The following is a 55,259-nucleotide window of genomic DNA, read 5'->3' on the forward strand; positions in this document are numbered from 1 at the left end:
GGCCAGCAGGGTGGCGCCGGCCACCATCTCGGGGACGTTCGGGCCGGTGCTGCCGCCGAGGCCCGCGTGCGTGGGGCCCTGCGGGCCGGGGCCGCCCGGACCGCCCGCGCCGCCCGGACCGGCGGGCCCGCCGGGCTGCTCGGCGTGGGCGGGCGGCTGGTGGTCCGGCTGGGTCTGCTGGTCGGGCTGCGGCTGGTGGTCGGCGTGGCCGCTGTCGTGCACGGTCAGGGTGCTGGTCACCTGGCTCTTGCTGACCGTCGTGCACTGGATCGTGACGTCGTAGACGCCGGGCCTGGCGTGGTCCGGCACCTGTGCCATGGCGCCCATCAGGCCGCGCAGCGAGCCGAGCTTGACGCTCGGGATGTCCTGACCCTCCGCGGCACCCTGCTCGTGCGAGCGGAAGACCGCCTGGCCGCCCGCACTGTCGCAGTTGCCTCCGTCGAAGACCGCGAACTGGCCGCCGGGGGAGACCGGGTCCGGTTCGATGATGACCGGGTTGGCGGCGGCCGGGCCGGCGCCGCTGAGGCCGAGGGCCAGGGCCAGCAGCCCGGTGGCGGCGAAGTGACGAGCGCGCATGGTGCATCTCCGAGGACGCGGCCGCGGGGCTGGCCCCGCAGGGGAGTAGGAGAAACCGTGTCCTGGGATCCAGGGGACGATTCCGGCCGATGGTGCGCATCCGCACCAAGTCGGTGCGGGGGGCCGAAAACCGGCGGCTACCTGGGGTGATGCAGGCTCACCCGGGGTAGCGCCGAACGGGGGGTCAGCGGGTCGCGCCGAGGAAACTCGACCAGCCGCCGGCCGGCGCCTCGCCGACCGCCAGCGACTGCAGCTTGCGCAGCACCACCGGGTCCTGCGCCTCCAGCCACTGCACCAGCTGGCGGAAGGAGACCAGCCGCACCTCGGGCCGGTCCGCGATGGTCCGCAGCACCTCCTCCACCGCGTTCATGTAGATGCCGCCGTTCCACTGCTCGAAGTGGTTGCCGATGTACATCGGCGCGCGGTTGGTGCTGTAGGCGCGCTCGAAGCCCGCCAGGTAGGAGTCCCGGGCCTGCTTCTGCCAGGCGGCGCGCATCGCCGGGTTGCCCTTGGTGTTGTCGCCGGACTGGTTGTACATGATGTTGTAGTCCATCGAGAGCACCTGGAAGGTGTGCCCGGGGAACGGGATGGACTGCAGCGGCATGTCCCACAGCGCGCCGCCCTGGATCTTCTGCGGCCAGATCTGCAGCCCGCCGGGCCCGCTGGTGTCGTACTTCCAGCCGCGGGCCGCCGCCGTCGGCAGCAGGCCGCGCTGGCCCTCCAGGCAGGGGGTGCGGCCGCCGATCAGCTCCTTGCGGTAGTCGAAGGGCAGTGCGGGCAGGTCGGTGAAGCCGGTGTTGGTCCGCCAGTTCATGACGAAGGACATCGCCTGCTCGATCTCGCTGTCCCAGTCGTCGGGGGACCACTTGCCGCCGCCGGTCGGGCCGCAGAAGTGGCCGTTGAAGTGGGTGCCGATCTCGTGGCCGTCCAGCCAGGCGGCGCTGATCTGGGTCAGCGTGTCGTGGATGTGCTGGTCGCTCAGGTAGCCGATGTCGGAGGCGCCGACGTGGTGCTGCGGCGGGTGGTAGAGCTCCTTCTTGGACTCCGGCAGGGTGTAGATCCCGCTCAGGAAGAAGGTCATCGAGGCCTGGTGGTCCTTGGCCAGCTGCCGGAACCGGGAGAACAGCCGGTCGTCCAGCTCGCCCGCGCCGTCCCACGAGAAGACCACGAACTGCGGCGGTCTTTCGCCCAGTTCGAGCGGGACCGGCTGCGGCTGCCCGGGCTGCGGGCCGGTGTCGGAGGTGGAACCGTCGCCGATCACCGTGGCGGGGGGCTTGGCCGGGGTGCTCGGGGCGGCGGCGGAGGCGGAGGGCGAGGCGCCGGTGCTCGGGACCGGCGCGGCCCCCGCAGCGTCGGCCTTGCCGGTGGTACCGGGGCGGGCACAGCCGGCCGCCACCGTCGCGGCGGTGGCGGCACCGGCGGTGAGCAGGGTCCGGCGGGACAGCGCGTCCATACATCACTCCAGTTCGAGCGGTTCGGTCGGAGCAGACCCGGTCTGCGCCGGTGGGCGGTGCGGGCTGCCGCGCGGGTCGCGGCGGCGAGGGCCCAACGGCGAGGCGGCGTATGAATTGTGGCGAAGAGTCCGCTGAAATGCCGTTATGGGCGATTTGTCCACCAGGATGGCACGGTACTCTCCGCGCCAGCGGGATGGCGGCGGCGCAACGCCTGTCGGACGGAGCGGAGCGGCGTGTCGAGGTGCGCCGGGCCCCGAAAGATCATCAGATTGGACGCGGGCCACGGGGAGCGCGGCGGGAGGAGAACGGGGCCATGTGGGACTCGGTGCAGGACGCCTACCACTCCCGCATCGTCGAACCCGGACGGGAGCCGCTCTTCCTGCTGCTGGTCGGCCTGATCGCGGCCTTCCTCCTCATCCGGTTCAGCACCCGGATGATCCGGCGCGGCACCCCCTGGTGGCCGGGCAACGTGGCCCCGGGCGGCCTGCACATCCACCACGTGGTCTTCGGGCAGGCCATGATGCTGGTCGCCGGGATCGGCGGCTTCACCTACCACGGCGCCCAGGGCGGGCTGCGCGACGCGCTGGGCTTCACCTTCGGGGCGGGCTGCGGGCTGGTGCTGGACGAGTTCGCCCTGGTGCTGCACCTGGAGGACGTCTACTGGAGCGAGCAGGGCCGCAAGTCGGTGGACGCGGTGATCCTGGCCATCTCCGTGATCGCGCTGCTGCTGCTCGGCCAGCTGCCGCTCGGCGGGTTCACCGGCAAGCCCTCGGTCGGGCAAGCGGCCGGGGCCGCGGTCCTGCTGGTCCTGGTGGTGGTCAGCCTGCTCAAGGGCAAGCTGTGGACCGGGCTGATCGGCGTCATGCTGCCGGTGCTGGCGGTGGTCGGTGCGATCCGGCTGGCCCGGCCCGGCAGCCCGTGGGCCCGCTGGCGCTACCGCAGCCGGCCCAAGCGGATGGCCAGGGCCGAGCGGCGCGAAGCGCGGGTGCACCGCCGGGTGACGGCGTTCAAGGTGGGCGCCTACAACCTGCTGGCCGGCACCCCGGACCAGGCGCCGGCCGCCGAACCGGTGGTGGAGCCGGCGCCCGCTGCCGCACCGCGCCCCGGCCCGGCCGCCGCTGCGGCGGAGCCGGCCCGCGCGCGGCCGCTGCCCCCGTGGCGCCGCCGCTGCGCCGTCTTCGCCGAGTGGTACCTGCGGATCGCCGCCCTGATCAACCTGTCGGCCGGGCTGATCGCCCCGTTCCGGGAGCGGGTGCACCGGGCCAACACCGGCGACCTCTTCACCCCCGTGCTGGTCACCGCCGGCTTCACCGCCGCGCTCTTCGCCGCGCTGCTGGCCGTGATGCTGCGCCGCCGCAAGCGGGCCGCCTGGATCGTGGCCACCGCGGTGGTCGCGCTCTACACGGTGGCCTTCGGGCTGGCCCTGGCGATCCAGCCGGAGGACCGGGCGCACCCGTTCAACTGGGTCTCGGCCGCGCTCACCGTGCTGCTGCTGGCCGCGCTGCTGGCGAGCAGGCGGGCCTTCCACGCCAGGGGCGCGCGCGGCAACCTGCCGCTGGGCCTGTCCGTGCTGCTGATCGGCGGCGCGCTGGTCACCGCGCTGGGCGCGCTGCTGGTGCGGGTCGGCACCGAGCCCGAGGCAGGCTGGGGCGACTCCTTCGGGTACGCGCTGGTGCGCCTGTTCACCGTCTCCGGCTTCGGCCAGGTGACCTCGCGGGTCGCCGTCGACCGCTGGGCCGACCTGACCATCAACGTGCTCGGGGCCGCGCTCTTCCTGCTGGTGCTGCGGGTCTTCTTCCGCTCCCCGCAAGGGCGGGTGCACCTGGAGCCGGACGACGAGCGGCGGCTGCGCGCGCTGCTGGAGGCGCACGGCGCGCGCGACTCGCTCGGCTACTTCGCGCTGCGCCGCGACAAGTCGGTCTGCTGGTCGCCGTCCGGCAAGGCCGCCGTGCTCTACCGGGTGGTCAACGGCGTGGCGCTGGCCTCCGGCGACCCGATCGGCGACCCGGAGGCCTGGCCGCAGGCGATCGAGGGCTGGCGGGAGCTGGCCCGGGTGAACGCCTGGGTGCCGGCCGTCACCGGTGCCGGCGAGCAGGCCGGCACGATCTACCGGCGGGTCGGCCTCAAGGCGCTGGAGTTCGGTGACGAGGCGATCGTCGAGGTGGCCGACTTCAGCCTGGAGGGCCGCAGCATGCGCACCCTGCGCCAGACCCACAACCGGGTCCGCAAGGCCGGCTACCGCGCGGTGATCCGCCGGCACCGCGAGATCCCCGAGGCGGAACTCGCCGAGCTGGTGCACCTGGCCGACGCCTGGCGGCACGGGCGCACCGAGCGCGGCTTCTCGATGGCGCTGGGCCGGCTCGGCGATCCGGCCGACGGCGAGTGCGTGCTGGCCGAGTGCCGGGACGAGAACGACCGCACCTGCGCGCTGCTCAGCTTCGTGCCCTGGGGTGCGCACGGCCTCTCGCTCGACCTGATGCGCCGGGACCGGGAGTCGGAGAACGGGCTGGTCGAGTTCCTGGTCACCGAGCTGCTGCTGGGCGGCGCGGCCGGTCGGCTGCCGGTGACCCGGGTCTCGCTGAACTTCGCGATGTTCCGCTACGTCTTCGAGCAGGGCGCCAAACTGGGCGCCGGGCCGGTGCTGCGGCTCAACCGGGCGGTGCTGCGCTTCCTCTCCCGCTGGTGGCAGCTGGAGTCGCTGTACCGGGCCAACGCCAAGTACCAGCCGGCCTGGGAGCCGCGCTTCGTGCTCTACGAGAAGTCCTCCGAGCTGCCCACCATCGCGGTCGCCAACGGGTTGGCCGAGGGCTTCCTGGTCCGGCCCAGGTTGCTGGGCGTGGGCTCGCGGCGGCGCGGCGGCGCACCTCACTCGTCCGGCGGCGCAACCGGTGCGGGGGAGCGGGGCGCCGGATTGGCTGAGCGCAGGTGATGGCCGATCAGCGAACGGGAGCCGGCGTGAGCGGGCGGAGGAGTCCCTGGTCGGGGGCGGTGGCGCTGGGGGCGACGGTGGTGGTGGGGGCCTGGCTGGTGCAGGACGGCACGCACGGCACGCTGCCGCCCGCCCCGTCCCCCGCGCAGGCGCTCGCCGACGGGGCGATCCACCCGGCCGCGCTCAGCGGCACCCCGATGGCCCGCTCGGTGCCGGTGCGGATCAGCATCCCGGCGATCGGGCTGAACGCCCCGGTGACCGGGGTCGGCCTGGACGGCGCCAGCCATCTGGCCACTCCGCCGGACCACGAGCGCAACCTGGCCGGCTGGTACCAGGACGGGGTGACGCCCGGTCAGCGCGGCACCGCACTGCTGGTCGGCCATGTGGACACCGCCGCCGGACCCGCGGTCTTCTACGGCCTGGGGGCCCTGCGTCGCGGCGAGCGGATCGACGTGGTCCGGGCCGACGGCGGCACCGCCTGGTTCGTGGTCGACGCCATCGACGTCTACGACAAGTCCGCCTTCCCGGACCACCGGGTCTACGGCCGGGCCCCCGACGCGCAGCTGCGGCTGATCACCTGCGGCGGCGGCTTCAGCAAGGGGCGGGGCTACCAGGGCAACGTCGTGGTGTACGCGCACCTGACGGGCCATCGGGGAGTGGCGTGACACGCCGCGGCGGTCACCGCAGCAGCTCGGCCAGCGCCCGGTCCGCGTCCAGGTGGCGGGCCTCCGCGCCGTCCGGCACGCACCGGTAGCTGGCCGACAGGAACCGCCGCAGGTCGCCGGCCTCGAACCGGAGCAGCGCGATGCCCTCGGGGGCCCGCAGCTCGACCATGGTGTACGGCCCGCGGGAGGGCCGGATGTGCACGTCCCCGAGGCCCGTCGGCAGGTTCAGCCCGGTGGCCAGCAACTGCCGGGCGAACACCCAGACCACCTCGGCCCCGGGCCGCGGGTCGAGCCGCTCGTCCAGCGAGTACTCGCTGGGGAAGGCCATCCGCACCGCGAGCGGGTCGTCGGCCCGGTAGCGCAGTTCCGCGCCCAGGCCGGTGGAGCAGTGGCCGGAGAGGATCAGGCGGGCGTGGACGGTGTGCTCGACGGTGGCGCTGCGCATCGGGGGCTCCTCGGCGTGGGGACGGGGCTGCATGAGGAGAGAGTGGGGTGGGGGCGGGGGATTACTCGGGTCGGGTGGGGCGAACGGGTGATCTGGGTCACACAGGTCCGCTGGAATCCTGGTACCAGATTGGCCCCATGCGAGTAGTCTCGAAGGCATGGCAATGAACCTTCGTCTCCGGGACGACCAGGCAGAGGCCCTGAAGCAGCGAGCCGAGCAGGAGGGGACCAGCATGAATGCCATAGTGGTCAAGGCGGTGGACGACTACCTGGCCCGGACCGCCCAGCAGGCCCTGGTGCGCGAGACCGCGCTCAAGCAGGCCGCGAAGTGGCGTGAGCTGATGGAGCGGCTCAAGTGAGCTGCCTGTACCTTTCCGCCGAGGACGTCCTGGCGGTCGCGGCGGCCGCCTGCGACGACATGCAGATCGTCGTGCGGGACATCGGTCTGCTGGAGTCGGCGGCGCACCGGCCGTCCGCCGAGATGTTCGGCGAGGAGGCCTACCCGGACCTCTTCGACAAGGCGGCGGCCCTGCTGCAGTCGCTTGCGATCAACCATCCGCTCTTCGACGGCAACAAGCGCACCGCCTGGCTCTCCTGCGTCACCTTCCTGGCGATCAACGGAGTCGAGCTGGTGCCGGACATCGATGCCGCCGAGGACCTGGTGATCGCCGTCGCGACGGGCGAGCTGGAGGAGGTCAAGACGATCTCCCAAGGGCTGCGTGCGCTCCACCAGGAGCGTCCCTGATCCCTCCGTGTCGGGCCTGCGGGCCCCGCGCGGCCCGGTAGGCTAGGCGGGTTGTCCGATCGCCTGCCGACCGCAGGGCATGGCCGCTCCACCGCCCTGACCTGCGATGATCCCCCTCGGAGACCGTGAGTACTGCCGCTTCTTCCGACATGTCGCCGCTGTTCTCCGACGCCGCCGAGCCGCATCAGCCGGCCCGGTCGTCGGGCGCCGCGGCGGGAGCGCACCACCTGTCGCCGGCGTTTCCCGGCCGTGCCCCCTGGGGGACGGCCGGCAAGCTGCGGGCCTGGCAGCAGGGGGCGCTGGACCGGTACATCGAGAAGCAGCCCCGGGACTTCATGGCCGTCGCGACCCCCGGCGCCGGTAAGACCACCTTCGCCCTCACGCTGGCCTCCTACCTGCTGCACAACCACCTGGTGCAGCAGATCACCGTGGTCGCGCCGACCGAGCACCTGAAGAAGCAGTGGGCCGAGGCCGCCGCGCGGATAGGCATCAAGCTCGATCCGGCGTACTCCTCGGGGCCGCTGTCGAAGGAGTACCACGGCATCGTGGTCACCTACGCGGGCGTGGGCGTCAACCCGATGCTGCACCGCAACCGCACCGAGGCCCGCAAGACGCTGGTGATCATGGACGAGATCCATCACGCCGGCGACTCCAAGTCCTGGGGCGAGGCCTGCTTCGAGGCGTTCGAGCCGGCCGCCCGGCGTCTCGCGCTGACCGGGACGCCGTTCCGTTCGGACACCAACCCGATCCCGTTCGTCCAGTACGAGGCGGACACCGACGGGCTGCGCAAGTCGGTGGCCGACTACACCTACGGGTACGGGCACGCGCTGGCCGACCACGTGGTGCGCCCGGTGATCTTCCTCTCGTACAGCGGCAACATGCGCTGGCGCACCAAGTCGGGTGACGAGCTGGAGGCCCGGCTCGGCGAGCCGATGACCAAGGACCTGATCGCCCAGGCCTGGCGCACGGCGCTGGCCCCGCAGGGCGAGTGGATCCCGAACGTGCTGCGGGCCGCCGACAAGCGGCTGACCGAGGTGCGCAAGGCGATCCCGGACGCCGGCGGGCTGGTGATCGCCACCGACCAGAACGCGGCCCGCGCCTACGCCAAGATGATCCGCGAGATCACCGGGCGCAAGGCCACCCTGGTGCTCTCCGACGAGACCGAGGCCTCCCAGCGGATCTCCGACTTCTCGGCGAGCGACGACCGCTGGATGGTCGCGGTCCGGATGGTCTCCGAGGGCGTCGACGTGCCGCGCCTGGCGGTCGGCGTCTACGCCACCTCGATCTCCACCCCGCTCTTCTTCGCCCAGGCGGTCGGCCGTTTCGTGCGGGCCCGCAAGCGCGGCGAGACCGCCTCGGTCTTCCTGCCCTCGGTGCCGATGCTGCTCGGCTTCGCCAACGAGATGGAGCTGCAGCGCGACCACGTGCTGGATCGCCCGAAGAAGGAGGGCGAGGGCCTCTTCGACGAGGAGGACCGGCTGCTCGCCGAGGCCGAGCGGGCCAACGACGGGCCGGACGGGGCCGGCGGCGAGGAACTCTCCTACGAGGCACTCGGTTCGGACGCGGTCTTCGACCGGGTGCTCTACAACGCCATGGAATTCGGCATGCAGGCGCACCCGGGCAGCGAGGAGGAGGAGGAGTACCTCGGCATCCCGGGCCTGCTGGAGCCGGACCAGGTGCACCTGCTGCTGCAGAAGCGCCAGACCCGGCAGATCCAGCGCTCCAAGGCCAAGCCGGCCGAGGAGGCCAACCTGATCGAACTCCCGGCCGAGCAGCGCCCGGTGATCACCCATCAGGAACTGCGCGACCTGCGCAAGGAGCTGAACGGGCTGGTCGCCGCCTGGCACCACCGGACCAACCAGCCGCACGGCACCATCCACAACGAGCTGCGCCGGCAGTGCGGCGGTCCGCTCACCGCGCAGGCGACGGCCAACCAGCTGAAGGCGCGGATCGCCATGGTCAAGGAGTGGGCCCGCTGAACCGTTTCGCCGCGGGCCGACCGGTGCCCGGTCGGGTCCCGGTGGGCGGTTCGGCGCAACGGCTCGGTTAACAGCTCGCTGGGAATTGGCTGAAGGGCGGCTGAGGACCCCCGCTGTCCGGAGTCCGGACCCGGGGCGCCCCTCCGCCCGCGAAGCGCCCGGGAAATATCACCAGTTGCCCGGATTGGTCCGGATCGCAGAAAACGATCATGACCGAATTTTGGACAACCACTTCCGTCCCGGCGAATCAGTTACTACCTTTCCCCCACGCTCTCTCGTAGGCACGACCTCCGACCGGAGCGCGCAGGGCCACCGCGACGATGACGACGCGGTCGGCCCGGCCGCGTATCCACCACACCTGCGCGCGACACCACCAGAGCGGCCCGGCCCGGTGCCGGAGTCGCCCATCGCCGCGGAAAGGAAAGCGTGTCGTGACCGCCGAGACCTCCCAGACCCTCGACCGCGGAGTGCGGGTCCTCAAACTGCTCGCCGACTCCGAGCGCGGGCTCACCGTGACCGAGCTGGCCGCCCGGCTCGCCGTCAACCGCACCGTCGTCTACCGCCTGCTGGCCACCCTGGAGCAGCACGGGCTGGTCAGACGTGACATAGGCGGCCGCGCACGGGTGGGCCTGGGCGTGCTGCGCCTGGCCCACCGGGTGCATCCGCTGCTGCGCGAGGCCGCGTTGCCCGCGCTGCGCAGCCTGGCCGAGGACCTCGGCGCGACCGCCCACCTGACTCTGGTGGACGGCACCGAGGCGCTCGCCGTGGCCGTGGTCGAGCCCAGCTGGACCGACTTCCACGTCGCCTATCGGACCGGCCTGCGGCACCCGCTGGACGAGAGCGCGGCCGGCAAGGCGATCCTGGAGGCTCGCAAGTTCCCCGGTCAACGCCGGCCCGAGCAGGGCTTCGTGATCACCCGGGCGGAGGAGCAGTCCGGTGCCAGCGGGGCGGCCGCCGCGCTGGTCGGGTTGAGCGGCATCGAGGGCAGTGTCGGTGTGGTGATGCTCAACGGCCTGGTGCCCGAGCGGGTCGGCCCCCGGGTGGTGGAGGCCGCCACCGAGGTGGCCGACGCGCTGCGTTGACGCCCTGCCTTGACGCGCTGTGTTGACGCGCGGCGCGACCGGGCGGAGAGCGCGGGGCCGTCGGTGTGTTTGGATGCACTACGTGCCTGCCGTCACCACTGACCCGACCCCACCGCTCGCGACCCGGCTGCTGACCCCCAAGCGCCGGGCCGTGCTGCTCTGTGCCGTGGTGGTGGCCGCCTTCCTGGCGGTCGCCGCGCTGGCGCCGCTGCCGTACACCAAGACCACGCCCGGGGAGACCGCCGACGCCCTGGACAGCTTCGACGGCCAGCAGGTGATCACCATCACCGGTGCGCCGGTGCGCCAGACCAGCGGCTCGCTGCGGGTCACCACGATCACCGCCACCGGGCCGAGCGAGTCGATCAGCCTGGTGCAGGCGGTCGAGGGCTGGGCCGAGCCCAAGGTGGCGATCCTGCCCCGGGACGCCGTCTACCCGCCCAGAAACCCGAGCGCGGCCGCCCAGGAGATGACGCAGGCGCAGGACAGCGCCACCGTGGCCGCCCTGGACTACCTGCACCTCTCGCCGGACCAGGTCAAGGTGAAGGTCGACCTCGGCCAGATCGGCGGCCCCAGCGGCGGGCAGATGCTGAGCCTGGCGATCATCGACAAGCTCAAGGGCGACGGCAAGGGCGGCGACCTGACCGGCGGGCGCAACATCGCGGGGACCGGCACCATCGCCGACGACGGCACCATCGGCCCGGTCGGTGGCGTGGCGCTGAAGACCTGGGGCGCGGTCCAGGCCGGGGCGACGGTCTTCCTGCTGCCGCGCGGCGAGTGCTCGGACGCCAAGGTGAACACCCCGCCGGGGCTGCGGCTGATCCCGGTGAACACGCTGGCGGACTCGCTGTCCGCGCTGCAGGCGCTGAACAGCGGCGGCGCGCTGCCCAGTTGCTGAGCCCAACCCGGTGATCCAGGCCCTTCGACCCCGCTACGGCAGCTCGGCCGCGCCCTGGGCCGCGGCCTGTGCCACCAGCGGCAGCACCCGGTAGGGCACCGGGTTCTCCAGCGCGATGGCGGTCGAGGCCCGGACGATGCCGTCGAATCCCACCACCCGGTCGATCACCCGCTGCAGATCGGCGTTGGAGCGCGCCACGATCCGGCAGAGCATGTCGCCCTGCCCGGTGATCGTGTGCAGTTCCAGCACCTCGGGGACGCCGGCCAGGTGGGCCCGGACGTCCGCGCCCTGCCCCTGGGAGATCTCCAGGGTGGCGAAGGCCGTCACCGGATAGCCCAGCGCCGCCGGTTCCACCTCGGGCCCGAAGCCGCCGATCACGCCACGGGTGCGCAGCCGGTCCAGCCGTGCCTGCACCGTGCCGCGGGCCACCTGGAGGCGGCGCGAGCACTCCAGCACCCCGATCCGGGGTTCTTCGGCCAGCAGGGCGATCAACCGGCCGTCCAGCGCGTCGATCGGGGAGTTCAGCACAGGGTCACCTTCGAGGACAGGCCGCACGGCGGTGGGCAGTCTGTACAGCGGACGTCGGAATTGTCCCGCCGAATGCCACAGCTTGACCAGGGCAAATGGGAACAGTTGCTTAATGCTGTGATCGGGGCCACGCTCCCAGCACAACCCCGTGGGCAGGGCCCCACACCGCGCCGCGGGGTTCCCCCGCCCCACACCCTCGGGGCGCGTCGAGGTCCAACGCCCTACAGGGAGGCCGTCATGACCGATATCGCCGCTGAGTCCGTCCCCACGCACGCGGGTCAGGTCGACCCCTTCCCGGTGCGGGGGATGGACGCCGTCGAGTTCGCCGTCGGCAACGCCAAGCAGGCCGCGCACTACTACTCCTCCGCCTTCGGGATGCGCTGCGTGGCCTACCGCGGCCCGGAGACCGGAAGCCGGGAGACCGCCAGCTACGTGCTGGAGTCGGGCGGCGCGCGGTTCGTCCTCACCTCCGTGGTGAAGGCCGCCACCGAGCACGGCAAGTTCCTCGAGCAGCACGTGGCCGAGCACGGCGACGGCGTGGTGGACCTGGCCATCGAGGTGCCGGACGTCTACGCCGCCTACGCCTACGCCACCGAGCACGGCGCCACCGGGCTGACCGAGCCGCACGAGCTGCGCGACGAGCACGGCACCGTGGTGCTGGCCGCGATCGCCACCTACGGGCAGACCCGGCACACCCTGGTCGACCGCTCCGGCTACGCCGGCCCCTACCTGCCCGGCTACGTCGCCCGCGAGCCGATCGTCGAGGCGCCCAAGAAGCGCAACTTCCAGGCCATCGACCACTGCGTGGGCAACGTCGAGCTCGGCAAGATGAACGAGTGGGTCGCGTTCTACAACCGGGTGATGGGCTTCACCAACATGAAGGAGTTCGTCGGCGACGACATCGCCACCGAGTACTCCGCGCTGATGTCCAAGGTGGTCGCCGACGGCACCCGCAAGGTGAAGTTCCCGCTCAACGAGCCGGCCGTCGCCAAGAAGAAGTCGCAGATCGACGAGTACCTGGAGTTCTACGGCGGCCCCGGCGTGCAGCACATCGCGCTGGCCACCAACGACATCGTGCACACCGTGCGCCAGATGCGGGCGGCCGGCGTGGAGTTCCTGGACACCCCCGACAGCTACTACGACACGCTCGGCGAGTGGGTGGGCGACACCCGGGTGCCGCTCGAGCAGCTGCGCGAGCTGAAGATCCTGGCCGACCGCGACGAGGACGGCTACCTGCTGCAGATCTTCACCAAGCCGGTGCAGGACCGGCCGACGGTCTTCTTCGAGATGATCGAGCGGCACGGCTCGATGGGCTTCGGGAAGGGCAACTTCAAGGCGCTCTTCGAGGCGATCGAGCGTGAGCAGGAGCGGCGCGGCAACCTGTAGTCGGTAGCCGCTCGCGACCCGTGGCCCCGGATCCCGTCCGATCCGGGGCCGCGTCGCGTCCCGGTCACGGGTTGCCCCAGCTCAGCGGACCACCGTCTGGACGTCCGGTGGGTGTCCGTTCCAGGTGACGAAGACCGAGTTGGTGGCGCCGCCCCGGGAGAAGTCGATCCGCAGCCACTGGTCGCCGTTCCACATCTGCATCTGCCAGCCGGGGTCCGGGGTGGCGGAGACCAGTTCGGCGCTGTCCGGTTGCATGTCCAGCGCCACCCGGCCGCCGGGGACCAGGTAGCTGTGCACCGAGCCGGTGTCGTCGGCCGGTGCGGCGGGGCCGGTCGAGGCGGCGACGGGTGCCGCCGGGCGGGCCGGTGGGCTCGCCGGTGCGGACTGCGTGGCGCCGGGGGCGGCGGCCTGGGTCGGCTGGTTCGGTGTCGGGCTCGGGTCGGCGTTCGCGGGCTGGGTCGGCGGGCTGCCCAAGGTGCTGGCCGGCAGGGCGGCCGAGCTGACCGGCAGCGGCAGGGCGCGCGGCGGATCGAAGGCGGACTCGGCGAGCACGCTGCTGACACCCAGCCAGGACAGCACCACCCCCGCCGTGGTGGCCAGCGCCCAGGCGCCCGTGTGAACCAGTCCGCTTCGCATCGCCCGCCATCCTGCCGTACGCCGTCGCGGGCCCGGTCAGCGGGCGACGGCGGTGTGCGGGTTCGGCCAGCCGGGATCGGCCAGCCGGGATTGAGCAGGGTGCTTGCGAAATTATGAGATGCATTAGCGTGCTGGCCCATGGCAACAGTCCTGGTGGTCGAGGACGACCCGTTCGTCCGTTCGGCCCTGATCCGGCACCTGTCCGAGTCCGGGCACGCGGTGCGCAGCGTCGGCACCGCATTGGAGGCGCTGCGCGAGGTCGCCCAGGTCGGCTGCGACCTGGTGATCCTCGACCTCGGCCTGCCCGACCTGGACGGCAGCGAGGCACTCAAGATGATCCGGGGCCTGACCAACGTCCCGGTGATCATCTCCACCGCCCGTGACGACGAGGCGGAGATCGTCCGGCTGCTCAACGACGGCGCCGACGACTACCTGGTCAAGCCCTTCTCCGGTGAGCACCTGACCGCGCGGATGGCCGCCGTGCTGCGCCGGCTCGGCGGCGGGCTGGCCCCGGTCGCCCCGGTGCTGCGGGTCGGCGGCCTGGCGATCGACGTGCAGCGGCGCGAGGCGGTGCTGGACGGGCGGGCGCTGGACCTGACCCGTCGCGAATTCGACCTGCTGGCCTTCCTGGCGGCCCGGCCCGGCGTGGTGGTGCCGCGCCGGGAGATCCTGGCCGAGGTGTGGCGGCAGACCTACGGCGGCGACCAGACGATCGACGTGCACCTGTCCTGGCTGCGCCGCAAGCTCGGCGAGACCGCCGCCGACCCGCGCTACCTGCACACCGTGCGCGGGGTCGGGGTACGCCTGGAGGCGCCCTCGGGCGCGCCCGCGCCGGCGCACGTGTCGGAGCAGCGGCCGTGACACCGGGCGGCGACCGGTCCGGGGCGGGTCGGTCGGCGTCCGGCAGGTACGGGCGGTCGCTGCGCTGGGTGCTGGTCCGGGCCGCGGTGGCCGGCACCACGATGGTCGCGCTGGCCTTCCTGATCCCGCTCGGCCTGGTGGTGCAGAAGACCGCCCGGGACCACGCGTTCACCGCCGCCGACCGGCAGGCCGCCGCCCTCGGCCCCGCGCTGGCGATCACCACCGACCAGGACGCCCTGGCCCGCGCGGTGGCCAGCACCGACGCGGGCGCCCAGGGGCGGATCGCCGTCCACCTGCCGGCCGCCGCCGTGCCGGGGCAGGGCACCGGGCAGGCGGCTGATCCGACGACCGGTCAGGGCCAGGTCATCGGCACCGCCCGGGCCACACCGGACGAGATCGCGCTCGCCGCCCAGGGCCGGGTGCTCACCGTCCAGGTGCCCGGTGGCTACGCCCGGCTGCAGCCCGTCGCGGTGGCCCCCGCCCGGGTCGCGGTGGTCGAGGTCTACGTCGCCGACGCCGATCTCACCCGCGGCGTCGACACCGCGTGGCTGGTGCTCTCGCTGGTCGCCCTCGGCCTGGTCGCGATCGCCGTGCTGACCGCCGACCGGATGGGCGCCCGGCTGGTCGGCGCGGCCCGCCGGCTGGCCGGTGCCGCCCGCGCGCTCGGTGCCGGCGACCTCGCCGTGCGGATCCCGGTCGAAGGCCCGCAGGCCGACGGCAGCCCCGCCGAACTGCGCGAGGCCGCCGCCGCGTTCAACGCGATGGCCGACCGGGTGGTGCACCTGCTGGCCGCCGAGCGGGAGTTGGCCGCCGACCTGTCGCACCGGCTGCGCACCCCGCTCACCGTGCTGCGCCTGAACACCGCCTCGCTGGGCGAGGGCGACGCCGCCGACGCCACCCGGCACGCGGTGGCCCAACTGGAGCGCGAGGTCGACCAGATCATCCGCTCGGCCCGCCGCACCCCCGGCGAGCCGCCCGTCGTCACGGTCGGCTGCGACGCCGCCGAGGTGATCCGCGAGCGGGTCGGCTTCTGGTCCGCGCTGGCCGAGGACGAGGGACGGCGCTGGCACCTGCACGGCGCCGACACCCCCGCCCCCGTGCCGGTGCCGCCCGGCGACCTGGCCGCCGCCGTCGACGCGCTGCTCGGAAACGTCTTCCGGCACACCGCCGTCGGCACCGCCTTCTCGGTGGACGTGCTGGCGACCGAGCGCGCCGTGATCGTGCTGGTGGGCGACGCCGGACCGGGCATCGACGATCCGTCAGCGGCCCTGCGGCGCGGTGAGGGGCACGGCGGCGAGGGGTCCACCGGGATCGGCCTCGACATCGTCCGCAAACTGGCCGAGGCGACCGGCGGGGACCTCGCGCTGGGTCGCTCGGCGGTGCTGGGCGGCGCGGAGATCCGGCTGCGGCTGGGCGCGGACGGCGCGAGCTGGGCCGGCGCGTCGCCGCGGCGCCTCGGGCGGGGACGGCGGGGCGGGCGCGGCGGGCGGGGCGGGCACGGAAACAGGTAGCGGGCCCGGCCTCTTTCTTAACAGGCCCCTAAGGGACGGATACCCCTGTCTGAGCAGGCGATTTGAGGCCGTGGCGGCGCGCTAGCGTCGGCGGCGCCGGGAGTGAGGGCTCCCGGCACCCCATCCGCTCCGCTTCCTCCGTCCAGCAGTCGAGGAGTCCCATGACGAACCAGACCACCCGCCGCGCCGCCCACCGGCGCCGCGGTCGCAAGGGCACCGTGATCGGGGCGAGCGTCGTGGCCGCGGCCGTGGTGGCCGGCGGCGTGGCGGTCATGGCCTCCAGCGCCAGCGCGGCCTCGCTCGGCGCGGTCTACAGCCGCACCAGCGTCTGGGACAGCGGCTACACCGGCCAGTACCTGATCAGCAACCCGGGCGGTGGCGCGATGGCCGACTGGACGCTCAGCTTCGACCTGCCGGCCGGCGCCAAGATCGACTCGCTGTGGAACGCGACCTTCAGCGCCGCCGGGCAGCACGTCACCGTCAAGCCGGCGGCGTGGAACAGCCATCTGGCGGCCGGGCAGAGCGTCGACGTGGGCTTCGTGGTCGACGGTGCCGGCGCGGCCCAGGCCGAGCCGGGGAACTGCCTGATCGACAACGCCTCGTGCAAGGTGGGCGACGGCCCGACCCCGGTGCCCTCGGGCCGGCCGACCGGGACGCCCTCCGGCGCGCCGTCGGACACGCCGTCAGGTGCCGCGCCCAGCGGGAGTCCGACGGCGGCGCCGAGCAGCGCGCGGCCGACCGCGCCGGCCAGCAGCGCCGCGCCCACGCCCACACCGACCCCCAAGCCGACGCCCACCTCGATCCCCTCGACGCCCACCCCGGCACCGACCGGCGTCCCGGCGGGGGCCGGCGCGGGCTTCGCCCCGTACGTCGACACCTCGCTCTACCCGCCCTACGACCTGGTGGCCAACGCCAAGGCCAGTGGCGTGAAGAACTTCAACCTGGCGTTCATCGTGTCGGGCGGCGGCTGCGTCCCCAAGTGGGGCGGCGTCAGCGACCTCGCCGCCGACCCGGTGGCCGCACAGATCGGCGCGCTGCGGGCGATCGGCGGTGACGTCCGAGTCTCCTTCGGCGGCGCCAACGGCAGCGAGCTGGCCACCGCCTGCTCCTCGGCGAGCGACCTGGCCGCCGCCTACCAGCAGGCCGTCGACGCCTACGGCCTGACCAGGATCGACTTCGACGTGGAGGGCGGCGCACTCGCCGACTCCGCCGCCAACACCCGCCGCGACCAGGCGATCGCCCAGCTCCAGCAGACCGCCGCCGCCAAGGGCAAGAGCCTGGACGTCTCCTTCACCCTGCCCGCGCTGCCCACCGGCCTGACCCAGGACGGCATCAACCTGGTCACCGGCGCCCAGAGCAGCGGCGTGAAGATCGGCGCCGTCAACATCATGGCGATGGACTTCGGCGACGGCGTGGCCCCCAACCCGAACGGCCAGATGGGCAAGTACGCCATCGACGCGGCCACCGCCACCCAGGCCCAGGTCAAGAGCGTGCTGGGGCTGACCGATGCGCAGGCCTGGGCCAAGGTCGCGGTCACCCCGATGATCGGCGTCAACGACGTCTCCTCCGAGGTGTTCACGGTCGCCGACGCCCAGCAGCTGGCCGCCTTCGCGAGCAGCAAGCACCTGGCCTGGCTGGCGATGTGGTCCGCCACCCGCGACCAGCCCTGTGCGGGCGGTGCGAAGACCTACGCCGACGCGACCTGCAGCAGCGTGGCGCAGCAGCCGCTGGACTTCGCGAAGGCGCTGGGGGCCTACACCGGCTGAGTTCGGCGGTGCGTCCCAGCCGTCCGGTCGCTCTGCGCGCAGAGCGACCGGACGGCTGCTGCGTTGCCGGCGGGTGGGCGGTGAGGGGCGGGCTCGTTCGAACCGGGGCATGCTGAGGCCCGTCCGTTATTGTCGATGACTGGTCGACCGACCGACCGGCGGATGGAGCGGGCAGTGACAGCGGTGCAGCAGGACAAGCGGGTGGCGGCGCAGGCCGGGCCCGGCTCGCTCCCCTCCGATGCCCCGGCCTGGCGCCGCTGGGTGGACGCGCCGATACGCGCGGTCCGGGAGGCGCCGCGCGAGCGGATGCGCAAGGCCGTGATCACGGCGTTCGTCTCGCTGCTCGCCTACGCGGTGGTCCGTCACTTCATCGGCACGTCGATGGTCGACATGATCGTCTACCGGGCCGAGGGGTCCGCCGTGGCCCACGGGCACGACCTGTACGCGATCCGGGTCACCAAGTGGAACCTGCCGGCGACCTATCCGCCGTTCGCCGCGATGCTCTTCGTGCTGACCGCCTTCCTGCCGGTGCCCCTGCTGCGGGTGGCGGTCACGGCGGGCAACCTCGGGCTGCTGGCGCTGGCCGCGCTGCTGGCGTTCCGGCTGGTGGGGTGGCCCAAGCGGGAGCTGCGGCCGGTGGGGGTGGTGCTGGTCGCCGGGCTCGGGGTGTGGCTGGAGCCGGTCTTCACCACGCTGCGCTACGGCCAGATCAACCTGATCCTGATCTGCCTGGTGCTCTGGGACCTGACCACGCCCGACCACCGCAAGTGGAAGGGCATCGGCATCGGCATCGCCGCCGGGATGAAGCTCACCCCAGGGCTCTTCGCGGTCTACCTGCTGCTCACCGGGCGGGTGCGGGCCGCGTTCGTGGCCGGATTCACCTTCCTGGCCACCTTCCTGATCGGCGCCGCCGTGCTGCCGAGCGCCACCTGGGGTTTCTGGACCAAGTACCTCTACGACTCCTCCCGGGTCGGCAAGACCGAGATCGTCGACAACCAGTCGCTGCGCGGCGTCGCCGCCCGCTTCCTGCACCACGCCAATCCGGGCCTGCCCGCCACCGCGGCCGCCGCGCTGATCGCCGTCGTGGGTCTGGCCATCGCCGTCTGGGCCTACCGCAGTGACCGCTGGCTGCCGCGCGCCGAGGCCTGGGGTGTCTGCTGCGCCGCCGTCACCGCACTGCTGATCTCGCCGATCAGCTGGACCCACCACTGGATCTGGTGCCTGCCGATGCTGGTGCTGCTTGCCGCCGAGGCGGACCATGAGCGGTCGCGTCCCGCGGCGGTGCGCCGCCGGCGCTGGCGGGTGATCTTCTGGCTGACGGTGGCCGGCTTCTGCTCCTTCTCGATGTGGCTGGTGCCGCACAAGGGCATCACCAACCTGCAGATGAACCTGTTCAAGCAGGTGCCGGCCGGGATGTACCCGTGGATCGGGCTCTGCTTCCTGGTGGTCGCCGCGCTGCGGGTGCGCTCGCGGCGGCAGGCGGCCGGCCAGCCGCTGGTGCCGCTGCGCGTGCCCGAACAGCGTCCCGCCGGTGCGGACGACGTCGTCACCGCCGGGCAGCAGCGCACCCCCGCGGTGCGCTGACAGCACCCGACGGCCCCGCTCCGCGCGGTCCGCACGCGCTCAGGCCAGCAACTCGGCGAGCGAGCTGTCCAGGTCGAGCACGCTCAGCTCGCTGCCCGGCGGCACCAGCCGGTGCGCCCGCTCCAGCCAGGCGGCCACCGCCGCCAGCGGGGCCTCCAGCAGCGCGTCGCCGCCCGGCGAGGTGAGCGCGAGACAGAGCACGCTCTGCCGCCCGGCCCGGGTGGGCCAGATCCGCACGTCGCCGTGGCCGCACGGGCGGAAGGTCCCCTCCACCAGCAGTTCACGGGCGAACACCCAGGTCACCGGCGTGCCGGTGTCCAGGTGGAAGGTGATGTGCACCGCGTACGGGTCGTGGCTGCCGTACGACAGGCGGGCCGGGACGGGGACGCTGCGCTCGGGGGAGAGCACCAGGTTGAGCTCCAGTTCGTGCTCCACCACGCTCGGGCTGCTGTCCATGCCGCTGATCCTCTCGGTCGTGCCGGGCCCCGGTGGGTCCGGACACCTGGAGAGAGCGGGTGGCCGCACGGTTCTTACACGGGTTCCTCGCACACTTTCGCGGGTGTGGGCGGCGTCACGGAGCGCGGCGGCGAGACGGGGCGCGAGGGCGCGAGCGCACGCCAGGGTCGTGCGGGAGGTCGTGCGGGCAGAGCACAGGGATCAGCCAACCGGGTCCGGGTTCCGGCTGTCCCGGGAATCGGCAACTTCCGTCGGAGCGATTGCGGAAGTACTACCCTTGGTGACTGTCCGGCGACGTGGCGTGCGCCCCGCCGGAGGCCCACAGGAGAGTAGATCTGCATGTCGGACCAGCCGTTGGGCGTCAGCGTGGACACCGCCGTGGTCCCCGCGCCCGGTTACTACCCGGACCCCTCGGTGCCGGGCTTCGTCCGCTACTGGAACGGCGGTGCCTGGGTGCCCGGGACCAGCCGCCCAGCCCCCGCCGACGGCGAGGTGCTGGCCGCCCCGGCGTTCGCGGCCCGCCCCGCCGTGCGCCCCAACGCGCGGTACATCCCGCCACCGGCGATGCCGGAGCCGGTGCGGCAGGCGGCCTGCCCGGAACCGGAGTTGGAGCCGCTGGTCGAGACCGGGCCGGTGTTCCTGGACGAGACCCTGGCGGGTGCCGTCTTCAGCACGGCGCCGGCGGTGGGGGAGGAGCCTGCCGATGCGGCGGTCACGGGGAACGGCTGGCAGGCGAACCCGCAGGAGCAGCGAGGGCTGATGGAGACCGGGACAGCGCCGCGCTGGGTGTCGTGGGGGGTGGCGGAGGAGGAGCCGGTGGCGGCCGCTGCGCCTCTCGTTCCTGTTCCCGCGCCCGTTCCTGCGCCTCTGCCTCCGCCTGCTCCCGTGCCTGCGGCAGAGGTGCTTCCGGTGCGTGCTGTCGCGCCGCCTGCGCCCGTACCCGTGCGGACGCGGAAGTCGGCTCCGTCGACTTCCAGATCCGCAGCCTCTGCCACGTCTTCTGGGCCTTCCGGGCCTTCCAGGCCTTCCGCTCCCGTGCCGGCGCGGGTGCCCCGTGCGTCCAGGCCGGTTCCCGCGCTGGTGACCGCCGGCCTCGGGCGGCGGCTGGTGGCCCGGCTGGTGGATCTCGCGGTGGTCGGCGCGGTGGTGGCCGCGGTCGGCGTCCCGCTGGCCGTCGACACCACGGCGTACCTGCAGCAGAAGCTCGACCAGGCCCGGACGGCCAGTCACCTGACGGGCCGCGAGGTGCAGGTCTGGCTGCTCGACGGCACCGTCCTCGGGAGGGTGGCGCTGCTGCTCGGCGTCCTGCTGCTGGTCGGCCTGCTCTACGAGGTGCTGCCCACCGCCCGGACCGGCCGCACCCTGGGCAAGCGGCTGGCCGGCGTGCGGGTGGTGGGCAGCACGGGGGCGGGGCGCGCCGGTCGGCCGCCCGGGTTCGGCCGCGCGCTGGTCCGCTGCCTGGTCGGGCAGCTGACCGTGCTGACGGTGCTGGGCCCACTGGCGCCGCTGACCGACCGTCAGCGGCGGCGCGGCTGGGCGGACCGGGCGGCGCGCACCCGGGTGGTCAAGGCCTGAGACCGCTCCCCAGGGGCCGTACGGTCCGTCAGAAGGGCGGCAAAACGGGTCCAATATCCATAGAAGCCACGATTTGCGGTGTTCTACTCTCCGTATGAGCAGCTACGACCCTTCGAGCCCTGAGCCGGAAGGGGGCGGCAAGCCCTCCTTCGACAAGCAGCCGCCGAAGTCGGACCCGCCCCAGGACAGCCCGCCGCCCGCCAACGGCTCCCCGTACGACGGCAGCCCGTACGGGGGCGGCGGTGGGTACGGCGGCGGTGGCCCTTACGGGGGTGATGGTCCCTACGGGGGCGGTGGTCCGTACGGCGGCTCGCCGTCCGGCGCCCCGGTCGGCGGGCCCGCTCCGATCGCCGGTATGCCACCGCTCGGCACCTGGCCGCACCGGATCCTGGCCCGGCTGATCGACTACCTGCTGATCCAGGTGCTCGCGTTCGTGGTGGTCCTGCCGTTCACCGGCTTCACCAACCGGAACGGCTGGACCGACGGCATCTGGGTCTACTACGTCCTCTACTTCGTCTACGACGGCGTGATGATCTCGCGCGACGGCCAGACCCTCGGCAAGAAGGCGATGAAGGTCCGGGCCGCGATGCTGTCCGACGGCAGCAGCCCCACCAGTTCGGCCGCCTGGACCCGTGCCGCTGTCTACACCCTGCCCGCGGTGATCTGCTGCGGGCTCTGGTGGATTGTCGACGGCATGTTCGGAGTCTTCGACAAGCCGTACCGCCAGTGCGTGCACGACAAGGCGGCGAAGACCGTGGTGGTCTCGACGAACTGAGCGGCGTTGCGGGGCGCGAGGCGGGGGGCTCGGCGCGCGGGCCGGGTGGCTCGATAGCGTGGGCCGCGACGACCGTACCGACCCAGGGGGAATGTGTGAGCGTGCCGCAGAGCGCGATCGTGCCCGTCGAGCTGGCGAGTTGGCCGCGTACCGAGGCGGCGGCGCTCGCCGAACAGCAACGCCTGCGCCCGCTGGTCGAACCGCACGGCCCGGCCCCCGCCCCGGGCGCACTGGTCGCCGGCGTGGACGTCGCGTACGACGACGAACGGAACACCGTCGCCGCCGCGGCCGTGCTGCTCGACCTGGCCACCATGGAGGTGGTCGAGGAGTCCACCGCCGTCGGCCCGGTCGCCTTCCCCTACCTGCCCGGCCTGCTGGCCTTCCGCGAACTCCCCGCCGTGATCGACGCCCTGGCCGGCCTTCGACGCCGGCCCGACCTGGTGGTCTGCGACGGCTACGGTCTGGCCCACCCGCGCCGCCTCGGCCTGGCCAGCCACCTCGGCGTGCTGACCGGCCTGCGCACCCTGGGCGTCGCCAAGACCCCGTTCAGCTTCACCCACCGGGACCCGGCCCCCGAGCGCGGTTCCTGGGCCCCGCTGCTCGACCAGGAGACCGGCGAGGAGGTCGGCCGCGCGCTGCGCACCCGCGCGGGGGTGAAGCCGGTCTTCGTGTCGGTGGGTCACCGGATCGGGCTGACCGAAGCGGTCTCCTGTGTCCTCGCACTGACACCCCGTTACCGGCTGCCGGAGACCACCCGGCACGCCGATTCGCTCTGCCGCCGGACGCTGGCGGCCTCCTGACGGGCCGTCCGGGGATGGTGGGTGGGCGACTGATGGCGAGCCCGGGGTTGGACAGGGGGGTTGGAGTTGAGTTCAATACTTGGGAAGCTGGGCCCGGTCAGGGCTGACGGGAACACGACGGGGAGGCGCGAACCGTGGCCGACAACGGGAGCAGCGGGGCCGGGACATCGAGCGGAGCGGGGTCGGGCTACCAGGTCGAGGTGGACAGCCTGCGGGCGTTCGCCGGCCAGGTGCGCGGCCTGCTGGCCGAGTTCCAGCAGAGCGCCGACGGGCCGACCACGCACGCCAGAACCGGCGTGGGCGGCACCTCGTTCGGCGACTTCGCCGAGGCGACGGCCCTGCACAACCAGTACGACCTGATGCGCGACGGCCTGCGTGACGTGCTCAGCATGCTCCACGGGGCGATCGACGACGCCCAGCACAAGGCCGACCTGACCGCCAGCAACTACGAGAACCAGGAGCACGAGACCGCTCGCAGCCTCCAGGTCTCCTCGGACGGCTGGTCGATCGGCACACCGGCATCCTCCTCGTCGGTCGCCACCTACGGCGCTGCGGCCGCCGGTGTCACCGCCGGCGCCGTGACGGGGCGCAAGGCGGCCGCCGGGTCCGGTGGCCCGGGGGCGCCGAAGAGCAGGACAGCAGGTCAGCCCGACCAGCCGGTCGACCAGTCCGTGGTGCTCCCGGCCGGCGGGATGCCGGCGGTGCCGGGCGCGGACGTCCCCGGAAGCCCCTCGCGGCCCGGGACGGTGACCACGCAGCAGGACGACGGGACCGACGGAACGGTGGAGCAGCCCACATGGTGAGGACGATCGTTCAGGGGACTGGAGGCTTGAGGTCATGAGCTCGGACATCACCGACTTCAACACGTACAGCCACTCCGCCCTGCGGAAGATGGTCCAAGGGCTGAACTCCGGCGACGTGATGGCCGCCAGCGACCCCTGGCGTCGGGCGTCGGAGACCCTCAAGCAGATCCGCACCGCGCTGGACACCGCTTCGAACAGCGCCACCGACAGCTGGCAGGGCGCCAGCAGCAACGCCTTCTACGACAAGATGACCAAGCTGGCCAACAGCGTCAACAACACCGCCTCGTACGCGAACGACGCGGCCAACACGCTGCAGATGATGTCCGAGGCGATCGACCAGGCCAAGCACGACATGCCCGAGGAGCCCGGGTTCTGGTCGCAGGTCGGCAACGCGATCTCCGACACGGCGCAGAACGCGGTGGGGATCCAGGACGACAGCACGCAGACGCCGATCAAGGACCAGAAGAAGGCCGAAGCGGTCGCGGTGATGCAGACGCTGGCCAACAAGTACCGGACGGCGACGCCGGTGTTGAAGCCGCCAGCCATGGCAATCGATGAGCAGGACGTGCCGCCGCCTGATCCCACTCCATCAGCGGCCCTGACCGCCTTCGTCATGGGCGCTGGCCTCGGTGCGGTCGGTGGCTATGTCACCGCGCCTGAGAACACACAGGTGGTCTCTCGGGTAACGGACGGCCGTACGGCTCCAGCGGTCGCAGCGCCTCGCGCCCGGACGGTTGAGGCAGTTGCTCCCAGCGACTCGGGAATCAAGGGCGGCCTTGCGAACCCGGCGCCCAAGCCTCTGAAGTCGGTTGCCGTCGGTGCGGATGCGCCGGCGAGTTCGCAGAGCGTGAGCCCGACCGCTGGGCCGTCAACTCCTCCCGCGCAGCCGCAAACCGTGGGCGGTGGCACGGGGCTGGACAGTACTGGCGTGATCGGAGGCAAGGCACCGCTGGCCGGCTCGACAGGGATCCCGGGCAGTCCTGTCGGTGGCGGCGCCGCCAACAGCAGCTCTCTGTCGATGGGATTCGGCGGTACGCCTGGGCGGTCCTTCGCGATGGGTCCACCGGCGTCTGCCGGCATCGCGCCTGGTGAAGCTGAGATGGGACAGCGGGCGAGCGCGGGAGCGAGCGAATCCGTCTCCGCTGGTGAGGGGGCGGGAGAGTCTGCCGCTGGCCGGGCGGGTGGTTTCGCCCGCGGCGGCATGGTGGGCGGGGCCGTGGGTGAGAGGCCGTCAGGCGCTCGTGCGGGCGGCTTCGCGCGTGGTCGCGCGGCCCGCGAGGGCAGTGGCGGTGTGATCGGTGAGGACGAGATGGTCGGTGGTCGGGCCGCGAGTGGTCCCCGCGAGTCCTTCACCGAGGGTGGTACCGGGCTCGGTGCGCGGGGGCGGGTGCCCGCTGAGCCTGGTGCGGAGGAGACGGAGCGCGGTACCGGGCTCCTGCCGGGCGGGACGCAGCAGGCCCGCCGCAAGAAGCGTCGTGAGGGCAAGCGGGCCGAGTATCTCGTGGAGGACGAGGAGACCTGGATGGCGGATGAGGCCGCCAATCCCGACGTGGTGGAATGAGTCACTGTCCGGAGTGACGGTTCTGAGGAATGGGGTGACCGACAGTGGCGAGTCGTCGGCCGGTGCGGGGGATGGCCGTCCTCGCCGCGGGGGCGCTGGTGTGGGGGTTGGCTGCTGGGCAGGCCCTCGCGGACAACATCCGTGATCAGCAGTGGGCGTTGCAGGCGTACAAGGCTGCGACGGATGTGTGGCCGATCAGCCAGGGTGATGGTGTGACGGTCGCTGTGATCGACACAGGGGTGTATTCCGATCAACAGGATCTGACGGGCCAGGTCTTGCCAGGCGCGGACTTCTCGGGTGCTCAAACCGACGGCCGGGTTGACAACGATGGGCACGGCACCGGGATGGCCAGCATCATTGCTGGTCATGGCCATGGAGACCAGGCCGGGGTCATGGGCCTGGCACCGAAGGCGAAGATCTTGCCAGTACGGGTAGGTCTTCAAGATTCTGGGGACATGCAAGGGGGCCCGGACTTCAAGTTCTCAGATGCGCTCCGCTATGCAGTCGATCATGGGGCGAAGGTTGTCAACATGTCGTTCGCCGCGGCGATGCGCACCAGCCCAGATGATCGAGCCGCTGTAGCCTACGCGGTCGCGCACGATGTCGTCCTGGTCGCCGGAACCGGCAACTTGGGTTCAGTGGTGTCCTATCCCGCAGCTTTCCCCGGTGTGGTCGCGGTCGGTGCGATCGATCGCCAGGGCAACGTGTGGGACCACTCCAACTACGGCCCCGAGGTGACCCTTGCAGCACCCGGTGTCGGCATCTACAGCTCGGGCAACAAGTCGAGCACCGACTACCGTTTTGCGACCGGCACCTCCGACGCCACCGCCTACGTCTCCGCCATCGCCGCCCTGGTCCGCTCCAAGTACCCCTCCCTCACCGCCGGCCAGGTGATCCGACGCATGATCACCAGCGCCGCCGCGCCCCCCGATCACAGCAAGGTGCCCAACGACCACTACGGCTACGGCATCGCCTCGCCCTCCAAGTCCCTCGCCGCCAACCCGGCCGTGGACAACGGGCCGAAGGACAATCCGCTGCTCACCCGCGTCGAGTCCCAGGGCGCACCGGACACCTCCTCTCCGGTGCCGGCACCGCCGGCGGCCGGTACGGGCAGCGGTGGCAGCGGGACGCCGGTCTGGCTCTATGGGGCCGGCGGCGGGGTGCTCGTGCTGATCGTGCTCGGCGTCACCTTCCTGGTGCGCCGCGGCAGTCGTCGGCCCGCCGCAGCCCCTGCGGGCCCCGCCGCCTACCCGCACCCGCCCCAGCAGCAGTACCAGCCCCCTCAGTACCCCCAAGACCCCCGGAACTGACGGCGGTACCGAGGCGGGCCGGACTCCTGACAATCCGTATACCCGCAGATAGGGTCGGCGCATGACCGTATCTGATGGTTTCTTCGCCGGCCTGCACCACGTCCAACTCGCCATCCCCGCAGGCAGTGAGGCGCTCTGCCGGGAGTTCTGGGGCGAGGTGCTCGGGATGACCGAGTTGGCCAAGCCGGCGGCGCTGGCGGCCCGGGGCGGCTGCTGGTTCCGGGGTGGCGGGTTGGAGGTTCACCTGGGGGTGGAGCAGGACTTCGCGCCGGCCCGCAAGGCGCACCCGGGGATCCTGGTGAACGGGCTGCCCGCGCTGGCGGCGCGGCTGGAGGCGCACGGCCATCCGGTGCAGTGGGACGGGGAGTTCCCCGGTCACGACCGGTTCTACGCCTTCGACAAGTTCGGCAACCGGCTCGAGTTCATGGAGCCGCACCCTGAAGCTCAGCCGGACCGGCAGCGGGAGTCGGAGTAGCGGCCAGCGGCGGTGGGTGTGTTCGCGGGTTGCCGAGGTGCTGGCGCAGACACTGCGCGCGCTGGAGCGGGACGGGCTGCTGACCCGGACCGAGTTCGAGGAGAACCCGCCCCGCGTGGAGTACGAGTCGACCCCGCTGGGCCACTCGCTGTTCGGTCCGATGGATGCCGCCTGCGCGTGGGCCGGGGAGGATCTGGACCAGCTGGACGCCGCCCGGGCTCGTGCCACGGGTGCCGACCAGCGCCCGGAGAGTGCGGCGGCGCGGTGCGACGGGGAGGGGCTCGCTCAGGCGACCAGTTCGCGGGCCTCCAGGTAGGTCCGCACCACCGCCATGCCGTACACCGGCTGGATCAGCTGTTGGCCTTTGAAGAACGGACGGGCGGGCGCGAACCCGGCTGCGATGAGCAGCTCGCGGATCTCCGCTATCTCCGCCTCGCTGCGGGCCGTGAAACGTACCTCCCAGCCCTTCTTGTACGTCGAACCCCGCTCGCCGGCCCGGCGGGCGGGGTCGGGCTGCCGGACGTATCCGGGTAGCCGGCCCAGGCGCAGCTGTGCCGCGCTCAGACCTGATGTCTCGTCATATGGCATGCCCTGATGGTAGGCAATGCCTCCGGAGCACTTGTTCCGAGGGAGCATCCGGGGCGCGTGGCCCGGGTCACACCGCGCGGCTCACACCGCCGCTGCGGGAACGGACACCGCGTCGGCGGCCCGGGACCGCTCCAGGGCGCGCAGGGCGGTCTCCTGGGTGAAGGCGAGCAGGCCGACGGTGATGGCGCCCAGCACGACGGCGTAGGCCACGTGCGCGGCGGTCGAGGTGACCGTGACGCCGATGGCGTTGAGCGCGAAGTGGCTGCCGATCCGCAGGGCCACCAGGCCGATGGCCACCTTGCGGGTCTCCTTGCCGCGCCACAGGGCCCTGGCCAGCCGCAGGCGCTTGCGCATCAGCGTCAGCGAGAGGGCGATGTTGGCGACCACCAGCACGCCGAGCAGCGGCAGCACCACGGGGAAGGCCTTGAACAGGTCGAAGGCGCTGGCGAAGACGGCCTCGAAGCCGAAGAACCAGACCGGCAACCGCAGCTCGCTGACCGGCTCCGTGACGGCGGCGAGCCCCTTCGGCTTCCCGGCGGCGGCCGCCTCGACAGCAGACGCATCGGTGACATCAGGCTCGGTGGCGGTCCTGAACGTGGTCCTGAACGCGGTCTTGAACATGGTCTGATCCCCCGGAGTCGTCCGGCCTCGCGTGGTTCGCCCGCCGGTGATCACGATTCTGCCGGTCGGACCAGGGCCCGGACCAGCGGATCCGGTCATCCCTTCCGCATGACGGATGTCATGGCGAACCACCGCGCGAACCACCGCCGGGCTGCGACCAATCAGCAGCCGACATATTCCGCAAGCGCTTTGCGTCCAATTACTCCGTTTGAGTGAGGGTATGGCGACTTTAGTGCGGGGCTGTCCCGATTTGACGACGGTTATGTAACGGTGCGTCAGGTTAGGAATGCGGCGACCGGGTGACAGGGGAGGGTTGTCGCATGAGCTACCAGATCCCCTCCTCGGTCCCTTCGCTGGAAGAGCTGGCCCGGCGTCAGCAGAACGTGATCACCGCAAGTCAGCTGCGCGCCCGGGGAGTTCCGTCCCGTGTGGTCAGCGAGCACTGCCGGCGCGGCGGTCCCTGGCAGCGCCTGCTGCCCCGGGTCTACCTGCTGCAGACCGGGACCCCGACGCCCGAACAGCGGATGTGGGCGGCGCTGCTGTACGCGGCGCAGAACGGCCGTGAGGCGGGCAGTCGAGAAGGCGCGCTGATCACCGGTGCGGCCGCGCTCGCGCTCTACGGCTTCAGCGCGGTGCCCCGGCTGCCGGCCGTCACCGGGGTGCAGGTGCTGGTGCCCAGGCAGCGCCGGTTGCGGGACGTGGGCGAGGTGCGGATCCAACGCACGGCCCGCGAGTTGGTGGCCAGCGAGGTGCACGGACTGGCCTGCGCACCGGTGGCCAGGGCGGTGGCGGACGCGCTGCGCGAGTGGCTCGGTGACACCGCGAACGGTGACACCGCGAACGGCGACAGCGTGAACGGCGACACGGAGAGCGGTGCGGCCTCGGACGACGGCGCCGAGCTCGAGCCGGCCGCGGAGCGGGCGCTGATCGGCCCGCGCACGCTGCGCTCGCTGCTGCGCGAGGCGGTCGCCGTCGCCCCGGGCGGGCACCCGGCCTGCACCACCGCCGAGTTGATCGCCGAACTGCGCGAGGCGAAGCTCCTCGAGCTGCCGCGGATCCGCGCCGCGCTGGACGAACTGCTCGCAGCCGAGCGGGAGTCGGCGATCGGCGGGGTCATCGAGCTGGCCGCCGCCGAGCTGCTGCCGGCGCCGCTGGTCGGGCCCGAACTGCGGATGCGCGGCGGCACGTTCGTCGCGGTGCCCGACCTCTACTGGCCGCAGGCCGGGGTGGCGGTCGAGGTGGACTCCGAGCTGCGCTGCGTCAGCGAGGGCGAGCAGGCCTGGATGCGGTCCGGCCAGCACCGGATGGAGTACCTGGGGGTGCGGGTGGTCTACCTGACCGGCGGCCGGCTGGCCGCCGAGCCCGCGGCGGTGGCCGAGGAGCTGCGGCAGGCCTTCCTGGCCGGCGGCGCGGACGTGGTGGAGCTGATGCTGACGGAAGGCTAGGGCAGCCCAGCCCAGCCCAGCCCAGCCCAGCCCAGCCCAGCCAGCCCAACCAGGTCGCGGCCGGTGCTCAGTCCAGGACCGGTGCCCCGATCAGCTCCACCCCGGCCTCGCGCAACTGGTCGAGCGCGGCGGCCGTGGTCGCCGGCGCCACCCCCGCCGTCAGGTCGAGCAGCACCCGGGTGGCGAACCCCTCCCGCACGGCGTCCAGCGCCGTGGCCCGGACACAGTGGTCGGTGGCGATGCCGACCAGGTCCACCGCCTCGACGGACCGCGCGCGCAGCCACTGCGCGAGCGTGCTGCCGTTCTCGTCGAATCCCTCGAAGCCGCTGTACGCGGCCGCGTACGCGCCCTTGTCGAAGACCGCCTCGATCGCGCCCGAGGTCACCGAGGGCGCGAAGTTGGGGTGGAAGCCGACCCCTTCGGTCCCGGCCACGCAGTGCGGCGGCCAGCTGTCCACGAAGTCGGGGTCGGCGGAGAAGTGCGCCCCCGGGTCGTGGTGGTGGTCACGGGTGGCCAGGATGTGGCTGTACTCGTCCCGGGCGGTGGCGATCAGTTCGGTGATCGCGGCCGCCACCTCAGCGCCGCCGGCGACCGGGAGGCTGCCGCCCTCGCAGAAGTCGTTCTGCACATCGATGACGATCAGGGCCCGTTGCATGGCTGGCTTCCTCGCTGGCGGTCGGTGGGGGGTTTGGGGTCGGTGGGGGTGGGGGAGTGGAGTGTGGCCACTCTAGGGAGTGGCGGTGAAGGGCGGAAGGGTTGCCGCCGGGGATCCGTGCCCCCGAACGCGCGCGGGCGCGGCAGACAGGTCCACGGCCCGGCAGCAGCTCAGACCAGCTGCTGGCCCGGCAGCAGCTCAGACCAGCTGCAGCTCGGTGCCCAGCACCGGCTCGCCCTTGGACAGCTGGGTGGCCGACAGCGGCAGCGCCGCCCGCGCCCGCAGGTGCCGCTCCCGCGCGGCGGTCAGCGGCTCGCGCCCGACCACCTCGCCCCCGCGCACCAGCGGGACGTGCAGCGCGTACGGCGCGAGCTGCTCCGGCAGCGGCCCGGTGCCCACCACCTCGGCCTCGGCCACGCCGTCCGCGTCGGGCCGCCGAGCCGCCCACTTGCGCCCGCCCACGCTCGACTTGGCGCCCGCCGAGCGCTTGGCCACCGGGACCAGCGGCGCGTCGGGATCGGCCGAGCCGGCCCGGGCGACCAGCTTGTAGACCATCGCGCAGGTCGGCTGCCCGCTGCCGGTGACCAGGCTGGTGCCGACCCCGTAGCCGTCCACCGGGGCGGCGGCGAGCGCGGCGATCGCGTACTCGTCGAGATCGGAGGTGACGATGATCCGGGTCTTCCGGGCGCCCAGCTCGTCCAGCTGGCGGCGGACCCGGTGGGCGAGCAGGGTCAGGTCGCCGGAGTCGATCCGCACCGCGCCGAGTTCGGGCCCGGCCACCTCGATGGCGGTGCGCACCGCCTCGGCCAGGTCGAAGGTGTCCACCAGCAGCGTGGTGCCGGTGCCCATCGAGGCGAGCTGGGCGGTGAAGGCGTCCCGTTCGCTGTCGTGCAGCAGGGTGAAGGCGTGCGCGGCGGTGCCGGTGGTCGGGATGCCGTGGGTGAAGCCGGCCTCCAGGTCGGAGGTGGCGGCGAAGCCCGCGATGTAGGCGGCGCGGGCGGCCGCGACGGCGGCGCTCTCGTGGGCTCGCCGGGCTCCCATCTCGATGCACGGCCGCTCCCCTGCGGCGGCCGTCATCCGGGAGGCTGCGGCGGCGATCGCCGAGTCGTGGTTGAGGATGGAGAGGATCACCGTCTCCAGGATCACGCCCTCGGCGAAGCTGCCCTCCACGGTGAGCAGCGGCGAGCCCGGGAAGTAGACCTCGCCCTCCGGGTAGCCGTGGATGTCGCCCCGGAAGCGGTAGTCGGCCAGCCACCGCAGGGTCGGCTCGTCGACCACCCGCTGGTCGGCCAGCCAGTCCAACTGGGCCGTGCTGAAGCGGAAGTTCTCCACCGCGTCCAGCACCCGGCCGGTGCCGGCCAGCACGCCGTAGCGGCGGCCGTCGGGCAGCCGGCGGGTGAAGACCTCGAAGACCGAGCGGCGGTGCGCGGCGCCGCTGCGCAGCGCGGCCTGCAGCATGGTCAGCTCGTAGCGGTCGGTGAGCAGCGCGGTCGAGCCGGCTGCCGGCGAGGTGAGCATGGCGGGCTGCGCCGCCACGATTGCCTGGGCGTCCATGAAGATGATGCTACTACCACTTAGCGTCAGTTTGACGATTTCCGCCGCAGCGGGTCTGGTGCCGGACCGGAGCTGTCGCGTGGCGGCCGGGTCGGAATCGCTCCGAGGTCCCCCGGATGGCAGCATGGGAGGTCAGGGGAGCCTTGCCGGCCTGCGGCCGGTGTTCCCCCGTGGGCCGCTCCCGGCCCTCGTCGAGCCATCGCTGTGAGGAGAGCCAGTCGTGAGTGTCGCGCCGGCCGAGATCGAACGCACCGAGGCCGAAAGCCTCCCGGTGGCGGAGCCGGACACTCCCTGGGTGACCATCGTGCACAACGATCCGGTCAACCTGATGAGCTATGTCCTCTATGTCTTCCAGGCCTACTTCGGCTACCCGAAGGAGAAGGCGCGCAAGCTGATGATGGACGTGCACACCCGCGGCCGCGCGGTGGTCTCCAGCGGCACCCGCGAGGAGATGGAGCGCGACGTCCAGGCGATGCACGGGTACGGCCTCTGGGCCACCCTCCAGCACGACTGATCCACTGATCATCCGTCAGCCGGCGGCAGAGTCCGGCTGACCATTCGACACCTACGAGAACCGGACGGTTACCTGACGATGGCTGGGTTGTTCGAGCGGACCGGCGACGGCAGCGTGGCGATCGCCCTGGAGGACGTGGAGGCCGCCATCCTCCGCTCCCTCGAAGTGCAGATGCTGGAGCTGATCGGCCCCGGCCCGGGCGCCGCACCGGGCGCGGAGACCGACCCGTTCGCCGCGCTCTTCGCCGAGGGGCCCACCGAGGCGCCCAGCGACCCCGCGGTCGCCCGGCTCTTCCCCGACGCCTACGGCGAGCCCGGGCAGGCGGCGGACCCGCAGACCAAGGCGGCCGCCGGTGAGTTCCGCCGGTACACCGAGCCGGACATGCGCACCCGCAAGCGCGAGGACGCGCTGCTGGTGATCCGCTCGCTGGACACCCTGGGCGGTGGCGGCGGGGTGGTGCGCCCCGGTGCCGACGAGTGCCCGCGCTGGCTGGGCGCGCTCAACGACCTGCGGCTGACCCTGGGCGTGCGGCTGGAGGTGTCCGAGGAGGACGAGCAGGGCCTGTACGACCTGCCGGACACCGACGAGCGCAAGCCGCTGGTGATGGCCTACCTCTGGCTGGGTGCGATGCAGGAGTCGCTGCTGGAGGCGATGACGGGCTGAGCCCGGGCCGCGGGCCGCGCTCGGCACGGCCGGGGTGCCTGTCCAGCGCGGCGCCCAGAGCTCGGACAGTGACCCGGGCGGCGCCGGGACGGGCCCTATCCTGGCCGCATGCTGACCATCACCCGAGAGCTGCACGACGCGATCGTCGCCCACGCCCGCGCCGACCATCCGGACGAGGCCTGCGGCGTCGTCGCCGGCCCGGCCGGCAGCGGCCGCCCGGAGCGCTTCATCCCGATGCTCAACGCGGCCCGCTCGCCCACCTTCTACGAGTTCGACTCGGCGGACCTGTTCAAGCTCTACCGCGAGATGGACGACCGGGACGAGGAGCCGGTGATCGTCTACCACTCGCACACCGCCACCGAGGCCTACCCCTCGCGCACCGACGTCAGCTACGCCTCCGAGCCGAACGCCCATTACGTGCTGGTCTCCACCGCCGAGGGCACCGGCGCCGAGGACCCGTTCCAGTTCCGCTCGTTCCGCATCGTGGATGGCGTGATCACGGAGGAAGACGTCGAGGTCGTCGACGTCCCCGCCGGCTGACCGGCTGGCCGCCGGGCGGGCGGCGGGTCGGGCCGGCTTCCCGGCCGGTCTCACAGGGCGACACGAAAGCATCCGACCTGCGAGACGGGCATGGAGGAACCGGGACGGGAATCTATACGATGAGTCCATGCGTTCCGTCGATGTGAGCATCCAGGCCCCGGGCACCCGCCTCGTGGCGCGCCTGCACATCGACCTGTGCCGGCACGCCGCGGCGATCTGTCCCGACGCCTGAGCCCTGCTCGCCCGGCCCCGGTCGGCGAGTCGCGCACCACGCCCCTTCGTACCTGACGAAGCAAGCCACGAAGCAAGTACCGCCCCAGCCGCGCGCCCGCGGCCCCACCACCACCTGCCAGGAGCGCAGCCATGGCCATCGAGGTCCGCATCCCGACCATCCTCCGTACCTACACCGACGGCGCCAAGGCCGTCGAGGGCGCCGGGGACAACCTCCAGGAGCTCATCGCCGACCTCGACGTCCGTCACCCGGGCATCGCCGACCGACTGCTGGACAAGGGCGAGCTGCGCCGCTTCGTCAACGTCTACCTGAACGACGAGGACGTCCGCTTCCTGGCCGGCATCACCACCGACGTCAAGGACGGCGACAGCGTCACCATCCTCCCGGCCGTCGCCGGTGGCTCCAACTAATGCGTTACGACAGCCCGCTCGAAGCCGTCGGCAACACCCCGCTGGTGCGGTTGCCCCGGCTCTCCGCGGCCGTGCCCGGCAACGGGCAGGGCCTGGTCACGCTCTGGGCGAAGCTGGAGGACCGCAACCCGACCGGGTCGATCAAGGACCGCCCGGCGTTGCACATGATCGAGCGGGCCGAGGCGGACGGTCGGCTCACCCCCGGGTGCACCGTGCTGGAGCCGACCAGCGGGAACACCGGCATCTCGCTGGCGATGGCGGCCAAGCTCAAGGGCTACCGGATCGTCTGCGTGATGCCGGAGAACACCAGCGAGGAGCGGCGCGAGCTGCTCCGGATGTGGGGCGCGGAGATCATCTCCTCACCCGCCGCCGGCGGCTCCAACACGGCGGTCCGGGTGGCCAAGGAGCTGGCCGCCGAGCACCCCGACTGGGTGATGCTCTATCAGTACGGCAACCCCGACAACGCGGGCGCGCACTACGCCACCACCGGCCCGGAGATCCTGGCCGACCTGCCCACCGTCACCCACTTCGTCGCGGGCCTGGGCACCACCGGCACCCTGATGGGCGTCGGCCGCTACCTGCGCGAGAAGGTGCCCGGCGTGCAGATCGTCGCCGCCGAGCCGCGCTACGACGACGTGGTCTACGGGCTGCGCAACCTGGACGAGGGCTTCGTGCCCGAGCTGTACGACGCCACCGTGCTCAGCACCCGGTTCAGCGTCGGTTCGGCCGACTCGGTCCGCCGCACCCGTGAACTCCTCGCCGAGGAGGGCATCTTCGCCGGCGTCTCGACCGGCGCGATCCTGCACGCGGCCCTCGGCGTCGGCCGCCGCGCGGCCGAGGCCGGCGAGCGCGCGGACATCGTCTTCGTGGTGCCGGACGGCGGCTGGAAGTACCTCTCCACCGGCATCTACACCGCCGCCAGCACCGAGGAAGCGGTCGAGCTGCTGCACGGCCAGCTCTGGGCCTAGGGCCCGACCGACACCGACGCCGACGCCGGCACCGGCACCGGCGGTTGGCGCCGGCCCCCGATCGCGGGGGTCAGCGCCGGCCGTCGTGCTGTTCCATGGCCCGCAGCACCCGCCCCCAGGTCGGCGCGTCCAGCGGACCGACCCGGCGACGGAAGGCGCTCAGTGCCACCTCTCGCCGCTCCCCGGTCTCCAGCCAACTGGTCCGCCCCTGCCGGTCGCCGACTGCGACGGCCGGCAGCTCGACCAGACCGGACAGCTCGACGTGGTGCTTGCTGGTGATCTTCGCGACGGTGGCGGTGCCGCCGTGCACCCGCAGGACCAGGCAGGGGCGGTCCTTGGCGCCGGGGCCGTCCTCGAAGGGGACCTCGGCCCACCAGATCTCCCGGGGCGCCGGGCTGCCGGAGGCCGCCCGGCGCGGCGCCGGCGTGGTGCGCGGGGCGGGGGTGGCGGGGTCGGTCGGGCGCCGATCGCGCAGCCGGGTGATGGCGAAGGCGATCAGGGCCAGCAGTACCAGGGCAGCCACTACGGCCAGTACGGCAAGCGAGCGATTCATGTGCTGACCGTACCGGCTGTGACAGTTGAGGATTTATCCGTTCACTGCTTCCGCTCTGTCACGGAATGACTACGGAGCCAGCCGTGCGGCCCTGTGCCGCACCGTGGCCGAAAGGCTGATCCACGCAAGCCCGAGATCAGCCCACGGCACACCCGGAGGTGGCGCCAGATGAGCAGTCAGCACAGTCGCGGCGAAGTGTGGTCCTACGCCGAGATCGCCCACCACATCGGAGTGCAGACCGACACCGTCCGCAACTATCGCCGCCACGGCCTGCTCCCCGATCCCGACTTCGTCGATCAGAGCGGCCACCCCCGCTGGTACGCCGACACCATCCGCGCCTGGGCGCGCCGCCGCCCCGGCCACCGCTGACCCGGTCACAGGGCCGCTTGGTGGGCTGCTCAGTCGCTCGCGCGCACCCCCGCCGGCCCGCGCGTGAACCGAGCGCGCGCCGGCGTCCCCGCGCCGCCCCGTTCTGGTGATTCCAGCCACAGCCCGGCACGGGGACGGGGGCAAAGTGCCGCTCCGCCCTTACCCTCGACACGCGACCGCTGCAGTTACCCGCCGGTGTGACCCGGCGGTCATCGGCGTGCGGGGGGACCTGGATCCGGCGGAGGGGCTCGGGATGAAACTGACTGTGGTGGGGTGCTCGGGGAGCTTCCCGTCGCCCGACTCGCCCTGCTCCAGCTACCTGGTCGAGGCCGACGGCTACCACCTGGTGGTCGACCTCGGCAACGGCGCGCTCGGCGCGCTGCAGAACCACGTCGGCCTCTACGACGTGGACGCGGTCGCGCTCAGCCACCTGCACGCCGACCACTGCATCGACCTGTGCGCCTACTGGGTGGCCCGCAACTACCGCCAGGAGGGCTGCCCCGACCCGCTGCCGGTCTACGGCCCGCTGGACACGCCGGGCCGGCTGGCCCGCGCCTACGACATGCCCGAGCGCCCGGGGATGACCGAGGTCTTCGACTTCCACACCCTCACCCCCGGCCGATTCGAGCTTGGCCCGCTGACCGTCACCGCCGTCCAGGTCAACCACCCGGTCGAGGCCTACGCCTTCCGGATCGAGCACGACGGCCGCTCGCTGGTCTACTCCGGCGACACCGGCGAGAGCCCGGCACTGGTCGAACTGGCCAGGGACGCCGACCTCTTCCTCTGCGAGGCCGCCTACACCGACGGCCGGGAGACCTACCGTTCGATCCACCTCAACGGCCGCGAGGCCGGCGAGCACGCCACCGCCGCCGGAGCCCGCCGCCTGGTGCTCACCCACATCCCGCCGTGGACCGACCCGCAGCGCAATCTGCGGGACGCCGAGAAGGCCTACCAGGGGCCGGTGGAGCTGGCCAAGGCCGGTGCGGTGTACGAGATCTGACGTAACATCACGAAGAGGGGGCACCGGCTGCGGCCGGTGCCCCCTCTTCGCTGCGTCAGGCGGCGGTCACGCCTTGGTGACGTCCTCGAGCTCCTCGTCGGTCTCGCGACCGGGAGTCTTGAGGTCGAACTTCGTGATCGCGAAGCGGAAGACCACGTAGTAGATCACCGCGAAGACCAGGCCGATCGGGATGATCAGCCAGGGCTTGGTGGCGAAGTGCCAGTTGAAGACGTAGTCGATCGCACCGGCCGAGAAGGTGAAGCCGTCGTGCACGCCCAGCGCCCAGGTGATCATCATCGACAGCGCGGTGAGCACCGCGTGGATGCCGTAGAGGACCGGGGCGATGAAGAGGAAGGAGAACTCGATCGGCTCGGTGATGCCGGTCATGAAGGAGGTCAGGGCCAGCGACATCATCATTCCGAGGACGGCCTTGCGGCGCTCCGGGCGGGCGCAGTGCGCGATCGCCAGCGCGGCGGCCGGCAGGCCGAACATCATCACCGGGAAGAAGCCGGACATGAACTGCCCGGCGGTCGGGTCGCCGGCGAAGAAGCGGTTGAGGTCACCCTGGACCAGCTTGCCGGTGGCGTCGTGGAAGGTGCCCGCCTGCTGCCAGAAGAAGGTGTTGGCGAACTGGTGCATGCCGACCGGGAGCAGCGCGCGGTTGATCAGGCCGAAGACGCCGGAGCCGACCGCGCCCAGGCCGATCGCCCAGTTGCTGAAGCTGTTCAAGGCGTCGCCGACCGGGCCCCAGGCCAGGCCGAAGGCGATGCCGAGGAAGGTGCCGACGAAGGCCATGATGAGCGGCACCAGGCGGCGGCCGTTGAAGAAGCCGAGCCAGTCGGGCAGCTTGGTGCGGTGGTAGCGCTGCCACAGGGTCGCACTGAGCAGACCGATGACCACACCGCCGAGCACACCGGGGTTCTGCGGGGTGCCGGCCGGGTTGGCGGCGGTGACTGTGCCGGCCATCGGGAAGACGGTCAGCACGTTGTGGAAGACCAGGTAGCCGACCAGCGCGGCCAGTGCGGTGGAGCCGTCCGCCTTCTTGGCCAGGCCGATGGCGATGCCGACGCAGAAGAGCAGCGGCATGTTGCTGAACACCGCGTTCCCGGCCGCGGCGAAGGTGGCGACCAGCTTGGCCGGCAGGTGCAGCTTCTCCTGGACGTCCGGCTGCCCCAGCCGCAGCAGGATTCCGGCGGCCGGCAGGACCGCGATCGGCAGCTGGAGGCTGCGGCCGATCTTCTGCAGGCTCTGCAGAGCGTTCTGCCCGAACTGCTTGAGGGGCGAGGGTGCGGCGGGCGCCGGTGCCTGCGCAGTCGTACTCATGGGGGTGGTTCCTCACGGCAGGGCGTACCGGGCGGGGTGCGGCCGGGGCCGATACGCGAACTGGTCTACACCACTAGTGGTGTAGACCAGTTTTCTAGCACGCCACGAGGAGAGCCGGAAGGTCCGGCAGCCTCGCAGGTGGGAAGCGCTATGAAATCGAAACCTTGTTGAGGATTAACGATCTTCTGCCGTGCTCACCCGCGGTCACGCCTTGGTGACATCCTCGATCTCGTCCTCCGGTTCGCGCCCCAGGGTCGGCAGGTCGAACCGGATGATCGCGAAGCGGAAGAGCGAGTAGTACAGCGCCGCGAAGACCAGCCCGATCGGAACGATCAGCCACGGCTTGGTGGCCAGGTGCCAGTTCAGCAGGTAGTCGATCAGGCCGGCCGAGAAGCCGAAGCCGTCGTGCACCCCCAGCCCCCAGGTGACCGCCATCGACAGGCCGGTGAGCAGCGCGTGGATCCCGTACAGCACCGGGGCGATGAACATGAAGGAGAACTCGATCGGCTCGGTCACCCCGGTGATGAAGCTGGTCAGCGCGACCGAGATCATCATCCCCAGGACGGCCTTGCGCCGCTCGGGCCGGGCGCAGTGCGCGATCGCGATGGCGGCCGCGGGCAGGCCGAACATCATGATCGGGAAGAAGCCGGACATGAACTGGCCGGCCGTCGGGTCGCCGTGGAAGAAGCGCGGGATGTCACCGCTCCACACCTTGCCGGTCGCGTCGGTGAAGCTGCCGACCTGCTGCTGGAAGAAGGTGTTCAGGAACTGGTGCATGCCGATCGGGATCAGCAGCCGGTTGGCCACGCCGTAGATGCCCGCACCGGCCGAGCCGAGGCCCGTCAGCCAGTCGCTCGCGTGGGTCAGCCCGCTGCCGATCGGCGCCCAGGCCAGGCCGAAGACGATGCCGAGCAGGGTGCCGACGAAGGCCATGATGATCGGCACCAGCCGCCGGCCGTTGAAGAAGCCGAGCCAGTCGACCAGCTTGGTGCGGTGGTACTTCTGCCAGATCAGCGCGCTCAGCAGGCCCACCACGATGCCGCCGAAGACCCCCGGGTCCTGCGGCTTGCCGGCCGGCAGGGCGGCGGTGATGCTGCCGGCCACCGGGAAGACGGTCAGCACGTTGTGGAAGACCAGGTAGCCGACCAGCGCCGCCAGCGCGGTCGAGCCGTCCGCCTTCTTGGCGAAGCCGATCGCCACGCCGACGCAGAAGAGCAGCGCCAGGTTGCCGAAGACCGCATCGCCCGCCGTCGCGAAGACGGCGGCCACCTTGTTCCAGCCCAGGCCGTCCTTGCCGAAGACGTCGTCCTGACCGAGTCGCAGCAGGATGCCGGCGGCGGGCAGCACGGCCACCGGAAGCTGCAGGCTGCGGCCGATCTTCTGCAGACCCTGCAGCAGGCCGGCGCCGGGCTTCCTGGCAGGCGGGGCGGCCGCGGGAGCGGTCGTCGTACTCATGGGCTTCCTTCGGTGGACGGCGGGCGGCGTTGCCCGGACGGCCAGAGCAGACGCTATTGGTCTACGCCAGTTCGGGGATCAGCCCAGCCTGACACGACGCGGACGGGGGCCGGAAAGGCGTCGCCGAACCAGGGTATTTGGTCATCTTCCGGACAGGAAGAAGCCTCGGCGCCCGGCGGGGTCGGTCGGGGAACGCAGACCTGGCCCCGCGCGTTTGGGAAGTACACCCACATTGGTGTAGACCAGTTGCGGTGTGGCGCCACCGCTGTGGACCCGAGCCCCGCCCGTCGTCATCCTGGTCGTCCTGGAGGAAGATCCACGGTACGCGCGCGGTGCTGGGCCGAACGTGCGCCAGCGTGGCGGAACACCCTGAACCGGGTGATCCTGGTCGCGCCGGAGCACACGGCGGGCCTGAGCCCCCGTCACCCCGGCCACTTCGCACGGCACACCGCAGGACGGCCTCCGGCAAGGCAGCCGGAACGCCGAGACAGAGGGAGAAAGACAATGGCCACCAAGGCTGAGAAGATCGTCGCCGGTCTGGGCGGTATCGCCAACATCGAAGAGGTCGAAGGCTGCATCACCCGCCTGCGGACCGAGGTCATCGACCCCTCCCTCATCGACGAAGCCGCCCTGAAGGCCGCCGGCGCCCACGGCGTCGTCAAGATGGGCACCGCGATCCAGGTCGTGATCGGCACCGACGCCGACCCGATCGCCGCCGAGATCGAAGACATGATGTGAGTCTCACCTGAGGCCCGCCCGAGGCCCGCCCGACGGCCTGTCACCGGCGAACGGTGGCGGGCCGTCGGCGTGCCCACCGGCGTCCCGCGACGGGTACGTCCGGTATGCCGGAACCGACTACGCTCAGGCGCTATGTCACGCATCGACGGCCGCACCCCAGACCAGCTCCGCCCGATCACCATCGAACGCGGCTGGAGCAAGCACGCCGAAGGCTCCGTCCTCGTCTCCTACGGCGACACCAAGGTGCTCTGCACCGCCAGTGTCACCGAGGGCGTCCCGCGCTGGCGCAAGGGCAGCGGCGAGGGCTGGGTCACCGCCGAGTACGCCATGCTGCCGCGCGCCACCAACACCCGCGGCGACCGCGAGTCCGTCCGCGGCAAGATCGGCGGCCGCACCCACGAGATCAGCCGCCTGATCGGCCGCTCGCTGCGCGCCGTGATCGACCACCGCGCGCTGGCCGAGAACACCATCGTGCTCGACTGCGACGTCCTGCAGGCCGACGGCGGCACCCGCACCGCGGCCATCACCGGCGCCTACGTCGCGCTGGTCGACGCCGTCTCCTGGGCCCGCGAGAAGAAGCTGCTGCGCGCCAAGGGCCAGCCGATCACCGGCGGCGTCAGTGCGGTGAGCGTCGGCATCATCGACGGCGTCCCGATGCTCGACCTCCGGTACGAGGAGGACGTCCGCGCCGAGACCGACATGAACATCGTCTGCACCTCCGACGGGCGCTTCGTCGAGGTCCAGGGCACCGCCGAGGGCGCCCCGTTCGACCGCGACCTGCTCAACCAGCTGCTGGACCTGGGCACCCTGGGCTGCGCCGAGCTGGACGAGATCCAGCGCAAGGCACTGGAAGGCTGAACCGCCGGGCCGCGGTGGGCTGTACAGCGAAGCGGTGCAGACCGTACCGTTCCCGCAACAGCTCACCGCATCGGAGGACCGCGATGCCGCCCAGCCTCACCCGCCCCGCCGGCCTGGCCGTAGCCGCGCTGATCGCCGTCCTCCCGCTCAGCGCGGTCAGTTGCTCGGCCACCCAGAAGGCGATCGACTGCGGCAACACGGCGGTCTCGGTCGGCACCGACCTCAGCCAGCTCGGCAGCGCCTACAACAACTCCACCAACGACCCGGCCGCCGCCGGGCGGGCGATGTCCAAGCTCAAGACCGACCTCGACAAGCTCGGCAAGAACGCCGGCAACACCGATGTCTCCAAGGCCGTCACCGACATGCGGACGCAGGCCGACAAGGCCCAACAGGCGATGGACGCCAAGCAGGTCCCGGACCTCGGCCCGCTGGGCGACGCGGCCGGCAACCTGACCAAGGTGTGCACCGGCTGACGGAGGTGCTCGAGAGGGAATACTGAGGCGTCATGAGCACCCCTCGACGCCTCGTCCTCGCCACCCGCAACCAGCACAAGGTCGGTGAACTGCACGCCATCCTCGGCGCCGCCGGCCTCGACGTCGACCTGGTCGGCGCCGACGCCTACCCCGAGATCCCCGACGTCCGCGAGACCGGCGTCACCTTCGCCGAGAACGCCCTGCTGAAGGCACATGCCCTGGCCCAGGCCACCGGCCTGCCGGCCGTCGCCGACGACTCGGGCCTCTGCGTCGACGTGCTGGGCGGCGCCCCCGGCATCTTCTCCGCCCGCTGGGCCGGCAAGCACGGCGACGACCGGGCCAACCTCGAACTCCTGCTGGCCCAACTCTCCGACATCGCCGCCCCTCACCGCACCGCCCACTTCGCCTGCGCGGCCGCCCTGGCCCTGCCGGACGGCACCGAGCGCGTGGTCGAGGGCCGCCTGCTCGGCACCCTGCGCCACGAGCCCGCGGGGGATGGCGGGTTCGGCTACGACCCGATCCTGCAGCCCCTGGGCGAGACCCGGACCTGCGCGGAGCTGACGGCCGAGGAGAAGAACGCGATCAGCCACCGCGGCGAGGCGTTCCGCGCGCTGGTGCCGCTGGTGCGGGAGTTGGTGGGGTAGCGGAAAAGCTGAAGGCCCGTCAGTTCTCTGACGGGCCTTCGATTGCAAGGCTAGTGCGGCCGGAGGGAATCGAACCCTCACGAGGTTTCCCTCACTGGCACCTAAAGCCAGCGCGACTGCCTGTTCCGCCACGGCCGCATGCGCTCAGTCTAGAGCCTTTGCGATGGCGGGGGCACCGTCAATTCGCTTGGTGCGGCGTGCGTTGATCCACCACTCCCGTTGCGGCCGCGGATCGTCGGGCCGGTTGTCCGACTGCTGGACGCCCTGGGGTTACGGGCTGTCAGCGAACCCCCCTCATCATCGGCCCTCTTCCTCCGCCGGGCCGCACGGGCTACCGTCACGCTCTGCCACTCTTCACACGATCTGACAACAGTTCCGTTGCGACCTGTGCGTATCTGTGCGAAACCCCTTGACGCACGTGGTCAGAGGGGATGTCATATGGCACGTCACGTTGGAACCTGTTCGGTTCTGATCGATTGTGATCCAAAGGAGCCCTCCACCCATGACCACCGTGCGCCACCGCCGTCGCGCAGCCGCCGCCACCGTCGGCTTGATCGTCACCCTGGGCCTGACGGCCTGTTCGACCGGCCAGTCGAGTTCCAGCTCCGCCGGCGGCAACGCCGCTCCGGTCAGCGGGCAGATCTCGATCACGTACCTGCAGAAGCAGGGCGATCAGCAGTACTTCATCGGTGAGGCGGCCGGTGCCAAGGCGAAGGCCGCGCAGCTGGGTGTGAAGCTGAACGTGGTCAACCTGGGCAACGACGCCAACCAGACGGTCAGTGACGTGCAGTCGGCCATCGCGCAGAAGAGCAACGGCATCATCATCGTGCCGCCGGACCCGGCGGTCGGGCCGCAGGTCGTGCAGACGGCCAAGGATGCCAAGGTGGCGCTGCTGACCTCGGACGACCAGGTCTGCGCCACCGGCCCGGCGCCGGCCAACTGCAACCCGAAGGACCTGCTGCCGCGGATCGGCTTCAGCGGCCAGCAGATGGGCCAGCAGGTCGGCCAGCGCGCGGCCGAGGAGTTCAAGAAGACCGGCTGGGCGCCGGCCGACACCCGGATCATCTCCGCCTGGCAGCAGGACGTGACGGTCTGCGGTGACCGGGTCAAGGCTGCCAAGGCCGCCTTCGACACGGGCGCCGGTGCGAGCATCCAGGACATCGAGGTCTCCACCGACAACACGCCCACCGGTGCGCAGGACAAGGTGGCCGCGACGCTGACCGCCAACCCCGGCGTCAAGCACTGGATCATCTGGGGCTGCAACGACGAGAACGTGCAGGGCGGCATCACCGCCATGCAGAACGCCAACATCACGCCCGACAACGTGATCGGCGTCGGTCTCGGTGCCTACCTGGCCTGCAAGGACTGGGGCAGCGGCAAGCCGAGCGGGATGAAGGCCGCGCTCTTCATCAACGGCTCCGACGTGGGCGCGCTCGCGGTGCAGACCATGTACGACAAGCTCAAGAACGGCAAGGACTTCCCGCAGGAGGCCTTCGCGCCGACCGCCATGGTGGACGCCTCCAACTGGCAGTCCTCCGGCGTCCAGTGCAGCTGAGCACCACGCACCCCGGCACTGTGAGGAACCTGAGGTAGCACCTTGACGACCAAGACGACGAACGCGGGCGCCGGTGTCCGCGAGCTCGGCAAGCGCTTCGGCGAGGTCCGGGCGCTGGGCGGGGTGACCCTGGACTTCCCGGCCGGCCAGGTCACCGCCCTGATGGGGGAGAACGGGGCCGGCAAGTCCACCCTGCTGAAGATCCTGACCGGCGATCACCAGCCCACCGAGGGTTCGGTGCTGCTGGACGGCGCCGAGGTGGAGCTGCACTCGCCGGCCAGAGCCCGGGCGGTCGGCATCCGGATCATCCCGCAGGAGCCGGAGATCATCCCGCACGTCTCGGTCGCCGAGAACGTCTACGCCGGCGCGCTGCCCCGCAAGGCGGGGCGCCGGCTGGACCGGGCCGAGCTGCGCCGCCGGATCGAAGCCGATCTGGACCGGCTGGGCTTCTCCCGGGTGCTCGACCCGGACCTGCTGGGGTCCGAACTGACCCCGGCGCAGCGTCAGCTGGTGGAGATCCTGCGGGCGCTGACCGGTGAGGCGAAGGTGATCGCCTTCGACGAGCCGACCAGCTCGCTCTCCGAGCAGGAGGTGGAGGCGCTCTTCGGGCTGATCCGCCGGCTGCGCGACGCGGGCGTGGCGGTGATCTACGTCTCGCACCGGATGAAGGAGATCTTCCAGCTGGCCGACCGGATCGCGGTGCTGCGCGACGGCACGCTGGCCGGGGTGCTGGACGCGGCGCAGGCTTCCGAGGGCGAGCTGGTGCGGCTGATGGTGGGCCGCGATCTGTCGGCGATGTTCGTCCGGCAGAACGTCGCGACCGACCAGGTGGTGCTGGACGTCCAGCACTTGAGCACCGACGACGTGACGGACATCAGCCTGACCGTGCGGGCGGGCGAGGTGGTGGGCCTGGCCGGGCTGATCGGCGCGGGCCGCTCCGAGCTGGCGCTGGCGCTGGCCGGCGACCTGCCGGTGCGCTCGGGCACGGTCCACCTGGACGGTCAGGAACTGCGCTCGGGCCACCCGGGTGCGGTGATCCGGGCCGGGCTCGGCCTGGCACCGGAGGAGCGCAAGGCCCAGGCGCTGTTCCTGCAGCGCACGATCCGGGACAACACCTCGTTGGTGGTGCTGGAGCGGTTGCGGCGCTGGCGGTTCGTCAGGCGCACGGCCGAGCGCGAGCTGGCCCAGCAGTACGCGGACCGGCTGCGGGTGCGGGCGCCTTCGATCGAGCACGAGGTGCGCAAGCTGTCCGGCGGCAACCAGCAGAAGGTGGTGCTGGCCCGCTGGCTGGCCCGCAAGCCCAAGGTGCTGATCCTGGACGAGCCGACCCGCGGCATCGACGTGGGTGCGAAGGCGGAGATCTACCAGATCATCGCCGACCTGGCCAAGGAGGGGGTCGCGCTGCTGGTGATCTCCTCCGAGCTGCCCGAGGTGCTCGGGCTGGCGGACCGGGTGGTGGTGATGCAGAACGGCCGGATCACCGGCGAGTTGGACCGGGCCGAGGCCACCGAGGAGCGGATTCTCGCCCTGGCGATGGCCGATGACCTGGCGTCAGGCCCTGACCTGGCGGCTGCTGCGAGCGACGAAGGAAGGACCGCATGACCACCACGACCGTTTCCGAGAGCACGCCGACCGGGAGCGTGCCGCCGGCCAAGCGCGGCGGGGTCGTCGGCCTGCTGGCCTCGATCGGCGGGCAGAACCTGAGCCTGGCCGGTGGCCTGGTGTTCCTGCTGGTGCTGTTCGGCTCGCTCAACGGCAACTACCTGAGCTGGGACAACATCCAGGTGATCGCCGAGGCGGTGACCATCAGCGGCCTGCTGGCCGTGGTGCAGACCGTCGTGATCATCTGCGGCGGCCTGGACATCTCGGTCGGCTCGCAGGCCGGCCTGGCCTCGGTGGTCAGCGCGATGGCCTTCACCTCCACCGGCTCGAACGCGCTGCTGGGCATGGCGGCGGCGATCGGCGTGGGCGTGGTGATCGGCGGGCTGAACGGCCTGATCATCGTCTACGGCCGGGTCAACGCCACCATCGCCACCCTGGCGGGCCTGGCGGCCTACAAGGGTGTCGCGCAGCTGATCTCCAACGGCTCGGCGCAGGGCTACGTGCTCAACGACAGCATCTTCATCTTCCTCAGCCGGGGCAAGATCGCCGGGCTGCCGGTGATGGTCTGGCTGCTGATCGTGGTGGCGCTGGCAGTGCACGTGATGCTCAAGTACACCGACATCGGCCGCAACATCTACGCCATCGGCGGCAACGACACCGCCGCCCGGCTGGCCGGTATCAACATCAACAAGTACCTGATCGCGGTGTACGGCCTGCTGGGCGTGGTCGCGGCGGTGGCCGGCATCCTGCTGACCGCGCGCACCGGCTCCGGCCAGCCGGTCTCCGGCAGCGAGGGCCTGGAGCTGCAGTCGATCACCGCCGCGGCCCTGGGCGGCTGCGCCCTGCGCGGCGGCAAGGGCGGCATCGGCGGCACGCTGCTCGCGGTGGCGCTGCTCGGTGCGCTGGAGAACGGGTTGACCGTCCAGGGGATCAACTCGTTCTGGCAGAACGTGGCGCAGGGTGCGCTGCTGGTCGTCGCTGTGGTGATCCAGCAGCGGCGCAGCGGCGAACGGGCAGTGGGGCTGCCCGCCTGACCCGGCGTCGCGAAAAGGCGGCGGCCCCGGCCCCCTGTGTGGGGGGAGCCGGGGCCGCTGTGCTCGGGGTCTACGCCTCGACCTTGAGGTCGCGCAGCAGCTTGGCGACGTGGCCGGTGGCCTTGACGTTGTACAGGGCCCGCTCGACCTTGCCCTGCTCGTCGACGATCACGGTGGAGCGGATCACGCCGACCACGGTCTTGCCGTACAGGCTCTTCTCGCCGTAGGCGCCGTAGGCCTCCAGCACGGCCCGGTCCTCGTCGGAGAGCAGGGTGACCCTGAGGTCCTCGGTCTCGCGGAACTTGCCGAGCTTCTCCGGCTTGTCCGGCGAGATGCCGATCACGTCGTACCCGGCGCCCGCGAAGACCTCCAGGTTGTCGGTGAAGTCGCAGGCCTGGGTGGTGCAGCCGGGGGTCATCGCGGCCGGGTAGAAGTAGACGATCACCTTGCGGCCCAGGTGGTCCGCCAGGGACACCTGCTTGCCGTCGGCGTCGGGCAGGGAGAAGGCGGGGGCGGTGTCCCCGGCCTGGAGACGCTCGGTCACGGTGGGATCTCCTCGTGCTGGACTGGCGGTCGTGCCATCGCAAACCTACCTCTGATGGTGGGTGGGACTGCGCGGCTCGGCAGCCGAACTGACAGACTGAACGGCAGCAGACCGTGACGCGAGGTGAGTGAGGTGGCCCGGGTGGGCAAGGGGAAGACGAAGGACGCCGCGCGGGATGACGCCGGGCGGACCACCGCCGAGATCGAGGCGAACATCGCGCGGACCCGTGACCAGCTGGCCGACACGCTGGACGAGCTGGCGATGCGGGTGCACCCGTCCACGGTGGCCGCGCAGGTGCGGGCGAAGGCGCTGGCTTCGGTGGAGCAGCGGCTGGGCCGGCTCTACGTCGGCGCCAGCCGTGGCGTGGAGCAGCTGAAGGCGCAGTTCGTGGACGAGAAGGGGCAGCCGCGCAAGGAGCGGATCGTGCCCGCGGTGCTGGTCGGCGGCGGGGTGGTGCTGCTGCTCGCCTCGGCTCGTAAGAGGGTCCGCCAGTAGGGGGCCGGCGTCGCGACGCCCGGGCTGTCGCCTGGACGGCTTCTCCTCAGTCGCCGATGCTCCGCATGGACTCCTTCGTCGGCACCGCCCAGACTCGGCCCGGACGCCGCTCCTTGATCCGGCCCCCTACCGGCGGACCCTCTAAGCGCAAGAAGGACTGATCGGGCCCACTGATCGGGCCGGGCGGATCGGATGGATCGCGGGCTGGCGCCACGGCGCGGGCCCGCGACAGGTACGGTCTGGGCGTGAGTGTGAACGACGAGCAGAGCAAGCAGCCCGAGCAGCCGGCGCCCGCCGGGCTGCCCGAACACGGCCGACACGACCGGCTGGGCGAGAAGCTGCCCATCCGGATGCTGCACGACCGGGTGCTGGTGCGTCCCGAGGGCGGTGAGGGTGAGCGCCGCTCGACCGGCGGAATCCTGATCCCCGCGACCGCCGAGCTGAGCAGAAGGTGCACCTGGGCCGAGGCGGTCGCGGTGGGGCAGAGCGTGCGGTCGGTGGAGCCGGGGGACCGGGTGCTGTACGACCCGGAGGACAAGCTCGAGGTCGAGGTGCGTGGCGCGACGTACGTGCTGCTGCGCGAGCGCGACCTGCACGCGGTGGCCGCCGAGCGGCTGACCGATTCGGATGGGTCGACCGGGCTCTATCTGTAGGTTTTCTGACGTTGTGTGAGGGCCCGTCTCCGGTGGAGGCGGGCCCTCAGTCGTTCGGCGTAGGTGCGGTGGCCGGGGCGGCACGGTCGGCTCACTGTTTGGAGCGAGGCGATGACGGAACGTTTCGCCCGTTAACCATCGAACAGGAAGAGACCCTCATGCGTGCCATATGGACGGCTGCCGCGTTGACCGCGGCGATCAGCCTCACCTCGGTGACCGCGGCGGCCGCGGCCGTCCCGCTCCGTGACCCGGACGCGTCGCGGGTGATGCCGGTGTCGGCGTTGCCGCTGCGGCCGGCGGTGACCGCGCCGTCACCGACCTTGCCGACGACGCCGACTCTGCCGACGACGCCGACTCTGCCGACGTCGCCGAGCCTGCCGACCACGCCGTCGTTGCCGACGACGCCCAGTCTGCCGACGACGCCGTCGCTGCCGAGCACACCGTCGCTGCCGAGCGTCCCAAGTGTCCCGAGTGTCCCGAGCTTGCCGACGACGTTGCCGAGTCTGCCGGACCTCGGTGTGCTGACGCAGTTGCTGAGCACTCTGCTCTCGACCATCCAGAATCTGCTGGCCGGGCTTGGGCTGCCCGTCACGCTGCCGTCTCTGCCCAGCCTGCCCGCCCTCGGGTCGAGCATGCAGTCGAACAGCCACTAGGGCTCGCCCTCAGGTCGAACCCGCGGACACCGGTACCCCCGGCGCCACCCGGCGCCGGGGGTACCGGTGTCTCTGCCGGAAAACGGCTGCCGGGCCAAGCGGCTTGCCGCTACGGTGGTCTGACACAACCTCATATATCACTCAGCCCCGAACGACGCCCCCACCCCCGGGGGTCCGTCGATCGGGGCTGTCGGGCGCTGGGCCGTTCCTGCCGTGCGGGAGTGGCACTGGCAAAAAGTCGACAAGGAGATATTTGATGGACACGTCGGCCGGGCTCTACCTGGCCATGGCCCGCGGCTCCTTCCGCCGGTACTCCACCTACCGGGTGGCGACGCTGGCGGGGGCCTTCACCAACACCGTCTTCGGCTGCATCCTGGCCGCCACCTTCCTGGCCCTGTGGCGGGCCAGGCCCGGCCTGGGCGGTTACGACACCACCCAGGCCGTCACCTACATCTGGGTCAGCCAGGCGCTGCTGGTCGCCGTCGCCGCGTGGGGCGGCGGGTTCCAGGACGACCTGCAGGCGCGGTTGCGCACCGGCGACATCGCCGTCGACCTCTACCGTCCGGTGGACTTCCTCGGCTGGTGGCTGGCGGCCGACCTGGGCCGGGCGGCTTTTCAGCTGCTCACCCGCGGTGCCGTCCCGCTGGTCGCCGGGGTGCTCCTCTTCCATGCCCGGCTGCCGCACTCGGTGCTGACCTGGACGCTCTTCCTCTGCTCGGTGCTGCTGGCGATCACGGTCAGCTTCGGGCTGCGGTTCCTGGTCTCGGTGACCGGCTTCTGGCTGGACGACTCCGAGGGGCTGCGGTCGCTGATGCTGGTGGTCTCGATGTTCCTGTCCGGGATGCTGCTGCCGCTCGGGCTCTTTCCGGACGGGCTGCGGCAGGCGGCCCAGGCGCTGCCCTGGGCGTCGCTGGTCCAGGTGCCGTGCGACCTCTTCCTCGAGCACCGGACCGGACGGGCGGCGGTGGCCGCGCTGGGCTTCCAACTGGTCTGGGCGGTGCTGCTGTTCGCGGCCGGCCGGGTGGCGCAGTCGCTGGCCACCCGCAAGGTGGTGGTCCAGGGTGGCTGAATCGTCGCTGATCGCGTCGCCGCCGGCCGAGCGGCTGTCGGTCGAGCCACTGCCGGCCGAGTCGCCGGTGGCCCGGCTGCGCTGGGCGGTGGTCTCCTGGCGCCTGGCGGCCGCCATGTGGATGCGGGCCGCGATGTCCTACCGGGCGAACTTCCTGCTCACCTCGGTGGGCAGCCTGCTGGCCACCTTCCTGGACTTCCTGGTCCTGGTGCTGATGCTCCGTCACACCGGCCGGCTCGGCGGTTGGACGCTGCCCGAGATCGGCCTGCTCTACGGCACGTCGAGCTTCGCGCTGGGCGTCGCCGATGTGCTGGTCGGCAGCGTGGAGGGGCTCGGCCAGCGGATCGCCTCCGGGACGCTGGACGTGCTGCTGATCCGGCCCGCCCCGGCGCTGTCCATGGTCTGCGCCGAGCGCTTCACGCTGCGCCGGCTCGGCCGGCCGTTGCAGGGGCTGCTGGTGCTCGGCTGGTCGATGGGTGCGCTGCCGATCGCCTGGACCTGGCCGAAGCTGCTGTTGCTGGCCGCGCTGCTGGTCAGCGGCACGGTGATCTTCGGGGCGATCTTCGTGGCCGGTGCGACCGTGCAGTTCTGGTGGGGCGAGAGCCGCGAGTTCCAGAACGCCTTCACCTACGGCGGAGCCACCCTGCTCAGCCACCCGCCGGGCATCTACGGCAAGCAGCTGCTCGCCGGGGTGACCTTCGGGGTGCCGCTGGCCTTCGTCAACTGGCTGCCGCTGCTGTACCTGCTGGGCCGCCCCGACCCGCTCGGACTGCCGCCGGCCTTCGAGCTGGCCTCCCCGCTGGTGGCCGCGCTCAGCGTGCTCGGCGCCGCGCTGGCGTGGCGGGCCGGGCTGCGGGCCTACCGGGGCACCGGAAGTTGACTCCCTGTCAGCCCTCATCAGCCGATCCGTCATCAGAAGGAGTACCAGAAGTGAACCTGATCGAGCTCGACAACGTCTCCCGCACCTTCACCGTGCGCACCAGGGTCGGCCGGCTGCGCCGCGAGCGGCGTGAGGTGCGCGCCGTGCAGGGGCTGAGCTTCACCGTCGCGCCCGGCGAGTGCGTCGGCTACATCGGGCCGAACGGCGCCGGCAAGTCCACCACGATCAAGATGCTGACCGGGATCCTGGTGCCGAGCGGTGGCCGGCTGCGGGTCGCGGGCGTGGACCCGGCGCGGGAGCGGGCCCGGCTGGCCCGCCGGATCGGGGTGGTGTTCGGGCAGCGCACCACGCTCTGGTGGGACCTGCCGCTGCGCGACTCCTTCGAGCTGGTCCGCCGGCTCTACCGGGTCCCGCCCCCTCGCTACCGGGCCAACCTGGCCCGCTGCGTCGAACTGCTGCGCCTGGGCGACCTTTTGGACACCCCGGTGCGCCAGCTCTCGCTCGGCCAGCGGATGCGCGGCGACCTGGCCGCCGCCCTGCTGCACGACCCCCAGGTGCTCTACCTGGACGAGCCGACCATCGGCCTGGACGTGCTGAGCAAGGCGCGGGTGCGGGAGTTCCTGCGCGAGGTGAACGAGGCCGGCACGACCGTGCTGCTGACCACCCATGACCTCACCGACATCGAGCAGCTCTGCCGCCGGGTGATGGTGATCGACCACGGCCGGGTGGTCTACGACGGGGACCTGCCGGGGCTGCACGCGCAGGGCGAGAGTGAGCGCACCCTGGTCGTCGACCTGGTCCGCGAGGGGGCGCCGATCGACCTGCCCGGCGTGCGGGTGGTCAAGGTCGAGGGCAACCGGCAGTGGCTGGCCTTTCCAGCCGCCCGCAGCGCGGCCCCGATCGTGGCCGCGGTCGCCGACCGTTATCCGCTGCTCGACCTGTCGGTGCGCGAACCGGTGATCGAGGACGTGATCGCACGGATGTACGCGGGGGCGACGATCGGCTGACGGTGAGTGACCCCGGCCCGCCCCGCGCCGTTGAGCCAGGTGGATCGGCGACGAGGTGATGGCGTGACGGGCAGTGGGCGGGCGGGTGACCCGGAGGTGACCGTGGTGCTGGTCGGCCCGCCGCCACGGACCGGCCCGTCGCCGGCGCTGGACTCGCTACTGGCTCAGTCGATCTGGCTCCGTCGGCCCGGGGCGTTGCAGTTGCTGGCCGCCGGGACGGGCGGGGCGGCCGTGGCCGGGTGTGTCGAACTGTTCGGCGATCGGCAGCGGGTGCGCGGGCGCTACCTGTTCTTCCTCGGCACGGGGGAGCGGCTCGCCGAGCAGGCGCTGGAGCGGCTGGTCGGGCTCGCCGACCGGGCGGGGGCGGACGTCGTGCTCGGGCGGACGGCGGGCGCCGAGCAACCGGCGTTCGAACGCGAGCTCTTCGAACGGACCAGGGAGCAGGTCGGCTTCACCGACAGCGCGCTCGCCTACGCGCTCCCGCAGGCCCGGCTGTTCCGGCGCGCGGCACTGGAGTACCACGGGCTGCCGACGCTCGGCCTCGACCCGTCGTGCGACCTGCGGTTCGCGCTGCCGTTCGCGGTGGAGACCTGCCTGCGCTCGCGGCGGGTCGCGGTGCTGGGCGGGGTGGACTGCCTGCTCGCGGCGGCGCCCGAGGCGCCGGACCGGCCCCGGCACGAGGAGCGGCTGCGCGCGCTGGCCGCAGCCCTGGTGGTGGCCGAGCGGCTGGCCGAACCGGGTGCGGAGGCGGCGGCGCTGCGCGACTGGGCGTTCGGTTGGGAGCTGCCGCGGCTGCTGCGCCCGGACTTCCTGACGCTGGAGGTGGCGGCCCAGCGCCGGCTCTGCGCCGGCGTCGGGCGGCTGGTCGAACGGTACTGCCCGGCGGCCGAGTACCAGGCGCTGGCGCCCCGCGACCGGCTGCGCCTCGACCTGGCCCGGCGCGGGCGGGCGGCGGCGCTGCGGCGGCTGATCCGCTATCAGGCGGCGTACGGGGAGCCGGTCGGCTACCGGGTCGCGGGCGAGGAGCGGCCGGTGGCGGTGCTGCCGGCGCAGCTGGGGCCCTCGCTGGTGCTGCAGGTCTGGCGCGGCCTGGTGCCGGCCCAGGTGCGCCGCCGGCTGCGGCGCCGGCCGGCCTGGCGCGGCCTGATGAACCGGGCGTACGCGCGCTGGGGCCAGGGTCCGAGTCAGGGGGAGCTCAGGGACGTGACAGCGGTGTAATGGCCCGATGATCGGTGACACTGGTCGAGTGGAGAGCGAGAGTACGGCCCAGACGGCTGCGACCGGCGTCCGGTTCACCGCCGCCGACGAGGAGAAGCGCCAAGGCGTGCGCCGGATGAAGATCATCGCGACCGGCCTGCTGGCCTTCGCCACCCTGGTCTACGCCCTGGCCACCTGGGCCGGTTCGGCCGGCTGGGGCAGCTGGACCGGCTACGTCTCGGCCGCCGCCGAGGCCGGCATGGTCGGCGCGCTGGCCGACTGGTTCGCGGTCACCGCGCTGTTCCGCCGTCCGTTCGGCCTGCCGATCCCGCACACCGCGATCATCCCGACGAAGAAGGACGCCTTCGGCCGCTCGCTCGGCCAGTTCGTCGGCGAGAACTTCCTCTCCGCGCAGGTGGTGCGCAGCCGGCTGGCCGCGCTCGGCATCGCCCGCCGGCTCGGCGAGTGGCTCGCGGTGCCGGCCAACGCCGAGCGGGTCACCAGCGAGGCGGCGGCCGCGCTGCGCGGGGTGCTCGCGGTGCTGCGCGACGAGGACGTGCAGGCCGTGGTCGGCGAGGCGGTCACCCGGCGGGCGGCCGCCACCCAGGTCGCCGAGCCGATCGGGCGGCTGCTCGGCAAGGTGGTGGCGGACGGCGGTCACCACGGCGTGGTCGACCTGGTCACCGTCCGGGCGCACGACTGGCTGGCCCAGCACCATGCGGACGTGGTGACCAAGGTGGCCATAAAGTCGCCCGGCTGGACCCCGAAGTTCATCGACCATCAGGTCGGTGAGCGGGTCTACAAGGAGCTGATGCGCTTCGTCACCGCGATCCGGGACGACCCGCACCACCCGGCCCGGGGCGCGATCGACACCTTCCTGGCCGACTTCGCCGTCGAGCTGCAGACCGACCCGGCGACCAAGGAACGGGTCGAGCGGGCCAAGGCGGAGCTGCTGGCCCGGGACGAGGTGCAGGAGCTGATCGCCTCCTCGTGGAGCGCGGTGCGCGCCCTGGTGCTGGCCGCCGCCGAGGACGAGCAGAGCGAGCTGCGCCGCCGGATCCAGGTGGGCGTGCGCTCCTTCGGGCAGAAGCTGGCCACCGACGAGCGGCTGCAGGTGAAGACCGACGGCTGGCTGCAGGACGCCGCGCAGTACGTGGTGGAGACCTACCGGGCCGAGATCACCTCGCTGATCTCCGACACCGTGGCGGGCTGGGACGCCGACGACGCCTCCCGCAAGATCGAGGCCAACGTCGGGCGCGACCTGCAGTTCATCCGGATCAACGGCACCGTGGTCGGCGCCCTGGCCGGTCTGCTGATCCACACGGTGGCGACCGCGGTCGGCGGCTGAGCCCTCCGATCCGCCGGCTGAGCCGTGCGATTCGGCGTTGCCGAGCCGTGCGATGATGCGAGGTCTGTTCGAGGACGACGGAGGAGTAGAGGATGTCCCGCGGGATCGAGGCGTTCATCGCCGGGCTGCCCAAGGCCGAGCTGCACGTGCACCACGTCGGCTCCGCCTCGCCGCGCGTGGTGGCCGAGCTGGCCGCCCGGTACGAGGGGAGGACCGAGGTGCCGGCCGACCCGGCCGAACTCGCCGAGTACTTCACCTTCACCGACTTCGCTCACTTCATCCAGGTCTACCTCTCGGTGGTCGACCTGGTCCGGGACGCCGAGGACGTCCGCTCGCTGACCTACGGCGTGGCCCGGGACATGGCCCGCCAGCAGATCCGCTACGCCGAGCTGACCGTCACGCCGTACAGCTCGGTGCGCCGGGGCATCCCGGACGTGGCGTTCATGGAGGCGATCGAGGACGCCCGCAAGAGCGCCGAGCGGGACTTCGGCCTGGTGCTGCGCTGGTGCTTCGACATCCCGGGTGAGGCGGGGCTGGCCTCGGCCGAGGAGACCGCCCGCCTCGCGCTGGAGGTGGGCGCGGACGGGCTGGTCAGTTTCGGCCTGGGCGGCCCGGAGATCGGCGTGCCGCGTCCGCAGTTCAAGCCGTACTTCGACCGGGCCCGGGCGGCCGGTCTGCACAGCGTCCCGCACGCCGGCGAGTCGACCGGGCCCGAGACGGTCTGGGACGCGATCCGCGAGCTGGGCGCCGAGCGGATCGGGCACGGCACGCAGTCCTGGCGGGACCCGGCGCTGCTCGACTACCTGGGCGAGCACCGGATCCC

Annotated in this window: 60 protein-coding genes and 1 tRNA gene (2 of these 61 cut by a window edge); 44 read left to right on the forward strand and 17 right to left on the reverse strand. The window is 72.1% G+C overall.

The window, feature by feature from the left end; translation table 11 throughout:
- Both P3T41_RS29030 and P3T41_RS29035 read right to left on the reverse strand, forming a co-directional pair.
- A protein-coding gene (locus P3T41_RS29030) for a hypothetical protein (RefSeq protein WP_280693508.1) crosses the window boundary here: on the reverse strand, positions 1-576 show its 5' portion. 54 nt of this gene lie to the left of the window's left edge; only the first 576 of its 630 coding nucleotides appear in the window; its start codon is at positions 574-576; the stop codon falls past the left edge of the window.
- A 184-nt stretch (positions 577-760) separates the two neighbouring features.
- Complete coding sequence (locus P3T41_RS29035; RefSeq protein ID WP_280693509.1) at positions 761-2,029, reverse strand: hypothetical protein; 1,269 nt, start codon at positions 2,027-2,029, stop codon at positions 761-763.
- Between the two features lie 314 nt (positions 2,030-2,343).
- Between P3T41_RS29035 and P3T41_RS29040 the strand changes: the two genes are divergently transcribed.
- Both P3T41_RS29040 and P3T41_RS29045 read left to right on the forward strand, forming a co-directional pair.
- The gene (locus tag P3T41_RS29040; protein WP_280693510.1) at positions 2,344-4,959 is read left to right on the forward strand and encodes a phosphatidylglycerol lysyltransferase domain-containing protein; all 2,616 of its coding nucleotides are present in this window, start codon (positions 2,344-2,346) and stop codon (positions 4,957-4,959) included.
- 26 nt (positions 4,960-4,985) lie between these two features.
- Positions 4,986-5,624, forward strand: coding sequence for a class F sortase (locus P3T41_RS29045; RefSeq protein WP_280693511.1), 639 nt, complete (start codon positions 4,986-4,988; stop codon positions 5,622-5,624).
- 13 nt (positions 5,625-5,637) lie between these two features.
- On the opposite strand, the gene P3T41_RS29050 is transcribed toward P3T41_RS29045, so the two are convergent.
- Positions 5,638-6,069, reverse strand: a complete 432-nt coding sequence (locus P3T41_RS29050) for an SsgA family sporulation/cell division regulator (RefSeq protein ID WP_280693512.1) — start codon at positions 6,067-6,069, stop codon at positions 5,638-5,640.
- Positions 6,070-6,226: 157 nt separating this feature from the next.
- On the opposite strand from P3T41_RS29050, the gene P3T41_RS29055 reads away from it, so the two are divergent.
- The 5 genes from P3T41_RS29055 to P3T41_RS29075 all read left to right on the forward strand — a co-directional run bounded on the left by P3T41_RS29055 (position 6,227) and on the right by P3T41_RS29075 (position 10,769).
- Positions 6,227-6,427, forward strand: coding sequence for a CopG family transcriptional regulator (locus P3T41_RS29055; protein WP_280693513.1), 201 nt, complete (start codon positions 6,227-6,229; stop codon positions 6,425-6,427).
- The gene (locus P3T41_RS29060) at positions 6,424-6,813 is read left to right on the forward strand and encodes a type II toxin-antitoxin system death-on-curing family toxin (RefSeq protein ID WP_280693514.1); all 390 of its coding nucleotides are present in this window, start codon (positions 6,424-6,426) and stop codon (positions 6,811-6,813) included. Before P3T41_RS29055 ends, P3T41_RS29060 begins: the two co-directional genes overlap by 4 nt.
- 149 nt (positions 6,814-6,962) lie before the next feature.
- On the forward strand, positions 6,963-8,792 hold the full coding sequence (locus tag P3T41_RS29065; protein WP_280693574.1) for a DEAD/DEAH box helicase: 1,830 nt from the start codon (positions 6,963-6,965) through the stop codon (positions 8,790-8,792).
- A gap of 431 nt (positions 8,793-9,223) precedes the next feature.
- Entirely contained in the window at positions 9,224-9,874 is a 651-nt protein-coding gene (locus tag P3T41_RS29070; protein ID WP_035848807.1) for a helix-turn-helix domain-containing protein, read from the forward strand.
- Positions 9,875-9,947: 73 nt separating this feature from the next.
- Complete coding sequence (locus P3T41_RS29075) at positions 9,948-10,769, forward strand: S16 family serine protease (protein WP_280693515.1); 822 nt, start codon at positions 9,948-9,950, stop codon at positions 10,767-10,769.
- Between the two features lie 33 nt (positions 10,770-10,802).
- Here P3T41_RS29075 and P3T41_RS29080 read toward each other — a convergent pair whose 3' ends face one another.
- Entirely contained in the window at positions 10,803-11,297 is a 495-nt protein-coding gene (locus P3T41_RS29080) for an Lrp/AsnC family transcriptional regulator (protein WP_280693516.1), read from the reverse strand.
- 237 nt (positions 11,298-11,534) lie between these two features.
- Between P3T41_RS29080 and hppD the strand changes: the two genes are divergently transcribed.
- Complete coding sequence (gene hppD, locus P3T41_RS29085; RefSeq protein WP_280693517.1) at positions 11,535-12,683, forward strand: 4-hydroxyphenylpyruvate dioxygenase; 1,149 nt, start codon at positions 11,535-11,537, stop codon at positions 12,681-12,683.
- Positions 12,684-12,764: 81 nt separating this feature from the next.
- Here the strand turns inward: hppD and P3T41_RS29090 are convergent, their stop codons facing one another.
- On the reverse strand, positions 12,765-13,319 hold the full coding sequence (locus tag P3T41_RS29090) for a hypothetical protein (RefSeq protein WP_280693518.1): 555 nt from the start codon (positions 13,317-13,319) through the stop codon (positions 12,765-12,767).
- Between the two features lie 138 nt (positions 13,320-13,457).
- Between P3T41_RS29090 and P3T41_RS29095 the strand changes: the two genes are divergently transcribed.
- The 4 genes from P3T41_RS29095 (at position 13,458) to P3T41_RS29110 (ending at position 19,041) form a co-directional block, all read left to right on the forward strand.
- Complete coding sequence (locus P3T41_RS29095) at positions 13,458-14,180, forward strand: response regulator transcription factor (RefSeq protein WP_280693519.1); 723 nt, start codon at positions 13,458-13,460, stop codon at positions 14,178-14,180.
- 59 nt (positions 14,181-14,239) lie between these two features.
- Positions 14,240-15,691, forward strand: a complete 1,452-nt coding sequence (locus P3T41_RS29100) for a HAMP domain-containing sensor histidine kinase (protein ID WP_280693575.1) — start codon at positions 14,240-14,242, stop codon at positions 15,689-15,691.
- Positions 15,692-15,852: 161 nt separating this feature from the next.
- Entirely contained in the window at positions 15,853-17,457 is a 1,605-nt protein-coding gene (locus P3T41_RS29105) for a cellulose binding domain-containing protein (RefSeq protein WP_280693520.1), read from the forward strand.
- Positions 17,458-17,631: 174 nt separating this feature from the next.
- Positions 17,632-19,041: a glycosyltransferase 87 family protein gene (locus tag P3T41_RS29110; RefSeq protein ID WP_280693521.1), complete on the forward strand. Its 1,410-nt coding sequence runs from the start codon at positions 17,632-17,634 to the stop codon at positions 19,039-19,041.
- 39 nt (positions 19,042-19,080) lie between these two features.
- On the opposite strand, the gene P3T41_RS29115 is transcribed toward P3T41_RS29110, so the two are convergent.
- Both P3T41_RS29115 and P3T41_RS29120 read right to left on the reverse strand, forming a co-directional pair.
- Positions 19,081-19,497, reverse strand: a complete 417-nt coding sequence (locus P3T41_RS29115) for an SsgA family sporulation/cell division regulator (protein WP_280693522.1) — start codon at positions 19,495-19,497, stop codon at positions 19,081-19,083.
- Positions 19,498-19,928: 431 nt separating this feature from the next.
- Positions 19,929-20,213, reverse strand: coding sequence for a hypothetical protein (locus P3T41_RS29120; RefSeq protein ID WP_280693523.1), 285 nt, complete (start codon positions 20,211-20,213; stop codon positions 19,929-19,931).
- A gap of 364 nt (positions 20,214-20,577) precedes the next feature.
- Between P3T41_RS29120 and P3T41_RS29125 the strand changes: the two genes are divergently transcribed.
- From P3T41_RS29125 to P3T41_RS29160, 8 genes are all read left to right on the forward strand, one after another.
- Positions 20,578-21,072, forward strand: coding sequence for an RDD family protein (locus tag P3T41_RS29125; RefSeq protein ID WP_280693524.1), 495 nt, complete (start codon positions 20,578-20,580; stop codon positions 21,070-21,072).
- A 94-nt stretch (positions 21,073-21,166) separates the two neighbouring features.
- On the forward strand, positions 21,167-21,847 hold the full coding sequence (locus P3T41_RS29130) for an RDD family protein (protein ID WP_280693525.1): 681 nt from the start codon (positions 21,167-21,169) through the stop codon (positions 21,845-21,847).
- Between the two features lie 95 nt (positions 21,848-21,942).
- Positions 21,943-22,647, forward strand: coding sequence for an endonuclease V (locus P3T41_RS29135; protein WP_280693526.1), 705 nt, complete (start codon positions 21,943-21,945; stop codon positions 22,645-22,647).
- Between the two features lie 134 nt (positions 22,648-22,781).
- A complete protein-coding gene (locus P3T41_RS29140; RefSeq protein WP_280693527.1) occupies positions 22,782-23,450 on the forward strand; it encodes a hypothetical protein in 669 nt (222 codons plus the stop codon).
- A gap of 34 nt (positions 23,451-23,484) precedes the next feature.
- Positions 23,485-25,011 carry a WXG100 family type VII secretion target gene (locus P3T41_RS29145; protein WP_280693528.1) on the forward strand — a complete coding sequence of 509 codons (1,527 nt, stop codon included), beginning with the start codon at positions 23,485-23,487 and terminating at the stop codon, positions 25,009-25,011.
- A gap of 71 nt (positions 25,012-25,082) precedes the next feature.
- Positions 25,083-26,321, forward strand: a complete 1,239-nt coding sequence (gene mycP / locus P3T41_RS29150) for a type VII secretion-associated serine protease mycosin (protein ID WP_280693529.1) — start codon at positions 25,083-25,085, stop codon at positions 26,319-26,321.
- Positions 26,322-26,382: 61 nt separating this feature from the next.
- Positions 26,383-26,796, forward strand: coding sequence for a glyoxalase (locus tag P3T41_RS29155; protein ID WP_280693530.1), 414 nt, complete (start codon positions 26,383-26,385; stop codon positions 26,794-26,796).
- 37 nt (positions 26,797-26,833) lie between these two features.
- Entirely contained in the window at positions 26,834-27,112 is a 279-nt protein-coding gene (locus tag P3T41_RS29160) for a helix-turn-helix domain-containing protein (protein ID WP_280693531.1), read from the forward strand.
- Here the strand turns inward: P3T41_RS29160 and P3T41_RS29165 are convergent.
- Together P3T41_RS29165 and P3T41_RS29170 are read right to left on the reverse strand one after the other, a co-directional pair.
- Positions 27,082-27,384, reverse strand: a complete 303-nt coding sequence (locus P3T41_RS29165) for a hypothetical protein (RefSeq protein WP_280693532.1) — start codon at positions 27,382-27,384, stop codon at positions 27,082-27,084. The genes P3T41_RS29160 and P3T41_RS29165 overlap by 31 nt on opposite strands.
- A gap of 81 nt (positions 27,385-27,465) precedes the next feature.
- On the reverse strand, positions 27,466-28,005 hold the full coding sequence (locus tag P3T41_RS29170; RefSeq protein ID WP_280693533.1) for a hypothetical protein: 540 nt from the start codon (positions 28,003-28,005) through the stop codon (positions 27,466-27,468).
- Between the two features lie 320 nt (positions 28,006-28,325).
- Between P3T41_RS29170 and P3T41_RS29175 the strand changes: the two genes are divergently transcribed.
- Positions 28,326-29,450, forward strand: a complete 1,125-nt coding sequence (locus tag P3T41_RS29175) for a hypothetical protein (protein WP_280693534.1) — start codon at positions 28,326-28,328, stop codon at positions 29,448-29,450.
- 67 nt (positions 29,451-29,517) lie between these two features.
- On the opposite strand, the gene P3T41_RS29180 is transcribed toward P3T41_RS29175, so the two are convergent.
- Together P3T41_RS29180 and P3T41_RS29185 are read right to left on the reverse strand one after the other, a co-directional pair.
- Positions 29,518-30,105 (reverse strand): isochorismatase family protein, encoded by a 588-nt coding sequence (locus P3T41_RS29180; RefSeq protein WP_280693535.1) that lies wholly within the window; start codon positions 30,103-30,105, stop codon positions 29,518-29,520.
- A gap of 198 nt (positions 30,106-30,303) precedes the next feature.
- Positions 30,304-31,659, reverse strand: coding sequence for a nicotinate phosphoribosyltransferase (locus P3T41_RS29185; RefSeq protein ID WP_280693536.1), 1,356 nt, complete (start codon positions 31,657-31,659; stop codon positions 30,304-30,306).
- A 220-nt stretch (positions 31,660-31,879) separates the two neighbouring features.
- Between P3T41_RS29185 and clpS the strand changes: the two genes are divergently transcribed.
- From clpS to P3T41_RS29210, 6 genes are all read left to right on the forward strand, one after another.
- Positions 31,880-32,173: an ATP-dependent Clp protease adapter ClpS gene (clpS, locus tag P3T41_RS29190; RefSeq protein WP_280693537.1), complete on the forward strand. Its 294-nt coding sequence runs from the start codon at positions 31,880-31,882 to the stop codon at positions 32,171-32,173.
- A gap of 78 nt (positions 32,174-32,251) precedes the next feature.
- Complete coding sequence (locus P3T41_RS29195) at positions 32,252-32,836, forward strand: DUF2017 domain-containing protein (protein ID WP_280693538.1); 585 nt, start codon at positions 32,252-32,254, stop codon at positions 32,834-32,836.
- A gap of 108 nt (positions 32,837-32,944) precedes the next feature.
- Positions 32,945-33,376: a M67 family metallopeptidase gene (locus tag P3T41_RS29200; protein ID WP_280693539.1), complete on the forward strand. Its 432-nt coding sequence runs from the start codon at positions 32,945-32,947 to the stop codon at positions 33,374-33,376.
- 127 nt (positions 33,377-33,503) lie between these two features.
- The gene (locus tag P3T41_RS36975) at positions 33,504-33,608 is read left to right on the forward strand and encodes a putative leader peptide (RefSeq protein ID WP_348533704.1); all 105 of its coding nucleotides are present in this window, start codon (positions 33,504-33,506) and stop codon (positions 33,606-33,608) included.
- A 131-nt stretch (positions 33,609-33,739) separates the two neighbouring features.
- Positions 33,740-34,018: a MoaD/ThiS family protein gene (locus P3T41_RS29205; protein WP_280693540.1), complete on the forward strand. Its 279-nt coding sequence runs from the start codon at positions 33,740-33,742 to the stop codon at positions 34,016-34,018.
- Positions 34,018-34,986 carry a cysteine synthase gene (locus P3T41_RS29210; protein ID WP_280693541.1) on the forward strand — a complete coding sequence of 323 codons (969 nt, stop codon included), beginning with the start codon at positions 34,018-34,020 and terminating at the stop codon, positions 34,984-34,986. Before P3T41_RS29205 ends, P3T41_RS29210 begins: the two co-directional genes overlap by 1 nt.
- Positions 34,987-35,056: 70 nt before the next feature.
- Here the strand turns inward: P3T41_RS29210 and P3T41_RS29215 are convergent, their stop codons facing one another.
- Positions 35,057-35,539 (reverse strand): type II toxin-antitoxin system PemK/MazF family toxin, encoded by a 483-nt coding sequence (locus P3T41_RS29215; protein WP_280693542.1) that lies wholly within the window; start codon positions 35,537-35,539, stop codon positions 35,057-35,059.
- A gap of 168 nt (positions 35,540-35,707) precedes the next feature.
- Between P3T41_RS29215 and P3T41_RS29220 the strand changes: the two genes are divergently transcribed.
- The gene (locus tag P3T41_RS29220; protein ID WP_280693543.1) at positions 35,708-35,908 is read left to right on the forward strand and encodes a MerR family transcriptional regulator; all 201 of its coding nucleotides are present in this window, start codon (positions 35,708-35,710) and stop codon (positions 35,906-35,908) included.
- A gap of 253 nt (positions 35,909-36,161) precedes the next feature.
- Positions 36,162-36,908, forward strand: a complete 747-nt coding sequence (locus tag P3T41_RS29225) for an MBL fold metallo-hydrolase (RefSeq protein WP_280693544.1) — start codon at positions 36,162-36,164, stop codon at positions 36,906-36,908.
- Positions 36,909-36,974: 66 nt separating this feature from the next.
- Here P3T41_RS29225 and P3T41_RS29230 read toward each other — a convergent pair whose 3' ends face one another.
- Positions 36,975-38,231 (reverse strand): PTS transporter subunit EIIC, encoded by a 1,257-nt coding sequence (locus P3T41_RS29230; protein WP_280693545.1) that lies wholly within the window; start codon positions 38,229-38,231, stop codon positions 36,975-36,977.
- A gap of 204 nt (positions 38,232-38,435) precedes the next feature.
- On the reverse strand, positions 38,436-39,686 hold the full coding sequence (locus tag P3T41_RS29235; protein ID WP_280693546.1) for a PTS transporter subunit EIIC: 1,251 nt from the start codon (positions 39,684-39,686) through the stop codon (positions 38,436-38,438).
- A gap of 378 nt (positions 39,687-40,064) precedes the next feature.
- Between P3T41_RS29235 and P3T41_RS29240 the strand changes: the two genes are divergently transcribed.
- From P3T41_RS29240 to rdgB, 4 genes are all read left to right on the forward strand, one after another.
- Positions 40,065-40,424, forward strand: a complete 360-nt coding sequence (locus tag P3T41_RS29240; RefSeq protein ID WP_280693547.1) for a PTS glucose/sucrose transporter subunit IIB — start codon at positions 40,065-40,067, stop codon at positions 40,422-40,424.
- Positions 40,425-40,556: 132 nt separating this feature from the next.
- On the forward strand, positions 40,557-41,282 hold the full coding sequence (gene rph / locus P3T41_RS29245) for a ribonuclease PH (protein WP_280693548.1): 726 nt from the start codon (positions 40,557-40,559) through the stop codon (positions 41,280-41,282).
- A gap of 83 nt (positions 41,283-41,365) precedes the next feature.
- On the forward strand, positions 41,366-41,755 hold the full coding sequence (locus tag P3T41_RS29250) for a hypothetical protein (protein WP_280693549.1): 390 nt from the start codon (positions 41,366-41,368) through the stop codon (positions 41,753-41,755).
- 32 nt (positions 41,756-41,787) lie between these two features.
- On the forward strand, positions 41,788-42,399 hold the full coding sequence (gene rdgB, locus P3T41_RS29255; RefSeq protein WP_280693550.1) for an RdgB/HAM1 family non-canonical purine NTP pyrophosphatase: 612 nt from the start codon (positions 41,788-41,790) through the stop codon (positions 42,397-42,399).
- 54 nt (positions 42,400-42,453) lie between these two features.
- Here the strand turns inward: rdgB and P3T41_RS29260 are convergent.
- Positions 42,454-42,537 (reverse strand) — tRNA-Leu (locus P3T41_RS29260).
- A 364-nt stretch (positions 42,538-42,901) separates the two neighbouring features.
- Here P3T41_RS29260 and P3T41_RS29265 point away from each other — a divergent pair.
- Genes P3T41_RS29265 through P3T41_RS29275 form a run of 3 tightly spaced genes read left to right on the forward strand, consistent with a single transcriptional unit; the run spans position 42,902 to position 46,590 of the window.
- The gene (locus P3T41_RS29265) at positions 42,902-43,954 is read left to right on the forward strand and encodes a substrate-binding domain-containing protein (protein WP_280693551.1); all 1,053 of its coding nucleotides are present in this window, start codon (positions 42,902-42,904) and stop codon (positions 43,952-43,954) included.
- A gap of 42 nt (positions 43,955-43,996) precedes the next feature.
- Positions 43,997-45,556: a sugar ABC transporter ATP-binding protein gene (locus P3T41_RS29270; protein WP_280693552.1), complete on the forward strand. Its 1,560-nt coding sequence runs from the start codon at positions 43,997-43,999 to the stop codon at positions 45,554-45,556.
- On the forward strand, positions 45,553-46,590 hold the full coding sequence (locus P3T41_RS29275) for an ABC transporter permease (protein ID WP_280693553.1): 1,038 nt from the start codon (positions 45,553-45,555) through the stop codon (positions 46,588-46,590). The genes P3T41_RS29270 and P3T41_RS29275 overlap by 4 nt, the downstream gene beginning before the upstream one ends.
- Positions 46,591-46,660: 70 nt before the next feature.
- Here the strand turns inward: P3T41_RS29275 and bcp are convergent, their stop codons facing one another.
- The gene (gene bcp / locus P3T41_RS29280; protein WP_280693554.1) at positions 46,661-47,134 is read right to left on the reverse strand and encodes a thioredoxin-dependent thiol peroxidase; all 474 of its coding nucleotides are present in this window, start codon (positions 47,132-47,134) and stop codon (positions 46,661-46,663) included.
- 132 nt (positions 47,135-47,266) lie between these two features.
- Between bcp and P3T41_RS29285 the strand changes: the two genes are divergently transcribed.
- Positions 47,267-47,629 (forward strand): DUF3618 domain-containing protein, encoded by a 363-nt coding sequence (locus tag P3T41_RS29285; protein ID WP_280693576.1) that lies wholly within the window; start codon positions 47,267-47,269, stop codon positions 47,627-47,629.
- 350 nt (positions 47,630-47,979) lie between these two features.
- Positions 47,980-48,282 (forward strand): co-chaperone GroES, encoded by a 303-nt coding sequence (locus P3T41_RS29290; RefSeq protein WP_280693577.1) that lies wholly within the window; start codon positions 47,980-47,982, stop codon positions 48,280-48,282.
- Positions 48,283-48,373: 91 nt separating this feature from the next.
- On the opposite strand, the gene P3T41_RS29295 is transcribed toward P3T41_RS29290, so the two are convergent.
- On the reverse strand, positions 48,374-48,838 hold the full coding sequence (locus P3T41_RS29295) for a hypothetical protein (RefSeq protein WP_280693555.1): 465 nt from the start codon (positions 48,836-48,838) through the stop codon (positions 48,374-48,376).
- Positions 48,839-49,191: 353 nt separating this feature from the next.
- Here P3T41_RS29295 and P3T41_RS29300 point away from each other — a divergent pair, with 353 nt between their 5' ends.
- The 6 genes from P3T41_RS29300 to P3T41_RS29325 form a co-directional block, all read left to right on the forward strand.
- On the forward strand, positions 49,192-50,004 hold the full coding sequence (locus P3T41_RS29300; protein ID WP_280693556.1) for an ABC-2 family transporter protein: 813 nt from the start codon (positions 49,192-49,194) through the stop codon (positions 50,002-50,004).
- The gene (locus P3T41_RS29305; protein WP_280693557.1) at positions 49,997-50,884 is read left to right on the forward strand and encodes an ABC-2 family transporter protein; all 888 of its coding nucleotides are present in this window, start codon (positions 49,997-49,999) and stop codon (positions 50,882-50,884) included. The genes P3T41_RS29300 and P3T41_RS29305 overlap by 8 nt, the downstream gene beginning before the upstream one ends.
- Before the next feature lie 56 nt (positions 50,885-50,940).
- Positions 50,941-51,891 (forward strand): ATP-binding cassette domain-containing protein, encoded by a 951-nt coding sequence (locus P3T41_RS29310; RefSeq protein ID WP_280693578.1) that lies wholly within the window; start codon positions 50,941-50,943, stop codon positions 51,889-51,891.
- 63 nt (positions 51,892-51,954) lie between these two features.
- Entirely contained in the window at positions 51,955-53,109 is a 1,155-nt protein-coding gene (locus tag P3T41_RS29315) for a hypothetical protein (RefSeq protein WP_280693558.1), read from the forward strand.
- A 28-nt stretch (positions 53,110-53,137) separates the two neighbouring features.
- The gene (locus P3T41_RS29320) at positions 53,138-54,436 is read left to right on the forward strand and encodes a DUF445 family protein (protein WP_280693559.1); all 1,299 of its coding nucleotides are present in this window, start codon (positions 53,138-53,140) and stop codon (positions 54,434-54,436) included.
- Between the two features lie 92 nt (positions 54,437-54,528).
- Positions 54,529-55,259, forward strand: partial view of an adenosine deaminase gene (locus P3T41_RS29325; RefSeq protein WP_280693560.1) — the 5' portion only. It continues 301 nt past the right edge of the window; only the first 731 of its 1,032 coding nucleotides appear in the window; it begins with the start codon at positions 54,529-54,531; its stop codon lies beyond the right edge, outside the window.

Source organism: Kitasatospora sp. GAS204B (assembly GCF_029892155.1).
GTDB lineage: Bacteria > Actinomycetota > Actinomycetes > Streptomycetales > Streptomycetaceae > Kitasatospora.

Coding starts and splice junctions, on each gene's coding strand:
- P3T41_RS29175 (WP_280693534.1), top strand. CDS start 28,326: ATGAGCTACCAGATCCCCTCCTCGGTCCCTTCGCTGGAAGAGCTGGCC.
- P3T41_RS29200 (WP_280693539.1), top strand. CDS start 32,945: ATGCTGACCATCACCCGAGAGCTGCACGACGCGATCGTCGCCCACGCC.
- P3T41_RS29295 (WP_280693555.1), bottom strand. CDS start 48,838: ATGGTCGAGAGCAGAGTGCTCAGCAACTGCGTCAGCACACCGAGGTCC.
- mycP (WP_280693529.1), top strand. CDS start 25,083: ATGGCCGTCCTCGCCGCGGGGGCGCTGGTGTGGGGGTTGGCTGCTGGG.
- P3T41_RS29130 (WP_280693525.1), top strand. CDS start 21,167: ATGAGCAGCTACGACCCTTCGAGCCCTGAGCCGGAAGGGGGCGGCAAG.
- P3T41_RS29185 (WP_280693536.1), bottom strand. CDS start 31,659: ATGGACGCCCAGGCAATCGTGGCGGCGCAGCCCGCCATGCTCACCTCG.
- P3T41_RS29075 (WP_280693515.1), top strand. CDS start 9,948: ATGCACTACGTGCCTGCCGTCACCACTGACCCGACCCCACCGCTCGCG.
- P3T41_RS29095 (WP_280693519.1), top strand. CDS start 13,458: ATGGCAACAGTCCTGGTGGTCGAGGACGACCCGTTCGTCCGTTCGGCC.
- P3T41_RS29225 (WP_280693544.1), top strand. CDS start 36,162: ATGAAACTGACTGTGGTGGGGTGCTCGGGGAGCTTCCCGTCGCCCGAC.
- rdgB (WP_280693550.1), top strand. CDS start 41,788: ATGAGCACCCCTCGACGCCTCGTCCTCGCCACCCGCAACCAGCACAAG.
- P3T41_RS29205 (WP_280693540.1), top strand. CDS start 33,740: ATGGCCATCGAGGTCCGCATCCCGACCATCCTCCGTACCTACACCGAC.
- P3T41_RS29195 (WP_280693538.1), top strand. CDS start 32,252: ATGGCTGGGTTGTTCGAGCGGACCGGCGACGGCAGCGTGGCGATCGCC.
- rph (WP_280693548.1), top strand. CDS start 40,557: ATGTCACGCATCGACGGCCGCACCCCAGACCAGCTCCGCCCGATCACC.
- P3T41_RS29055 (WP_280693513.1), top strand. CDS start 6,227: ATGGCAATGAACCTTCGTCTCCGGGACGACCAGGCAGAGGCCCTGAAG.
- P3T41_RS29050 (WP_280693512.1), bottom strand. CDS start 6,069: ATGCGCAGCGCCACCGTCGAGCACACCGTCCACGCCCGCCTGATCCTC.
- P3T41_RS29105 (WP_280693520.1), top strand. CDS start 15,853: ATGACGAACCAGACCACCCGCCGCGCCGCCCACCGGCGCCGCGGTCGC.
- P3T41_RS29155 (WP_280693530.1), top strand. CDS start 26,383: ATGACCGTATCTGATGGTTTCTTCGCCGGCCTGCACCACGTCCAACTC.
- P3T41_RS29300 (WP_280693556.1), top strand. CDS start 49,192: ATGGACACGTCGGCCGGGCTCTACCTGGCCATGGCCCGCGGCTCCTTC.
- P3T41_RS29265 (WP_280693551.1), top strand. CDS start 42,902: ATGACCACCGTGCGCCACCGCCGTCGCGCAGCCGCCGCCACCGTCGGC.
- hppD (WP_280693517.1), top strand. CDS start 11,535: ATGACCGATATCGCCGCTGAGTCCGTCCCCACGCACGCGGGTCAGGTC.
- P3T41_RS29215 (WP_280693542.1), bottom strand. CDS start 35,539: ATGAATCGCTCGCTTGCCGTACTGGCCGTAGTGGCTGCCCTGGTACTG.
- P3T41_RS29290 (WP_280693577.1), top strand. CDS start 47,980: ATGCTGCACGACCGGGTGCTGGTGCGTCCCGAGGGCGGTGAGGGTGAG.
- P3T41_RS29040 (WP_280693510.1), top strand. CDS start 2,344: ATGTGGGACTCGGTGCAGGACGCCTACCACTCCCGCATCGTCGAACCC.
- P3T41_RS36975 (WP_348533704.1), top strand. CDS start 33,504: ATGCGTTCCGTCGATGTGAGCATCCAGGCCCCGGGCACCCGCCTCGTG.
- P3T41_RS29090 (WP_280693518.1), bottom strand. CDS start 13,319: ATGCGAAGCGGACTGGTTCACACGGGCGCCTGGGCGCTGGCCACCACG.
- P3T41_RS29230 (WP_280693545.1), bottom strand. CDS start 38,231: ATGAGTACGACTGCGCAGGCACCGGCGCCCGCCGCACCCTCGCCCCTC.
- P3T41_RS29235 (WP_280693546.1), bottom strand. CDS start 39,686: ATGAGTACGACGACCGCTCCCGCGGCCGCCCCGCCTGCCAGGAAGCCC.
- P3T41_RS29210 (WP_280693541.1), top strand. CDS start 34,018: ATGCGTTACGACAGCCCGCTCGAAGCCGTCGGCAACACCCCGCTGGTG.
- P3T41_RS29250 (WP_280693549.1), top strand. CDS start 41,366: ATGCCGCCCAGCCTCACCCGCCCCGCCGGCCTGGCCGTAGCCGCGCTG.
- P3T41_RS29170 (WP_280693533.1), bottom strand. CDS start 28,005: ATGTTCAAGACCGCGTTCAGGACCACGTTCAGGACCGCCACCGAGCCT.
- P3T41_RS29275 (WP_280693553.1), top strand. CDS start 45,553: ATGACCACCACGACCGTTTCCGAGAGCACGCCGACCGGGAGCGTGCCG.
- P3T41_RS29035 (WP_280693509.1), bottom strand. CDS start 2,029: ATGGACGCGCTGTCCCGCCGGACCCTGCTCACCGCCGGTGCCGCCACC.
- P3T41_RS29180 (WP_280693535.1), bottom strand. CDS start 30,105: ATGCAACGGGCCCTGATCGTCATCGATGTGCAGAACGACTTCTGCGAG.
- P3T41_RS29065 (WP_280693574.1), top strand. CDS start 6,963: ATGTCGCCGCTGTTCTCCGACGCCGCCGAGCCGCATCAGCCGGCCCGG.
- P3T41_RS29220 (WP_280693543.1), top strand. CDS start 35,708: ATGAGCAGTCAGCACAGTCGCGGCGAAGTGTGGTCCTACGCCGAGATC.
- P3T41_RS29115 (WP_280693522.1), bottom strand. CDS start 19,497: ATGGACAGCAGCCCGAGCGTGGTGGAGCACGAACTGGAGCTCAACCTG.
- P3T41_RS29165 (WP_280693532.1), bottom strand. CDS start 27,384: ATGCCATATGACGAGACATCAGGTCTGAGCGCGGCACAGCTGCGCCTG.
- P3T41_RS29145 (WP_280693528.1), top strand. CDS start 23,485: ATGAGCTCGGACATCACCGACTTCAACACGTACAGCCACTCCGCCCTG.